This is a genomic window from Mucilaginibacter frigoritolerans (assembly GCF_007830615.1).
Classification (GTDB): Bacteria; Bacteroidota; Bacteroidia; order Sphingobacteriales; family Sphingobacteriaceae; genus Mucilaginibacter; species Mucilaginibacter frigoritolerans.
In genome coordinates this window covers 1-57,671 of the sequence record NZ_VLLI01000011.1, presented here as the reverse complement: position 1 = coordinate 57,671, position 57,671 = coordinate 1, and the positions used below count along the sequence as shown (strand labels likewise).

Annotated in this window: 55 protein-coding genes (1 of these 55 running past the window's edge); 26 read left to right on the top strand and 29 right to left on the bottom strand. The window is 39.6% G+C overall.

Annotation, left to right across the window (positions count from 1 at the left end):
• The 3 genes from JN11_RS17590 to JN11_RS17580 form a co-directional block, all read right to left on the bottom strand.
• A protein-coding gene (locus JN11_RS17590; RefSeq protein WP_144914658.1) for a peroxiredoxin crosses the window boundary here: on the bottom strand, positions 1–195 show its 5' end (the start). 351 nt of this gene lie to the left of the window's left edge; only the first 195 of its 546 coding nucleotides appear in the window; its start codon is at positions 193–195; the stop codon falls past the left edge of the window.
• A gap of 115 nt (positions 196–310) precedes the next feature.
• Entirely contained in the window at positions 311–1,186 is an 876-nt protein-coding gene (locus tag JN11_RS17585; RefSeq protein ID WP_144914656.1) for a TIM barrel protein, read from the bottom strand.
• Positions 1,187–1,258: 72 nt separating this feature from the next.
• The gene (locus tag JN11_RS17580; RefSeq protein ID WP_144914655.1) at positions 1,259–2,053 is read right to left on the bottom strand and encodes an NIPSNAP family protein; all 795 of its coding nucleotides are present in this window, start codon (positions 2,051–2,053) and stop codon (positions 1,259–1,261) included.
• Positions 2,054–2,353: 300 nt separating this feature from the next.
• Here JN11_RS17580 and epsC point away from each other — a divergent pair, with 300 nt between their 5' ends.
• Positions 2,354–3,163 carry a serine O-acetyltransferase EpsC gene (gene epsC, locus JN11_RS17575; protein ID WP_144914653.1) on the top strand — a complete coding sequence of 270 codons (810 nt, stop codon included), beginning with the start codon at positions 2,354–2,356 and terminating at the stop codon, positions 3,161–3,163.
• A gap of 6 nt (positions 3,164–3,169) precedes the next feature.
• Entirely contained in the window at positions 3,170–4,042 is an 873-nt protein-coding gene (gene cysM / locus JN11_RS17570; RefSeq protein WP_144914652.1) for a cysteine synthase CysM, read from the top strand.
• Positions 4,043–4,108: 66 nt separating this feature from the next.
• On the opposite strand, the gene JN11_RS17565 is transcribed toward cysM, so the two are convergent.
• From JN11_RS17565 to gcvH, 6 genes are all read right to left on the bottom strand, one after another.
• The gene (locus JN11_RS17565) at positions 4,109–5,104 is read right to left on the bottom strand and encodes a glycoside hydrolase family 43 protein (RefSeq protein WP_246139049.1); all 996 of its coding nucleotides are present in this window, start codon (positions 5,102–5,104) and stop codon (positions 4,109–4,111) included.
• 18 nt (positions 5,105–5,122) lie between these two features.
• Positions 5,123–6,334, bottom strand: coding sequence for a DEAD/DEAH box helicase (locus JN11_RS17560; RefSeq protein WP_211360826.1), 1,212 nt, complete (start codon positions 6,332–6,334; stop codon positions 5,123–5,125).
• 138 nt (positions 6,335–6,472) lie between these two features.
• Entirely contained in the window at positions 6,473–8,587 is a 2,115-nt protein-coding gene (gene feoB, locus JN11_RS17555) for a ferrous iron transport protein B (RefSeq protein WP_144914650.1), read from the bottom strand.
• An 11-nt stretch (positions 8,588–8,598) separates the two neighbouring features.
• Positions 8,599–8,814, bottom strand: coding sequence for a FeoA family protein (locus JN11_RS17550; RefSeq protein WP_144914898.1), 216 nt, complete (start codon positions 8,812–8,814; stop codon positions 8,599–8,601).
• Positions 8,815–9,038: 224 nt separating this feature from the next.
• Entirely contained in the window at positions 9,039–9,434 is a 396-nt protein-coding gene (locus JN11_RS17545; protein WP_246139048.1) for a VanZ family protein, read from the bottom strand.
• Positions 9,434–9,814: a glycine cleavage system protein GcvH gene (gene gcvH, locus JN11_RS17540; RefSeq protein WP_144914649.1), complete on the bottom strand. Its 381-nt coding sequence runs from the start codon at positions 9,812–9,814 to the stop codon at positions 9,434–9,436. Before gcvH ends, JN11_RS17545 begins: the two co-directional genes overlap by 1 nt.
• 212 nt (positions 9,815–10,026) lie before the next feature.
• Between gcvH and JN11_RS17535 the strand changes: the two genes are divergently transcribed.
• Both JN11_RS17535 and JN11_RS17530 read left to right on the top strand, forming a co-directional pair.
• A complete protein-coding gene (locus JN11_RS17535) occupies positions 10,027–10,623 on the top strand; it encodes a DUF4142 domain-containing protein (RefSeq protein WP_144914647.1) in 597 nt (198 codons plus the stop codon).
• Between the two features lie 212 nt (positions 10,624–10,835).
• Positions 10,836–15,035 carry a cache domain-containing protein gene (locus tag JN11_RS17530; RefSeq protein ID WP_144914645.1) on the top strand — a complete coding sequence of 1,400 codons (4,200 nt, stop codon included), beginning with the start codon at positions 10,836–10,838 and terminating at the stop codon, positions 15,033–15,035.
• Between the two features lie 65 nt (positions 15,036–15,100).
• Here JN11_RS17530 and JN11_RS17525 read toward each other — a convergent pair whose 3' ends face one another.
• The 10 genes from JN11_RS17525 to JN11_RS17480 form a co-directional block, all read right to left on the bottom strand.
• The gene (locus JN11_RS17525; RefSeq protein WP_144914644.1) at positions 15,101–15,706 is read right to left on the bottom strand and encodes a lipoprotein signal peptidase; all 606 of its coding nucleotides are present in this window, start codon (positions 15,704–15,706) and stop codon (positions 15,101–15,103) included.
• Positions 15,707–16,090, bottom strand: coding sequence for a TraR/DksA family transcriptional regulator (locus JN11_RS17520; RefSeq protein ID WP_144914642.1), 384 nt, complete (start codon positions 16,088–16,090; stop codon positions 15,707–15,709).
• Positions 16,091–19,510 carry an isoleucine--tRNA ligase gene (ileS, locus tag JN11_RS17515; RefSeq protein WP_144914641.1) on the bottom strand — a complete coding sequence of 1,140 codons (3,420 nt, stop codon included), beginning with the start codon at positions 19,508–19,510 and terminating at the stop codon, positions 16,091–16,093.
• A gap of 151 nt (positions 19,511–19,661) precedes the next feature.
• Complete coding sequence (locus tag JN11_RS17510; RefSeq protein ID WP_144914639.1) at positions 19,662–21,059, bottom strand: serine hydrolase; 1,398 nt, start codon at positions 21,057–21,059, stop codon at positions 19,662–19,664.
• Positions 21,060–21,235: 176 nt separating this feature from the next.
• Positions 21,236–22,105 carry a formylglycine-generating enzyme family protein gene (locus JN11_RS17505; RefSeq protein WP_144914637.1) on the bottom strand — a complete coding sequence of 290 codons (870 nt, stop codon included), beginning with the start codon at positions 22,103–22,105 and terminating at the stop codon, positions 21,236–21,238.
• Positions 22,106–22,130: 25 nt separating this feature from the next.
• Positions 22,131–22,586, bottom strand: a complete 456-nt coding sequence (locus tag JN11_RS17500) for a hypothetical protein (RefSeq protein ID WP_144914636.1) — start codon at positions 22,584–22,586, stop codon at positions 22,131–22,133.
• A 122-nt stretch (positions 22,587–22,708) separates the two neighbouring features.
• Positions 22,709–23,146 (bottom strand): luciferase domain-containing protein, encoded by a 438-nt coding sequence (locus JN11_RS17495; protein ID WP_246139047.1) that lies wholly within the window; start codon positions 23,144–23,146, stop codon positions 22,709–22,711.
• Positions 23,136–24,044 carry an SRPBCC family protein gene (locus tag JN11_RS17490; protein WP_144914634.1) on the bottom strand — a complete coding sequence of 303 codons (909 nt, stop codon included), beginning with the start codon at positions 24,042–24,044 and terminating at the stop codon, positions 23,136–23,138. The genes JN11_RS17495 and JN11_RS17490 overlap by 11 nt, the downstream gene beginning before the upstream one ends.
• Before the next feature lie 7 nt (positions 24,045–24,051).
• Entirely contained in the window at positions 24,052–25,005 is a 954-nt protein-coding gene (locus JN11_RS17485; RefSeq protein ID WP_144914633.1) for a TIGR01777 family oxidoreductase, read from the bottom strand.
• Between the two features lie 55 nt (positions 25,006–25,060).
• Positions 25,061–25,879 (bottom strand): thiol-disulfide oxidoreductase DCC family protein, encoded by an 819-nt coding sequence (locus JN11_RS17480; RefSeq protein ID WP_144914631.1) that lies wholly within the window; start codon positions 25,877–25,879, stop codon positions 25,061–25,063.
• Positions 25,880–26,224: 345 nt separating this feature from the next.
• On the opposite strand from JN11_RS17480, the gene dinB reads away from it, so the two are divergent.
• From dinB to JN11_RS17450, 6 genes are all read left to right on the top strand, one after another.
• Entirely contained in the window at positions 26,225–27,337 is a 1,113-nt protein-coding gene (gene dinB / locus JN11_RS17475) for a DNA polymerase IV (RefSeq protein WP_144914629.1), read from the top strand.
• 60 nt (positions 27,338–27,397) lie between these two features.
• The gene (locus JN11_RS17470; RefSeq protein ID WP_144914628.1) at positions 27,398–28,588 is read left to right on the top strand and encodes a class I SAM-dependent rRNA methyltransferase; all 1,191 of its coding nucleotides are present in this window, start codon (positions 27,398–27,400) and stop codon (positions 28,586–28,588) included.
• A gap of 70 nt (positions 28,589–28,658) precedes the next feature.
• A complete protein-coding gene (locus JN11_RS17465) occupies positions 28,659–29,003 on the top strand; it encodes a YciI family protein (protein ID WP_144914626.1) in 345 nt (114 codons plus the stop codon).
• Between the two features lie 88 nt (positions 29,004–29,091).
• Complete coding sequence (locus JN11_RS17460) at positions 29,092–29,439, top strand: YciI family protein (protein ID WP_144914624.1); 348 nt, start codon at positions 29,092–29,094, stop codon at positions 29,437–29,439.
• A 57-nt stretch (positions 29,440–29,496) separates the two neighbouring features.
• Positions 29,497–30,738 (top strand): RNA polymerase sigma factor, encoded by a 1,242-nt coding sequence (locus JN11_RS17455; protein ID WP_144914622.1) that lies wholly within the window; start codon positions 29,497–29,499, stop codon positions 30,736–30,738.
• A gap of 100 nt (positions 30,739–30,838) precedes the next feature.
• Complete coding sequence (locus tag JN11_RS17450) at positions 30,839–32,344, top strand: NAD(P)H-hydrate dehydratase (protein ID WP_144914621.1); 1,506 nt, start codon at positions 30,839–30,841, stop codon at positions 32,342–32,344.
• 328 nt (positions 32,345–32,672) lie between these two features.
• Here JN11_RS17450 and JN11_RS17445 read toward each other — a convergent pair whose 3' ends face one another.
• The 6 genes from JN11_RS17445 to JN11_RS17420 all read right to left on the bottom strand — a co-directional run bounded on the left by JN11_RS17445 (position 32,673) and on the right by JN11_RS17420 (position 36,919).
• Positions 32,673–33,599, bottom strand: a complete 927-nt coding sequence (locus JN11_RS17445; RefSeq protein ID WP_144914619.1) for an anti-sigma factor — start codon at positions 33,597–33,599, stop codon at positions 32,673–32,675.
• Positions 33,505–34,056, bottom strand: coding sequence for an RNA polymerase sigma factor (locus tag JN11_RS17440; protein WP_144914617.1), 552 nt, complete (start codon positions 34,054–34,056; stop codon positions 33,505–33,507). The genes JN11_RS17445 and JN11_RS17440 overlap by 95 nt, the downstream gene beginning before the upstream one ends.
• A 24-nt stretch (positions 34,057–34,080) precedes the next feature.
• A complete protein-coding gene (gene lipA, locus JN11_RS17435; protein WP_144914616.1) occupies positions 34,081–34,959 on the bottom strand; it encodes a lipoyl synthase in 879 nt (292 codons plus the stop codon).
• A 134-nt stretch (positions 34,960–35,093) separates the two neighbouring features.
• Positions 35,094–35,423, bottom strand: a complete 330-nt coding sequence (ytxJ, locus tag JN11_RS17430; RefSeq protein ID WP_144914614.1) for a bacillithiol system redox-active protein YtxJ — start codon at positions 35,421–35,423, stop codon at positions 35,094–35,096.
• Between the two features lie 244 nt (positions 35,424–35,667).
• Positions 35,668–36,162, bottom strand: coding sequence for a 6,7-dimethyl-8-ribityllumazine synthase (gene ribH, locus JN11_RS17425; protein ID WP_144914613.1), 495 nt, complete (start codon positions 36,160–36,162; stop codon positions 35,668–35,670).
• A gap of 79 nt (positions 36,163–36,241) precedes the next feature.
• Entirely contained in the window at positions 36,242–36,919 is a 678-nt protein-coding gene (locus JN11_RS17420; RefSeq protein ID WP_144914611.1) for a tetratricopeptide repeat protein, read from the bottom strand.
• A 163-nt stretch (positions 36,920–37,082) separates the two neighbouring features.
• On the opposite strand from JN11_RS17420, the gene recF reads away from it, so the two are divergent.
• A complete protein-coding gene (gene recF, locus JN11_RS17415) occupies positions 37,083–38,183 on the top strand; it encodes a DNA replication/repair protein RecF (protein WP_144914609.1) in 1,101 nt (366 codons plus the stop codon).
• Positions 38,176–38,466 (top strand): DUF721 domain-containing protein, encoded by a 291-nt coding sequence (locus JN11_RS17410; protein ID WP_144914608.1) that lies wholly within the window; start codon positions 38,176–38,178, stop codon positions 38,464–38,466. Before recF ends, JN11_RS17410 begins: the two co-directional genes overlap by 8 nt.
• Here the strand turns inward: JN11_RS17410 and JN11_RS17405 are convergent.
• Positions 38,453–38,650, bottom strand: coding sequence for a hypothetical protein (locus tag JN11_RS17405; protein WP_144914606.1), 198 nt, complete (start codon positions 38,648–38,650; stop codon positions 38,453–38,455). The two genes, JN11_RS17410 and JN11_RS17405, sit on opposite strands and share 14 nt — an antisense overlap.
• Before the next feature lie 165 nt (positions 38,651–38,815).
• Positions 38,816–39,235 (bottom strand): nucleoside-diphosphate kinase, encoded by a 420-nt coding sequence (locus JN11_RS17400; protein ID WP_144914604.1) that lies wholly within the window; start codon positions 39,233–39,235, stop codon positions 38,816–38,818.
• A gap of 211 nt (positions 39,236–39,446) precedes the next feature.
• Here JN11_RS17400 and JN11_RS17395 point away from each other — a divergent pair, with 211 nt between their 5' ends.
• The 5 genes from JN11_RS17395 to JN11_RS17375 all read left to right on the top strand — a co-directional run bounded on the left by JN11_RS17395 (position 39,447) and on the right by JN11_RS17375 (position 44,451).
• On the top strand, positions 39,447–40,457 hold the full coding sequence (locus JN11_RS17395) for a DHH family phosphoesterase (RefSeq protein WP_144914603.1): 1,011 nt from the start codon (positions 39,447–39,449) through the stop codon (positions 40,455–40,457).
• Positions 40,458–40,465: 8 nt separating this feature from the next.
• The gene (locus JN11_RS17390) at positions 40,466–41,446 is read left to right on the top strand and encodes an FKBP-type peptidyl-prolyl cis-trans isomerase (protein WP_144914601.1); all 981 of its coding nucleotides are present in this window, start codon (positions 40,466–40,468) and stop codon (positions 41,444–41,446) included.
• A 53-nt stretch (positions 41,447–41,499) separates the two neighbouring features.
• The gene (locus tag JN11_RS17385) at positions 41,500–42,456 is read left to right on the top strand and encodes an FKBP-type peptidyl-prolyl cis-trans isomerase (protein WP_246139046.1); all 957 of its coding nucleotides are present in this window, start codon (positions 41,500–41,502) and stop codon (positions 42,454–42,456) included.
• Positions 42,457–42,545: 89 nt separating this feature from the next.
• A complete protein-coding gene (locus JN11_RS17380) occupies positions 42,546–43,313 on the top strand; it encodes a TatD family hydrolase (protein WP_144914599.1) in 768 nt (255 codons plus the stop codon).
• Between the two features lie 115 nt (positions 43,314–43,428).
• Complete coding sequence (locus JN11_RS17375; protein WP_144914597.1) at positions 43,429–44,451, top strand: asparaginase; 1,023 nt, start codon at positions 43,429–43,431, stop codon at positions 44,449–44,451.
• A gap of 28 nt (positions 44,452–44,479) precedes the next feature.
• Here JN11_RS17375 and JN11_RS17370 read toward each other — a convergent pair whose 3' ends face one another.
• Positions 44,480–44,995, bottom strand: coding sequence for a GNAT family N-acetyltransferase (locus tag JN11_RS17370; RefSeq protein ID WP_144914596.1), 516 nt, complete (start codon positions 44,993–44,995; stop codon positions 44,480–44,482).
• 124 nt (positions 44,996–45,119) lie between these two features.
• Between JN11_RS17370 and JN11_RS17365 the strand changes: the two genes are divergently transcribed.
• The 6 genes from JN11_RS17365 (at position 45,120) to infB (ending at position 53,494) form a co-directional block, all read left to right on the top strand.
• The gene (locus tag JN11_RS17365; protein ID WP_144914594.1) at positions 45,120–47,480 is read left to right on the top strand and encodes a S9 family peptidase; all 2,361 of its coding nucleotides are present in this window, start codon (positions 45,120–45,122) and stop codon (positions 47,478–47,480) included.
• 4 nt (positions 47,481–47,484) lie between these two features.
• On the top strand, positions 47,485–47,898 hold the full coding sequence (locus JN11_RS17360; RefSeq protein WP_144914592.1) for a hypothetical protein: 414 nt from the start codon (positions 47,485–47,487) through the stop codon (positions 47,896–47,898).
• A 222-nt stretch (positions 47,899–48,120) separates the two neighbouring features.
• Positions 48,121–48,429: a hypothetical protein gene (locus JN11_RS17355; RefSeq protein ID WP_144914591.1), complete on the top strand. Its 309-nt coding sequence runs from the start codon at positions 48,121–48,123 to the stop codon at positions 48,427–48,429.
• Between the two features lie 202 nt (positions 48,430–48,631).
• Positions 48,632–49,096 carry a ribosome assembly cofactor RimP gene (gene rimP, locus JN11_RS17350; protein ID WP_144914589.1) on the top strand — a complete coding sequence of 155 codons (465 nt, stop codon included), beginning with the start codon at positions 48,632–48,634 and terminating at the stop codon, positions 49,094–49,096.
• 4 nt (positions 49,097–49,100) lie between these two features.
• The gene (gene nusA, locus JN11_RS17345) at positions 49,101–50,336 is read left to right on the top strand and encodes a transcription termination factor NusA (protein ID WP_144914588.1); all 1,236 of its coding nucleotides are present in this window, start codon (positions 49,101–49,103) and stop codon (positions 50,334–50,336) included.
• Positions 50,337–50,398: 62 nt separating this feature from the next.
• Entirely contained in the window at positions 50,399–53,494 is a 3,096-nt protein-coding gene (gene infB / locus JN11_RS17340; RefSeq protein WP_144914586.1) for a translation initiation factor IF-2, read from the top strand.
• Positions 53,495–53,550: 56 nt separating this feature from the next.
• On the opposite strand, the gene JN11_RS24860 is transcribed toward infB, so the two are convergent.
• Entirely contained in the window at positions 53,551–53,685 is a 135-nt protein-coding gene (locus tag JN11_RS24860) for a hypothetical protein (RefSeq protein WP_262713293.1), read from the bottom strand.
• A 221-nt stretch (positions 53,686–53,906) separates the two neighbouring features.
• Between JN11_RS24860 and JN11_RS17335 the strand changes: the two genes are divergently transcribed.
• The 3 genes from JN11_RS17335 to JN11_RS17325 form a co-directional block, all read left to right on the top strand.
• Complete coding sequence (locus tag JN11_RS17335; protein WP_144914584.1) at positions 53,907–54,656, top strand: hypothetical protein; 750 nt, start codon at positions 53,907–53,909, stop codon at positions 54,654–54,656.
• 1 nt (position 54,657) lies between these two features.
• The gene (locus JN11_RS17330) at positions 54,658–57,426 is read left to right on the top strand and encodes a TonB-dependent receptor (RefSeq protein ID WP_144914583.1); all 2,769 of its coding nucleotides are present in this window, start codon (positions 54,658–54,660) and stop codon (positions 57,424–57,426) included.
• 6 nt (positions 57,427–57,432) lie between these two features.
• Positions 57,433–57,671 (top strand): DUF4249 family protein (locus JN11_RS17325; RefSeq protein ID WP_144914581.1); only part of this gene is annotated, 239 nt, incomplete at its 3' end.

Here is a 57,671-nt window from a genome sequence, read left to right as displayed (position 1 = left end):
ATAGATTACCAAAAAACGCTTTCCCGCATAATCTGCACTGTTAAATACTTTCCCGTTCTGATCTGCCAATGAAAATGATGGCATGGTATCGCCAACAGCTAATGCTTTTGGTTCAGATTGAGCTTTCACCCCGTTAAATGTTATCATTAAAAGGAGCGAACATAGGATGGAAGAGGCGGCAGATTTTGTTTTCATAATTTAACTTACGTAGAAATAACTGTACAGCGATTTATTATCCATAAATATTTATAACGCAAAAAAGCCAGACCTTCGAATGAAGACCCGGCTTGAGTTGATTAATTGAATATCTTTAAACTAAATTACTTTTGATGTAGTTATAGCTTTTAGTGATGCTATCGTAAGGCTCGCCTGGGCATTTATCCTGCTCAACAAAGAAATATTTCAATCCGGCTTTACTGGAGTGTTCAAATATTTTTTTGAAATCAATAACACCATTGCCTACTTCGGTAAACATCTGTTCAGGTGTTTTGTCCATATCTTTAATGTGCCACAGTGGGAAACGGCCCGGGTGTTCGTTAATTAATGCAATTGGATCCTGTTTTGCTTTGGTTACCCAGTACATATCCATTTCCATTTTTACCAGGTTCTTATCGGTAACCGCGAGCAGGGTTTCGTATGGATATTTTCCATCTTCCTGTATAAATTCAAAATCGTGGTTATGGTAGCAAAGTTGGATACCTGCTTTTTTGCAGATTTCACCTGCGGTATTTAAATCGCCGCCAATTTTTTTGTAATGCTCAAGCGTTCCGCGTTCTGCAGGCGATAGCCATGCGCATACCATGTATTTGATTCCTAAAGCCGCAGCATCATCAACTGCCCTGTTCCAGTCATTCAATATGGTACCTTTCATATCTTTACCATCCTCGCCTAAGCGATAGTGGCAGCTTGGCATTATCAGTCCATTATCCTTTAAAATTTTGGAGAAACCCGCGCCGTCCATTCCGTAAAACTTCTCGGTACCGGTATAAGTTGCACCTTCAACAGAGTTATAACCCACCTGTGCAACTTTTGCTAAAGTAGCCGCGGGGTCACTCTGCATGTGATCGCGTACGGTGTACAATTGAAGCCCTATGTATTTCTTGTCGTAAGCAAATAATTTAGGGGCCACTAACAATCCAGCCGAAAGCACAGCCGAAGTTTTAAGAAATGATCTTCTGGTAGTCATGATTTTAAAATTGGTTGAGGTAAATATAGTGTATTATTGACACAATCAAAATATGCAACCAATTTGATACAATTATATTTGCGAGCAAGCAGCAGGTACTATAAAAGTTGAAGTAATGCGCGAAACCAGCTTTGAATCAGCATAATCAGGAATAGAACTTATTTTTTTCCATTCGGCATCGCCGCCAAAAGCTTTCCAATGCGCATCATGTGCGGCCATGTCATCAAAGCTTACCATGTAGGTTAAATTGGGGCGCAAATCGCCAATAATGGTTTCACCAAAAAATACCGGGTTAAATCCTAATCGTTTAAAAATATCTATCTCTCCGGCATCATTAAACATTTCCAGTTTCTTTTTCCCGGCAGCCTCACTGGCATGTTCGTAACGTCGCAACTCAAAAATGCGCTGTTTATGTTCGGGCACTTGCAATACCGGCATGTGAGCAAAGGCTTTTAAAAGAGAGCTTTCAATTCTTTCATATGCCGGTGCTGTTGCCGGGGCATTTAAATAAGTTGCTCCGGCAGCCAGGTATATTGTATCGGCAGCCAGTTTATCATTTACATTTAAAAAATCATCCCATGAGTTATAGGGGATAAAAGAATATAATTTAGTTTGGCCAGTAGGTTTCAATTCGGTAAACAAGCCTACGTGTTTACTCCCAAAACGGTTTAAGGCCGGGATAAACGCATTGGCGAAATATTCTTCCACCAGCCTTTGTTGCTCACCATCTTTTAAAGTATACACACGCAATTCATAAAATTGCCGGACTGTCTGTTTAGTCGTTATAGCAGATTTACTTATTTGAGGAATTACCGCTCCCGCAGCGGTTGTAATAAGTGAGGCTTTTACAAAGGAACGTCTTTTCATTTTAAGTGGATTGGTGCTATAAAACTACAATATTTCTGAATCATATATCAACGTGGTAGCTGCTACAAAGCGTAAATCTTTTATGCCATAAAAAACAGCAAGCCAATTGTTCCGATAAATCTATCTGCTAAATAGTCTTTTTACAAACTATCAACATTTTTTTACATAAACTTGTAATATGATCTAACCAATCGAGTTTAAAAGCCTGTATTTCTACGTCCCGGAGTCATTTTTTATTTTCTACCGGGTTGAAAGGTTTATAGCTTTTTGCTATTGAATAAAAATTTTTAGACGTATACAATGAGCGATCAATTTTACCGGCAAATTTTTGATAAACATCAGCATGTTGAAGCCGTGCCATCCAACAAGGAAATAACGGCCTGGGCATTGCAGGTTATCCGCTTATTGTTTCCGGAGCAATCAAAACAGGTATTTATATCAATTAATGATTTAAAGGCAGAATTTACCCGACTGGAAAACGAGCTGGTATTGGTGATGAATGCTACTAAAGCCTGTCAGAATTGTGATAACGAACAGCTGGCCCGATCGTTTTTTAGTCAGATTCCCGATCTATATGCTATATTAAATACCGACATACAAGCTATTTTTAACGGTGACCCTGCTGCAAAAAGTGAATTTGAAGTAATACGTACTTATCCTGGATTTTTTGCTATTTCCTTTTACCGGTTGGCCAATAGTTTATACAAGCATAATGTGCCCTTGTTACCCCGCATACTTACAGAACATGCACATTCCAAAACAGGTATTGATATTCACCCGGCGGCAGAAATTGACGAGTATTTCCATATAGATCATGGCACTGGTATTGTAATTGGAGAAAGCTGTATTATCGGTAAGCATGTAAAACTGTACCAGGGAGTTACGCTTGGAGCACTAAGCGTAGCTAAAAATATGGCAAACACCAAAAGGCACCCAACGGTTGAAGATCATGTGGTAATTTATTCGGGAGCTACAATTCTGGGTGGTGAAACTGTAATAGGGCATAACAGTGTTATTGGTGGCAATGTGTGGCTTACTAAAAGTGTTCCGGCACATTCAACGGTGTTTCATAAACCGGAAATCACCGTGTTAAATAAATCAAAAGTTTAAAATATCATGGCAGGTATAATTGATCTGATAGGCAATACGCCGATTGCCGAAATAAAAAGACTTAACCCCAACCCCAACGTACGCATTTTTGCCAAACTGGAAGGAAATAACCCCGGTGGTAGTGTAAAGGATCGTGCTGCGTTAAATATGGTACGCAGTGCCATGGAACGTGGCGATATTAAAAACGGAACGAAGCTGGTTGAGGCTACAAGCGGTAATACAGGCATTGCGTTGGCTATGATAGCATCTTTGTACGGACTGGAAATTGAGCTGGTAATGCCGGCCAATTCAACTCGCGAACGTACTTTAACCATGGAAGCATTTGGCGCCAAAGTAACTTTGCTAGATAATATTGAACTTTGCCGAGATTATGCCGAAGAAAAGGGCGCTAGTGGCGAATATTTTTTACTGAACCAGTTTGCCAATCCGGATTGTTACCTGGCCCATTACAAAACTACGGGGCCCGAAATTTGGCGCGGTACTGAAGGGAAGATAACCCATTTTGTAAGTGCGATGGGTACTACGGGTACCATTATGGGTAACTCCCTGTTTTTAAAAGAAAAGAATCCAGATGTGCAGATAATAGGCTGTCAGCCTACAGAGAATTCGTCTATACCGGGTATCCGCCGCTGGCCGGTGGAATATCTGCCTAAAATATTTGATCCCAAAAGGGTTGACCGTGTAATGGATATATCGCAGGAAGAGGCTACACTAATGGCCCGCAGGATGGCCAAGGAAGAAGGCATTTTTGCCGGGATGAGCAGTGGGGGTGCCATGTCTGCCGCTATAAGACTTGCTGAAGAGCTTAAAGAAGGCACCATTGTATTTATTTGCTGCGACCGTGGTGACCGGTACTTAAGCAGTGATTTGTTCGGGTGATTTATTGGAGCGTAATAAAAGTAAGTCATGTTGAACTTGTTTCAACATGACTTACTTTTTTAATCCTTACAACTTCCTCTCTTCCACGCCTTCATTGGTAATCTTTACCGGTTCTATCAAGCCATCTTTATCAAAATACATTTTATCAATACAAACTACACGGTGATTACCGTCCGTTTCACCTAATGGGCGGCGATGATAAACAATGTACCATTCATTAGTACCGGGAATATTAATTACCGAATGATGGCCTGCACCTGTGGCTATGGCAGGGTCCTGTTTTAAAATAGTGGCAATGCGTTTAAAAGGACCGGTTGGGGTATTGCCAATGGCGTAGGCTACACGGTAGTCGGGGCCTGTCCAGCCACCTTCGCTCCACATTAAATAATACTTACCCTTACGTTTAAACATTACCGGACCTTCCACATAATCCTTGGGCGTAATATTTTTGTAGGAGATACCGTCTGCAAATGGCACTACTCCTGTAAAATCATTATTCAGCTTCGCAATGTTGCATTGGCCCCATCCGCCATAAATAATATAATATTGCCCGTCGTCATCTTTAAAAACAAACTGATCTATTGGTTGTGCCTTATTGTATATTTTGCCAATAAGCGGCTTGCCTAAATAATCTTTAAACGGACCCTCGGGTTTATCAGCAACAGCAACGCCAATTCCACCAATTTCTTTGGTATCATCATGAATATCATTCGCACCAAAAAACAAATAGTATTTGCCATCTTTTTGGGTGATAGCCGGGGCCCACAATGCTTTCTTCACCCATTTTACTGCGCTTGAATCCAGCACATGTGAGTGTTTTGTCCAGTGGACGAGGTCGGTTGATGAAAAGCCGTCCATAAATACCTGCTCATGATAAGGTGCTGAATAGGTTGGGTAAACCCAGTATTCGTTACCAAATATTTTTGCTTCCGGGTCGGCGTACCAGCCCGGGAAAATAGGATTACCTGAAAATTCTTTTTTTTGTGCCGACAAACTGCCTGACAGAAATATCAATGCTAAAAATAAAGCGCACTTAGCTGCCTTCCACATGATGTTCTTCATGATGCAAGAATAGTAAAATTATTTTTGAGGTTTATTTTTATTGCCCCAGCGGCGCTTTTGTGGCCGCTTTTTAGGGTCGTGCTCTTGTTTAGGAGCTTCGATGGATTTTAATTCATCAGGCACATCAATTAAACGAATGGGCTTTTCAATTAGCTGCTCAATATTTTTGAGTTTGCGCTCATCTCTATGATTTACAAAGGTGATGGCGGTACCAGTAGTTTCGGCACGAGCGGTACGACCAATACGGTGAATATAGTCCTCCGGATCACCAGGAACATCGTAATTAATTACCAAATCTATCCCCTCCACATCAATACCACGTGACAAGGCATCAGTGCCGATAATAACCGGGAGCTGTCTGTTTTTAAATGCCAGCAAAATATCTTCGCGTTCCTTTTGCTCCAGATCGGAGTGAAAGGCGCTTACTTTAATATTTGCCTGTTTTAGTTCTTTGGTGAGCGATTTTACAATTTCCTTGCGCGAAGCAAAAATAATGGTGCTCACATACGATCCATTCTTTAACAACATTTGCAGCAAGGGTGTTTTTTGCTGATCGTGTACACGGTAAATCTGCTGATCAATCCCTACTGCAGGCTGCGATAAAGCAATATTGATCTGTGCGGGATTATTTAGTACTGTTTTTGCCAGTGTGCGGATGCGCCCCGGCATAGTGGCAGAAAACAACAACGTTTGCCGGTCCTTTGGCAGGTAACTGATAATTTTCATGATATCATCAGAAAAACCCATATCCAGCATACGATCGGCTTCATCCAGTACCAAATGTTTAAGATGATGTAGTTTTAAAATGCCTGATGTAAGGTGTGCAATCAACCTGCCGGGAGTAGCAATAATGATGTTTACATTATTCTGGATACCTCGACGCTGTTGTTCGTACGCGGAACCATCTCCACCACCAAATACGGCTATAGAGCTGATACCTGTAAAGTAAGCCAAACCCTCCACTTGCTGGTCAATCTGCTGTGCCAGTTCACGTGTTGGTGCTAAAATAAGGGTATTAATCTGGTGTTTATTACCGTTGCTGATGGCGTTTAAAACCGGAAGCAGATATGCTCCTGTTTTACCTGTCCCTGTTTGGGCACAGGCAATAATGTCCTGTCCGTTTAATATGATCGGGATAGCCATCTCCTGTATTGGGGTTGGGTTGTTGAAACCCATGCTCGAGATGCCTTCTAAAAGTTGCTCGTTAAAATTAAAATCCTGAAAAGTCACTATAGTTTTTATGGTGGATGATGCAAGGTAGCAAAAAATGTTGTGTTTGTGATATTGAATCTGAGCTACTTGACTTAGCATATCATCGTTAAGCCCAAACACGCCTTTTTACCTTCAAAAAAGAAATGATTGTTAGTTTTATTTCAATAAATTATAGGCAATAAAACTTGCCACATAAGCCAGCACTGTCATGTATGCAAATTGGATAGCAGGCCAGCGCCAGTTCTTTGTTTCGCGGTAAACTACGGCAACAGTGCTGGCGCATTGCATGGCGAAAGCATAAAACATCATTAATGAAAAAGCTACTGCCAATGAAAATACCGGCTGCCCCGTTTGCGGATTAGTGGCTGTTTTCATTTTGTACTGTACCGATTCCATTTTTTCGGCGCTGCCTTCTACACTGTAAATAGTGGCCATGGTGCCTACAAATACTTCGCGGGCCGCAAATGAAGTAATCAGGGCTATGCCTATTTTCCAATCGAAACCTAAGGGTTTTATTACAGGCTCAATTACATGGCCCAATACACCAGCATATGAATTTTCGAGTTTTTCAGAATTAATGGCCCTGGTTAAACTATCAGGCGTAAGATGCTGTGTATATTGAGGCCGATGATATTTTTGTTCAATATGCTTAAAGCGGTCACCGGGGCCATAAGATGCCAAAACCCATAATATTACCGAAATAGCAATGATTACTTTTCCTGCCTGAAAAACAAATGATTTTGAACGATCATACATCGAATAAATCACATTTTTCCATCTTGGCATCCGGTAAACAGGCAGTTCCATAATAAAATAGCCGCGTTCGCGCCCTTTCAATATCAGCTTAAATGCAAATGCAACTACAATGGCCGATATTAAACTGAATATGTACATCCCCGTTAGGGCAAGTCCCTGCATATTAAATACCCACCAAACGTTGCGGTTGGGCACTACCAGGGCTATTAATAAAGTATAAATAGGCAAACGGGCAGAGCAGGTAACCAAAGGGGTAACCATAATGGTAATCATCCGGTCTTTCCAGTTTTCAATGGTTCGGGTACTCATTATAGACGGTACGGCACAGGCAAAGCCACCAATAAGCGGCACTACCGATTTTCCGTTAAGGCCCACCTTACGCATCAGTTTATCCATCATAAAGGTAACACGCGACATGTAGCCGGTATCTTCCAGTATAGAAATAAAGGCAAACAGGATAGCTATTTGTGGTATAAATACCATTACGCCGCTTAGCCCACCAATTACACCATCAACTAACAAGCCTGTTAAGGGACCGGCAGGAAGTATTTGATGCAGGGTGCTCTGGATCCATACAAATAGATCGCCGATAAGTTCCATCGGGTAGGCAGACCAGGCGAAAATGGACTGGAACATGAACAGTAAAATGCCGAAAAAGATAATAAACCCAAAAACCTTGTGGGTAAGTATCTTATCAATTTTATTGCTGGTAGTTTCCAGCTGGGCTGTTTCGGGTACTTTTACCGTATCATAAAGCAGGTCATTAATAAAATTATAACGTGCTATGGTTTCGGATGCCTGAGCTTTTTGCGAATGGAAAGAAAATTCTTTTTCAAGTTCTTCTATCCTGTCGCTTTGCGCAGGCGAAATAAATTTTATGGTTTCATGCTGATGCGCCAGTTGCAGAGCATAGTAAGAATTATCAAGTTTCAGCTCGCTGCTAATTTGTGCAATTAAGCCAGGAGCGAGCGACTCTACATCAATAGATTCTTGTTGAAGGGCTATTTTGTTAGCAAAACTGATAGCTTCTTTTAACTTATCTATTCCTTCCACTTTTCTTGCTGAAATAGGAACAACGGGAACACCCAATTTTGCTGCAAAAAGGTCAATATCAATATGGATTCCTGACTTTTTAGCCAGATCCATCATATTTAAAGCGATAATAACCGGAATTTTAAGATCAGCTACCTGGGTATAAAGCAACAGGTTCCTTTTGAGGTTTGATGCATCCAGAATAACAACAATCAGATCGGGGGAGTGCGGGTTTGAATGATCTGCAAGTACTGAAAAGACGATAGATTCGTCTTTGCTTTTTGGATAAAGACTGTAAGTGCCGGGTAGATCTATAATTTCGGCAGTCCTGCCATCGGGAAGGGTAGAAAATCCTGTTTTTTTGTCAACAGTAACCCCCGGAAAATTTCCTATCTTTTGATTTAAACCGGTTAATGTATTGAAAAGAGTTGATTTACCGGTGTTGGGGTTTCCTACAAGAGCAACTCTAATGTCGGCTTTCAATGGAATAAAAACTATTGCAAAATAATAGTCGAAGCTTCAAATTTACGTAAGCTTAGCTGATAACCTGAAACGGTAATCGCAATAGGATCCCCAAGTGGTGCGATACGTGAAATTTTAATTTCTTCGCCAGGCAAACATCCCATCTCCATCAATTTTACCGACATTTCTAAATCAGTAAATTCTTTTACTATTCCTTTTTCGCCTACTTCAAGTTGTGAAAGCCTCATCATATTGTTTAAAACTTAGTCAAATGTAGACCTTATTTAAATTAAATCCAAATAAGATTTGATGATATGCATCACATTTTTATAGGGTCTATGTCATTTTTTAGGCTTTTGTTACAGCCGTATTTTTTTGCTTTATGTAACCGAAGGTTGGACAGCCACATCCTTTATGAAAAATTCCACACGAGGAAAGAGAGAGCAGGCTTAAAAGCCCCACAATAATCCATCTATTTTTTAACATATTTTAATGCACTAAAAGTTACCAAAACACTAAAAGCACCCATTGCAGCACCCACACCATCAGCAAAAAGATCGTTCCACTCGCCGCTGCGCCAGGTAAAAATAAGCAGTTGCAATAGTTCAATTGCGCCGCCGTATGCTATTGCAATTACGGTAAACAGTATTATGCCTTTATACGGTACATACAGGGTTGATAGTTGCCTTATTAATCCATTGGCATAAAACACTACCAGCACAAAAAAGAACCCGCAATGAACCAGCTTGTCAAATCCCGGAAAAAACATGGGCGACTCTGCAATCTTGCCGAGGTGAATGCTGCACATTACAAAAATAAATAAGGCCCACAAAATAGCAGGCCCGTAATATTTAAATAATGTTTTCATTAAACGCCTATAAGCGATTTATAGCTATCGGCTGATAAAAGATCATTAACGCTGGCGGCGTCAGCAAGGGTTAATTTCACCATCCACCCTTCACCATACGGATCTGAGTTTACCAGTTCAGGCTGCTTATCAAGAGCAGGGTTAACTTCAGTAATTGTTCCGGTAACCGGCATAAACAGGTCAGAAACGGTTTTAACAGCTTCTACTGTACCAAATACTTCATCTTTGGCAACTTCTTTTCCTAAAGAGGCAATATCGATGTACACAATATCACCTAATTCACGCTGTGCAAATTCAGTTATGCCTACATAAGCTTCATTGCCATCAACTTTAATCCACTCGTGGTCTTTGGTATACTTTAATCCTGATGGAAAATCCATATTCTTTTTGATTTTTATGCCTCAAAAATAATAAAACTTTAACACAATGCTATCCAGTTAACCACTAAGGTTAATTATTTAGCCATAGAGCGGTAAATATTATATAACTTAAGCTGCCATTCGGCGTATAAACATAAATAATTAAACCTATAACAATACTGAAACTATATGATTTATAGTTTGTTAAATAACTAACCATAATAATTTCATTCATGAGAAATTTGTGTTTAAGTATAACACTATTAACCATTGTATTCATAATGGCTGCCTGCAACCAAAGGGCCAAAAAGAATGTGGCTATAAGTACCGACAGTATTTCGAGCGCGGATAGCTTAAAAGCTGTAAACGATAGCTCACTTAAACTTAATACCCCAATGGATAATAGCGATGTTAAGTTTGTTACCGAAACCATACAAGCCTGTATTACAGAAGCCGAATTGGGGAAAGTGGCTATACACAATGCAGCAAATAAAAGGGTTAAAAACTTTGGGGGGATAATGATAAAAGACCTTAACAAAGCACACAACAAATTATTAACACTAGCCCGCAGCAAAGATATTACTCTCCCAACCACTCCTGATACTACAGAACAAAGAACCATTAATGCGTTTGCAAAAAAGACAGGAAAAGACTTTGATACTGCTTATGTAAACTACATGATAAGCGATCATAAAAACTACATCCAGATTTTTGAAAACCAATCAAAAAACGCGGCCGATCCGGATATCAAAAATTTCGCCACAAAGTCATTAAGAGATTTAAAAAACCATCTCGAAGCTATCAATACTATTCACGATAGCATGCAATAGTACCCCTCTTGCCAATAAAGCCTCTTCAATTTATTGAAATATTGCGTAAAACTACGGTTGTTTGTGCAGTAGCTATAGTTTAATTTTATGTAAACTATTGGTAAACAAAGCGTTTTATAATAAACATTATTTATCAGTAATATAAAACGGCATCAATCTTATTGATTGATATGCACTATCTAAACCCCTGCATTCACAGTAATAAGCAAATAATGGCAAGCTCATTTTCTATCAAAAACAGTCAAATTGCTGTTTTTTGTACACTAATGGTTCTTATACTATTAGGGGCCAGTTACTTTTTTATTTATGTACCCAACAATGAAAAAGTTGTTCAGGAACGCCATTTCCTTTGTTTACAGAATATCGACAGTAATATTCATTCAAAAATTACTAATAGTTTAATGCAAATTAACGGGCTGTTGGAGGTCGATACCTTACATCAAAAAGCTGTTTTAGATACTTACATTAACAAATACCCCAAAACTAATTTTGTAATTATCCCGGTTCAGCATATGGGTTGGCAAAAGGGGAAAAAGGTTTTCAAAAAAGCAGCGGTTGAAGTAGATCCGGACTCAAAACTGCTTACCCTTTTCGCAAATAAACCAATATTGAAGAGTGATAAAGATACAAGCAGCTTAACCAGAATTGGCATCCGCTATGGCTTTGAACAATTTTTTAAACCGCTTTTGCCTTTAGACAATTTTGAAAATTATGTAGTTTTTTATGGCAATAAACTGGTTTATGAAACCTTCCAATCCGGGTTAAGCTTCACTAAAAGTGATTCTCTTTTACAGTTAAAAAGCGGCATAATAAGCCCGGGACTGCACAGCGTAAGCATTGGTGGAAAAGATTATAAGTTATTTTCTCAATCGGTTAATATAAATGCCAATCATGAGTGGATAATAGCGGGCCTGGTATCAAGCAAAGACTATGAGAAGGAAAAAAATCAGCTGCCTTTATGGATAGTACTTTTACTGGTAACCATAGCCATTGGAATAATTGTTTCTCTTCCATGGTTAAAGCTTTACCATATGGGCAGTAAAGACAAGCTTACCGTAACAGATGGTATTTCAACAGTATTAATATCTATGCTGTTAATGTCGTTTTTATTTTTTGTTGTTTTTAAATACAGTTTTTATTTCAGTACTAATTACAGGCACCTTGCCAACTCTAAAGAAATTTTACCAGCTCAAATAATAAAAGCATTTGAAACGGATCTGGATACCGCAAGCAGCTTGCTCACTAAGTTTGATTTAGCATATAATAATCCAAAACTGCAATCAAATGTGATTAATTTGGGAAAAGACAGTGCTAAATACCAAGATACGCCCGATAAGATTAAATATAGCCCGCTAGAAATACAACGATCACTGCTTGAAAGAAGGGATTCTTCAAATATTATTGTTCACCAGGTTTATTGGCTTAATAGTAACGGAACAGAATTGAACAACTGGATTGAAGGCAACGTAAGCGTTCCGCATACCCGGTATAATTTAAGAGCATACTTTAAAGGCATAATAGCTGATAAACCCAACCGAACAGGTACAGATCAATTTATTGACCAGGTAATTTCGCGAACCAGCGGAGCCTTTACTTCTATAATAGCAAAAAAATCTAAAAACAAACCGGCCAAAGTAGCGGCTATGTCTTTTACTGCCAGAAGTTTGGATAATGTAATAATACCTGACGGGTATCAGTTTGCGGTTATTGACAGTACCGGTGAGGTATTGTACCATAGTATGGCAGACAGGAATTTGAATGAGAATATGCTAAAGGAACTGGCAGATAGTAGTTACCTGCTTAGTGCAATGATAGCCAAAGCCGATACCAGTTTTACAACAGAATATTATGGCAGGCAATACAAAGTAAAAATAAAGCCATTTGCAGACCTTCCGTATTATACCCTGATCCTGGAAGACCTGGAATATAATGATGCCCGGGATACTGAATCCTATACTTTCACTTTATCCATGCTGGCCTTTATGTTGTTTTTCCAGGTAATTCAGGTTGGTATAGTTTTCTTTGCATCATCCAAACGGTCATTTTTCAAAAAGCAGCTCTTCGAAACATCATGGATAGGGCCTAAAACCACCTCACATCACCAGTATAATCTGGCCATTCTGGCTAATGTTGCGGTAATTATTCTTTTAATATTTTACTTCGAAAGGATTTCGTTTTTAAGGTATTTATACATTCTTCTTTTCTCTATTACTTCTATAGCTGTCTTCTTAAATATTGTCTTTGTAATTAAGTATAAAAATGAGCACAAAAAAGGTAACCGCTTCTTTAAATTAATAGCCATTGGCTGGTTGAGCTTATTTGTTCTGTTAATTGATATTTCAGCATTCTTTACACTCACCCTCAGAAACTTTTGGTGGCTGTTAAGTTTCGAATTGTTATTAGCAGCTATTTGTTTTGTTAGTTATTTAATAGGAGAACCTTTATTACAGAAAGCGCGAGATCTTAAAGCAAAATCACCCAAAATAAAACAATACTGGACCTATACACACAGCTTTGCAATGATGACCACTACCCGACTGGTAATAAGCAGCGGCATCCCTATTGCTTTCTTTTTTATATACGCTTATAACTATGAACAAAACCTCGATTCGCGTTACAGACAACTCAATTTCTCAAAAGACTTAACCCAAAAACGAACCTCTGCAGATATTATTGATACTTTAACAGGCTGTATAAAAAGAGACCTGACCAAAATTCCCGGGGCATATTATGATGGTATGTCTATCAGCGGGATTGACACGGCCAATACCAATAACAAAATAACTTATTCGTATGAGGATTCGCTCACGGCTTGTATTTTAGGCTCATTGCGCCTTATCAATAATACATTGGAGCTCAGAAACAGCAATATTAATAATGCATCAGTTGATAATAAAGCTTTTTTCAACAACCTTACTCATCAACACAGTTATAGAAAAGATTTAACCATCACCCGTTATTCATTAGGCGATAACAATTACTTTCAACTCAAATCCGGGCATATTGATTATCCTCAATTACCAGTACAATTCTGGCTCCTGTTGATCGCCGGGATTATCATATTTTATTACGTGATCCATAACATCATCCGCAAATTATTTGCCCTTAACCTGCCTTCTGTAAGCGGTTGGGAAATGATGGATGAAAAACTATTGCTTGATAATAAGTTAAACTCTCTTGTTTTTGTTTTGGGTTCGCCGGGCTCCGGGAAATTAAAGCTGATAAAGAAAAAATTAAAGTATAACCAAAGGACGGAAGAACAGGAAAAGGAGCTGCTTTTTTTAGCAGAAACTGATCAGTTTGAGCTACGGAAGAAAAAGCTGGCTGAATTTAATGCCGACAAATTGCTCTGCAACGATGGTGAGTTATTAATTTATGACGAGGATGATCCATCTAAAAACAATGTTTTTATAGCGGATATGATTTATATATCTGTACAAAAAGGTGAAGATGACCCCGACTGGAAGCAATGCCGGGAAGAAGCTTTTAAGCCTTATTATTCGCTGGTTATTATTGATCATTTTGAATACAATATAAAAGACTCTAGAGCCAATACCATTAAGCTGGATTTTTTGGAATCATTAATGCAAAAAAGCAAAAGTAAAATCATGATCGTTTCAACGGTGCATCCGCTTACTTTCCTTGATTCATTTAATGAACTACAGCAAAGCAAGACAGATGATGATAAAGCCAATAATCGCATACCCGAAAGTGAACTGGAAAGATGGCACGTATTGTTGGGACACTTCCGTATAGTAATTGTACCACTAAATGACATTTCGAAGCCTGGCAATCAACGGCTTTTGCCTGCTAAGCCTGACCCTTTGCATCATGATATTTTAGAGGAAACCAAATACACCCATTATTTGAATAACATGTACCCGGTAACCATGAGTACGGCAACCTCAATCTATGAAAAATATGGGAATGATGAAAGTGACCTGGCAGATTCAATGATATTTAAGCTACAAATAAGTTCGCATTATTTTTATACCTATATATGGCAATCGCTTACTAAAGAAGAGAAATTTTTATTGTATGATTTGGCCGAAGATGGGCTGGTTAACCCATATGATGATTATAACCTAAGCATGCTGATAAGCAAAGGGTTGATTATTAAACAATGCGGAACATTGGTACTGTTTAATAAAGGTTTCAGAAACTTTATATTAACGGCCATTGGCAATACGGAAGTAAACCGTATAAAAGACCAGGTGAAGGATAATGGTAACTGGGGTAGTTTAAAAACGCCGTTAATTATTTCCATTGTCGCTATTCTTGCATTTTTAATCACATCAGAACAGGAAGCCTATAGCCGGATAATTACTTATGTAACAGCCCTTGGAGCTGGAGTACCGGCTGTGTTAAAAATATTTTCGCTATTCCAAAATAACACGCAAAAAGCTCCGTAGTTGATTCAAAAAAGAAAGCCGCATTAAAATGGATTAATGCGGCTCTTTATTTTTATTTGTAAAGGTTAATCTTCAACCACCTCACTATTGGGGTTACTGATTTCAGGGACCTCGTGTTTGAAGTAACGTTTCTGATAAATCAGGATAAGGATTACACCCACTGATATGGCCGCATCCGCCAAATTAAATATCGGCTCAAAAAACTCAAAGTATTGACCATGCCATACCGGGAACCAGGATGGATAGCTGCCTTTTACCAGTGGAAAGTAAAACATATCTACTACTCTGCCTTCAAAAATGCTGCCATGCTGATAAATAAGCCCATAAAATGTTGAGTCGATAATATTACCCAACGCACCTGCAAATATCAGGGCTACGCAAAGTATAAGACCGCGGTGATATTTATGTTGTATTAAATAAACCAGTCCGTACCCAATACATGCCACGGCCGCAATACGGAACAGGGTAAGGGTAAGCTTTCCGGCTTCGCCGCCAATTTCCCAGCCAAAGGCCATGCCATTATTTTCGGTATAGCGCAACATGCCATATCGGCCTAAAAAGTGGATTTCTGAATTAAAATCCATATGTGTACGTACCCAGGTTTTTATAATCTGATCAACCAGGATAATTACTGCAACTAAAAGAAACGGTTTAAGGTAAACAGCCTTCATTTATTGCTTCAATTTAGCTTCCATGCTTAAAGTGGTGTGCGGTACTGCACGTAAACGCTCTTTTGGAATCAATTTGCCTGTTTCGCGGCAAATTCCGTAAGTTTTGTTTTCAATGCGTACTAAAGCAGCTTCAAGCTGCTCAATAAACTTTTTCTGACGGGCAGCCAGTTGATTGATCTGCTCTTTTTCAAGTGTAGCCGATCCGTCTTCCAATGTTTTGTATGTGCCTGCAGTATCATCTGTACCGTTGGCATTAGGTGAACTCAAAGAAGTTGCAAGAGCATTTAACTCTTCTTTTGCAGAGCGCAGCTTCTCTAGTAAGATGCTTTTAAATTCCTGCAAATCTGATTCAGAATACCTGGTTTTTTCGTTTTCTTGTTTCATTTATATTTTACTAATAGCAATCAAAATTTCATTTTCATCAATCAAGGCAATTTCGCCTTCATATAGTTCATTATCAAGCACTACGCTTTCTGCCAAAATTTCGGCGCAAATATATGATAAATTATTATTCACCGCCTCTGCTATAAAAACGTGGTCTTTAAGCCTTACGTTAATCTTGTCGGTTACTTCAAATTCTTTCGCTTTGCGCAAATTCTGGATACGGTTTATTAACTCTCTTGAGATCCCCTCCTGTTTCAATTCATTGGTTATGGTAACATCTAAAGCAACAGTTAGTTTTCCTAAATTTGCAACTTGCCATCCCGGAACGTCTTCTGCAATAATTTCCACGTCGGTAATAACCACATTATGACCGGTTGGCAGTGTTACCGAGCCTTCATTTTCCAGCTTTGCAATATCATCCTGATCAAGGTTTCCAATGGCTTCTGCAACCACTTTCATATCCTTACCTACTTTAGCGCCCAGGGCCTTAAAGTTTGGCTTGATCTTCTTTTTAATGAAGCCAGCAGTATCTGTTATGTACTCAATATCCTTAATATTGGTTTCGGATAATATCAGGTCCTTTACCTGGTCAACCTGCTTTTTGAAGGTTTTATCCAGTATAGGCAGCAAAATTTTGCTTAATGGCTGCCTAACGTTGATGCCCACTTTTTTACGCAACGATAATACCAGCGATGATATATCCTGTGCCATCTGCATACGCTCTTCAAGCGCTTTGTTTACCAAACTCTCGTTATATTCTGGAAAGTATGCCAGGTGAACCGATTCAAACTCTTCCTTGTGCGTTACCTTATTTAAGTCGATGTATAAACGATCGGCAAAGAATGGCGCTATTGGCGACATCAGTTTGGCGATGGTGATTAAACAGGTATATAAAGTTTGATAGGCTGATAGTTTATCTTCAGAATTATCAGACTTCCAGAAGCGGCGACGGCTTAAGCGTACGTACCAGTTACTTAAATGTGCATCTACAAAATCCTGAATAGCACGGGCAGCTTTGGTAGGCTCAAAATCAGCATAAAAAGCATCAACCTCTTTGCTCAGGGTATTTAATAGTGAAATGATCCACTGATCAATCTCCGGACGATCACTTATGGCAATTTCTGCTTCGCTATATTTAAACTTATCAATGTTAGCGTATAGCACAAAAAAGGTGTAGGTATTGTATAGCGTACCGAAGAACTTACGGCGCACCTCATCAATGCCTTCTACATTAAATTTCAAATTGTCCCATGGCGCAGCATTGCTGATCATGTACCAGCGCGGAGCATCGGCACCAAACTGTTCAATAGTGGCAAATGGATCAACGCCATTGCCCAAACGTTTTGACATTTTGTTGCCGTTTTTATCCAGCACCAAACCGTTTGATATTACATTTTTAAAGGCTACGCCTTTGTTGCCTACTTTTTCATTTACTTTTATAACCTCTTCACTTACTTCACTCAGCATTACAGCTATGGCGTGCAGGGTAAAGAACCAACCGCGGGTTTGGTCAACACCTTCGGCAATAAAATCAGCCGGGTAAGCATTGGCAAATTCTTCTTTGTTTTCGAAAGGGAAATGCCATTGCGCATAAGGCATGGCGCCGCTATCGAACCAAACGTCAATCAAATCTGGCTCGCGGTACATCGGTTTGCCAGCAGATGATACCAATACCACCTCATCTACATAAGGACGATGCAAGTCAAAGCTTGAATCTTTCAATGATTCAACGATGTGCTTGTCTTTCGCTAATTGATCGTCTGTTAAAGCACCGCTGTTTATTGCAAGTACCAATGCTTCCTTTAGCTCTTCAATGGAGCCGATACATCTTTCTTCCGGACCATTTTCCTCGCGCCAGATAGGTAGCGGGGTACCCCAGAAACGGGAACGCGAAAGGTTCCAGTCGACCAGATTTTCCAGCCAGTTGCCAAAACGGCCTGTTCCGGTCGATTCTGGTTTCCAGTTGATCCTTTTGTTCAGCTCCACCATTTTATCCTTCAGCGCAGTAGTGCGGATGAACCAGCTATCCAGTGGATAGTATAAAATCGGTTCATCTGTACGCCAGGAGTGCGGGTAACTGTGTTCGTATTTTTTTACGTCGAACGCTTTGTTCTCTGTCTTTAATTTAATAGAGATCAGTACATCGGTAGCTTTAAAGCCCGGTGCTTCGCGTTCTTCTTTGGTATAATATTCTTCTTTAACATAGTAACCGGCAAAGTCAGTCACTTCATCAACAAAGCGGCCCTGTTTGTTTACCAGCGGCACTTCTTTGCCGTTTTCATCCAGTACCATAACAGATGGTACGTTATTTTCCTTACAGGCCCTGAAGTCGTCCGCACCAAAAACAGAGGCGGTGTGAACTATACCCGTACCATCATCAGTGGTAACAAAATCAGCTGAGATTACGCGGAAGGCATTTTTCTCCAGATCCTCGTTAATTACATAAGGCATCAATTGTTCGTAGTGGATTCCTACAAACTCAGTACCCTTATTGGAGCCTTTTACCTGCCACGGGATGATCTTATCACCACCTTTATAATCAGCAAACGAAGCATTTTCACCTTCGGCCTTAAAATATTTGCCCACCAGGTCCTTAGCCAAAACTACGGTAACCGGTTCAAAAGTATAAGGGTTAAAAGTGCGGATACTTACGTATTCAATTTTTTCGCCTACGGCTAATGCACAGTTTGACGGGAGGGTCCACGGAGTGGTTGTCCATGCTAGTATGTATACATCAGTATCGGCATTTTTAAATAAAAACTCCGAATCTTTATCGCGTTTTACTTTAAACTGGGCAGTGATGGTGGTATCCTTCACCATTTTATAGGTGCCGGGCTGGTTCAACTCGTGCGAGCTAAGGCCGGTGCCTGATTTTGGCGAATAAGGCTGCACGGTATAACCTTTATACAATAAATCTTTATTGTACAGTTGCTTCAGTATCCACCAAAGGGTTTCAATATACTTGTTTTTGTAGGTAATGTATGGATCTTCGAGGTCAACCCAGTAACCCATTTTCTCAGTCAAATCGTTCCACACATCGGTATAGCGCATTACCTCCTTGCGGCAGGCATCGTTATATTCGGTTACTGAAATCTTTTTGCCTATATCATCTTTAGTAATGCCTAAAGCTTTTTCAACGGCCAGCTCAATAGGCAAACCATGGGTATCCCAGCCGCCTTTGCGTTTTACCTGGTAACCTTTTAATGTTTTGTAACGGCAAAAAATATCTTTTATAGCGCGTGCCATTACGTGGTGAATGCCGGGCATACCATTGGCACTTGGCGGCCCCTCGTAAAATGTGTACGGGTTATTGGCCGGGCGCGTGCTGATGCTTTTTTCGAAAATGTTTTGTTTCTTCCAGAAATCAAGAACATCCTTGCCGGTTTGTGATAGATTTAACTGCTTATATTCCTTGTACATCAATGTATTCCACCTCAAATTTTAGAGGTTGCAAAAATACGGAAATTAACATGAAAAATGTTATAGAAGTGTGAAATTGAGGGCGATTTTTATTGAAAGTGCAGATAATCTTTTATATCGATGCCTTTGAAACCCATCGCTATAAGAGATTTTAATTACCGGGCTGCTCCAGTTTTTTGATGATATCTTTTCCTGATTGACTGTTGGGGTTAAGTTGAACTGACTTTTTATAGTTTAACAGGGCTTTTTGTTTATCGCCTTTGTCAGCATAAGCCTCGCCCAAACTATCAAACACATTCCATGAGTTTGGAAAAAGTTTGGTGTTGTATTCAAAAACAATAATTGCATCGGTCATCCGGTTTTTACCGAGCAGGTAATACCCAATTTCGTTTAAGGAATTTTCATCATCAAAACCATATTCTGCTGCATTTGTCTTTTTTAAATCGTTATAAAATGCAATAAACTGATCAGCGGTTAAACTATCCAACTTGTTTTGAAAACTGATTAATATTGATTTTGCGGGTTGGGTATACGGCTGGCCATCCAAAATAGCCTGTATAGCGGTATTAAACTGGTATAAGCTTACGTTTTTACTATTGGTGAGCAGTATGACAGTTCGTCCTTTTGGCGCATCTGATACCAGCAAGGCCTGGTAATTGTATGCGGTTCCATCGTGAATATGGCTTACCAATTTATCCCCATCCATGCTACCTCCGCCTAATCCGGCTTGTTTACCGGGCGCCACGGGTATTAAAATATCCTTGGTTGATTGGGGGCTGATGAGTTTAAAATCAGCTATAGCTTGGGCCCATTTATAAAAATCATCAAGTGTAACGGCCGTCCAGCCAGAAATAGGAACAGTAAGCGGATCTTGCTGGTGGTTTTTGTTGTAGGCTCTGGCCATCAGCGGAACATCATCACCCGGATCAACCACAGAATTGTTCATGCCGGAAGACGCTAGTATTTTTTGCTCCACAAACTGATTAAAGGTTATGCCCGTTATTTTTTCGATAATACGCCGCCGCAAAAACACATTATTGTTATTGTAGGCGTAGCTGCTGCCCGGTTCAAAGTCAAGCTTTTTTAATTGCATTAAGTCGGCCATGTCATCGGCATCGGTTTTAACGGTTTTCCACTTCACATCGGGTATCCCGCTGGTGTATTGTAGTAAATTTTTTATGGTGATGGTATTGGCCCAGGCAGGTAATTGAGGCAGGTATTTGGAGACTTTATCATCCAAACTAAGCTTTCCCTGGTCTTTGAGCATCATCAGGGCCACAGCATCAAATTCTTTGGCAATTGAGCCAATATGAAACCTGTACTGTGTAGTAAGCGGAGTTTTTTCTGAAGCACCTGTAAAGCCCATGGCGGTTTCATATAAAACCTTACCATCATCGGCCACTAAAATATTCCCTTTAAAAAGTCCCAGCTCATGTGCCCTTGTCATGTAAGCTTCTATTTTTTCAACTTTGGTGGTTTGTGCCTTTACTGCGTTGTTAATAAAAACAATACACAAACATAACCATACAAACTCCGCGTGTTTTTTCATTTGATTGAAGCAATTGCTTGAGTAGACACACCGAAGGCTTTATTAGTTACAAAAAGCAGCAGAATTTTTGAAAATACCAACGGGCTTAAAGATAGCAATAGGTAAAACTCATTGCTATAAAAAGGAGTTACTTTAAGCAGTACGCTTTATTTTTCATTATGATGCTTAAATTGATTCTATTGTGCGGTAACGGCACATCTGAAGCCAACTGATTCACTACATCCCCGGGCCGAAAAGCCTTCGCGATAAGTGGGGATCAGATTTACAGCGGCGTCTTTCCAACTACCACCAAGTATTACTACCTTATTTTGAATGGCAGTAGATGTACTCATAGTGGGCCGGTGATCTTTTCTATAACGGGCCATTTGTGCATACATATCCTGACGCCATTTATCAGCACAAAATTCAGATACGTTGCCCGCCATATCATATAGACCCAGGCTGTTTGGCGAATATGTACCCGTTCTTACAGCACCATTGGTGCCCGAATCCATATAATTTGCTTTTGATTTGTCGGCATCGGTATTGCCCCATGAAAACAAGGTTGATTTTCCATCCGCTCCTTTTGCAGCATACTCCATCTCCGCCTGCAGGGGCAAGCGCTTGCCAACCCATTTGGCATAGGCACTGGCAGCATACCAGCTTACGTAAACTACTGGGTAATCGTCCTGTCCGTTCGGATATTTATTTCCATTCCACAATTTGAGGTAATTACCATCGTGCAAGCTATCGGCAATATTTGATTTTGACCATAGCGGATTGGCGTGGATAAACTTTTTATAATCGGCATTGGTTACTTCGTATTTGTCAAGATAAAAAGCATGGACGGTTACCCTAATTGCCGGGTATTGCTGAGAAAAATAAGATGCCGGCATTTTAAACCGTGCTGTTACTGTTTGAAGCTGAGTGCTATCCAGTCCCATAGTAAACGTTCCTCCTTTTACCAACACCATATTAGTGTATGAAGGATTTACAGGGGTGTTTTTTATTATAAAGGCAAAGCTAGTTAACGCTGCTAGCGTTAATAACAAAATTTTATTTTTCATATGTGATAAGAAGAATGGCTTAAAGTTAAGCCATTTTCTTTTTAACAGCAACGGCCTGCTGTTTGGCTGGAGCGCCTTCTACTTTATAAATAAATATAAAAATAAAGGTAGCTACCGCCGATGCCTGTTGCATAATCAAATCGCTCCTGATAAGCAAAATAGCCGGTTGTGCGAAGAAATGGTATAAGGTAATAAATACGATTTCTGCCAAAATAAAAATCAGCAGGCGATTTTCTGTCGAAGGTTTTCTGAGTGAGGGGATAAAGCTTAAAATAATTGCTATTAATGCCCAGGGCAAAGCATTAAATTTTATAAACAGCCATGCGCCAGAGAAATATTTTGATAGCAGCATTCCGTATTGCGGAAACGCAATGCCATGGTTCAATATGGGGTAAATGCTGTACAAAGCGATATAAACCAGTGGCGCAAGTATTGCCGCGCTTAACCATACTTTTAAACTATATATAAGTACCTGTTTCATTTGTTAGCGTGAGATATTGTGGTTTGTAAAATTTAATTGGTTAACGAATATATGGAATTTATGTAAAAACAAGGGTATGCGAATGATAATGCTTTAATGATAAAGGGAATCAAATCATTTTCTTAATTAGCATATAAACCTTCGTATGCTTTTCTTAGCAATTGTTTCGCGTATTGGGCATCACTTATATTTTCTATATAAAAGCTTATCCAGCCTGATTTTTCAAAAATATGGTGACGATTAACCTTCCCTTCGGCAAGCAATTGTTTTTTTATTTTACGGCTGAAGCGGATATCCAGCAAACCATTGCTGTGAATATGACCAATCTCCTTTCCGTTAAAATCAAATTGCATACCACCGTACTTATGGAGTCTTTTGCCGGTACCTTGCCAGCGCAGCACTTCAGATTCAATATTATCAAAAGCATCCAGTATTTGCGGACGGACAAAAAGTGTCCACAGCATTAACTGACTGTCAAAAAGATAAGGCAACAAGGGAACGGCCTTTAAGAATCCCAAATACCTTATTACAAATTTGAATAGGGCTAATTTATTTTTCACTTATTTGTTTTATATGCTCCATAACACGCAAATGCACATTCCTGGTAATGCTTTGCGCCCAAATATCATAGTACCACGTAGGGAAAACGTATAATTTGTACCAGCTGTTACCGGTAAGCGTGGTGGTGCCATTGCCATTGTCTTTTAATAAAAATTGCCCGCGCAGGATGTCAATATGATTCATAATTTCCGGATCGCGGGGCTGATCAACAATATCAAAAGTAAGGTCATGGGTTTCATCGTAAGTAATGATCTTTTCACCAAATGTGTAACCATTGCTGAAAATACATTTACGGCCAGCCCCTTTATAGTAACCAGTAACTGTGGTTTGCATGGGGCTTGGCATACCGATACGGAATAACCAGTATTTGTTTTCCTGCTTTATTTTTTCGAATGCGACAACGTTTTTCCACACTTTAGCAGGAGGTGCGTGTATGGTGATGGTGTCTGAAACCATGTTTTGATAATTGTGCTTTGAAAGCGAATCGTTCACAAAAACAAATATCAGTATAGCAATAACGCTGACGTTTAAATTTTCATCATGCCGTTTAAACAGCTTAAAACCAACAAATACACCTAACATCAGGAAACCAAAAATTAAAGGTGATACAATGACGAGGCAAATAACCCCTTCGCCTAAAAAAATATAGCTGAATGTTAATGCAAAAAAAATATCCAAACAGGCGTAAAGTGCTCTTTTTCTGCCCGGCAAATTCAAATCTTTCCAAAACCAGGCACATATCATTCCCATTAAAATAGGGATAATCACAAATTCAGAAAAAACAAAAGTGGGTTGCCCTCCTTTTGAAAGCAAATATTTACTGATACCTATAAGGCCTACCGCGAAAAAATTAGAGATGATAAACCCTTTTAGTATTTGAATGGTGCGGCTGTTCATTTTATGTTTAGATTGCGGTACTATTATAGGAAATATATTTATCTGTATCCAATATCTCTTTTACTGCAGCAAGTGCTGTTTCAAACTGAAATTTAAAACCACTATCCAACAATCGTTTTGGCTTTACCCAGCGGCTTTTCAGGATCAGTTCCGGCTCCGTGCCGATGATAACTGCCCCGGCTTCCAGCAACCATTGCGGGGCGGGCAAACCAATAGAGCAGCCATAAGTTCTACGGATGATGTGCATCAGGCGGTCGTTTTTTACGGCGTAAGGGGCGGTGCAGTTGAAAACACCTTCTAATTCCTGATGATCTGCCAGCCATTCGGTAATGCGTGCAGCATCCTGCTCATGAATCCATGATACATATTGTTGCCCATTACCCTGTTTGCCGCCCATGCCCAGCTTTACCAGGTTGAGTAAACGCGGGAATACACTATCGCTTCTGCCCAAAACTATACCCATACGTAGGGCAATTTTTCGGGTTTTAGGTGTTTCATATTTATTGAAAGCGGCCTCCCATGCATTGCAAACATCAACAGAAAAACCGGTGCCAATTTCGCCTGTAGCTTCATCCTGTGGATGATCTTCAGCATGGCGGTAAATGGTGGCTGAGGTTATATTGATCCATAGTTTTGGTGGTTCAAATAAATCTTGGATCACCTCGCCAAGCAGCTCGGTTGATAATAGCCTGGAAGCAAAAATTTCGGCCTTGTTTTTTTCAGTGTAGCGGCAGTTTACATTTTTACCGCAAAGGTTAATCAGCATATCGGCATTCACCAGGTCGGCGGTCCATTTACCGCGGGTTTTGCCATCCCAAACTACAGTGCGGATATTGTTTTCAGTTTCTTTGTCATGGCGACTTAATATGACTATTTCATTGGCCTTATCGCTATAATAATTGGCCAGCACAGTACCCAGGTAACCGTTACCGCCGGCGAGGACTATTTTTTTGTATTTCATGATGTTGGGTTAATTGGAGAATGGTTGATTAGGTGAGCGGTTGATTAGGTTTTACTTATGCTAAGATTACCACCAATACCAACAGCCTGTACAAAACCCAGGTAATACTTAATATGTAACCAATATCCAAAAGCTTGCTGCGGCGCAGGTGCTCTAAAAACATCAAACCGGCAACAGCCATAAAATACAAAGTGTAGATGATAGGGGTTATCGTTAGCAAGTGGTTTAAAGCTAATGGGATTAAGAGCAGCAGGCTCCCGGCGAAAGAAATGGTCATCATATTGCCGAGATAGCTCCATAGTTTTTCTTTGGCGATGGCGCTGATGATAATGCCTTGAAAAATGATTTGCCCACCACAGATAAGGTATTCGCGATAAGCATTTCCTACAGGCACCATACTGCTTAATAAGTGAGCATATGCAGTAAGGATGCAGCTTGTAAAAAACCAGGTAAACAGCAGGTAAGCTATGCGGTAATGTTTTTTGAAGCTTGGCTGATAGGTGTAACCATCGCCTGCAATGGGTGCGGGAATAATAACCCTGCGGTTATAACTTATAAATGCATAAACCTTACTCATTAACCAGATAAATGGTTTGCATAAAAACAAAGGCGCAAATGCCGGACAGGCATTACCCAGAATTTTGAAAATGCTTTTTACACCGTAGGTAACCTCACCGTTTTGCAGGTTTACCAGGGCAATTTCATTTACAGCACGTTGTTTATCAATAAGCGGGCAAATGGCATCCATGTTATTTTGGTACGCTCCTCTGCCATCTTTTGGCAGCATACCACTTTTTACAAAGGCGTTGGTGTATAAGTTGCACATGGGGCATTCGCCATCAAAGAGCACCATGTGATTTTCTAATGTTTTCATATTTTCAATAATTAATGAAACTTATAATTAAAAAATAAACCGGATAAAATCCGATTGCGCTAAAAGCTATTTTGCTTTATCAGTGTACAAATATAAATATATTTTTAAACTTTCAATATTTATTGAAAATAAAATTAGATTTACAGCTATTGCATTCAGACTTCTGGGTAAATGGGAATTCCTTAATTGAATGGGCGAGTTTAGGCCCGGCATTAACCTGGTAAGCAAGCTAAATAGCCTGCTGCACCACACCCGGGCAGTAGATGGATAACCATAGTTATCAAACCACCTGTAAATTCCATTGTGTTTTATCAATATATTTGTGTGGCATAATGCTAAGCGGTAATGGGAAATGAGCCTGAAAAACACCATCGTAAAATTATCCATATTGATATGGATGCGTTTTACGCTTCAGTTGAACAGCGCGATAATCCTGAATTGAGGGGCAAAGCGCTGGTAGTAGGCGGCTCGCCCGAAGGCAGGGGTGGGGTGGTAGCTACCGCCAGCTATGAGGCCCGCAAATTTGGCATCCGCTCGGCTATGCCATCAAAACAGGCATTGCACCTTTGTCCGCACGTCATTTTTGTCCGCCCACGGTTTGCAGCTTATAAGGAAGTTTCGCAAAAAATCCGGGCCATATTCAGCAGGTATACAGACTTGATTGAACCGCTTTCGCTTGATGAAGCCTATCTGGATGTTACAGAAGATAAACTCAACATTGGTTCGGCCATTGAAATAGCGCAGCAAATAAAACAGGCCATAAAAGATGAATTGCAATTAACAGCATCTGCCGGAGTGTCCATTAATAAATTTGTAGCCAAAATAGCCTCCGATATCAATAAGCCCGACGGTTTAAAGTTTATCGGCCCATCGGCAATTGAAGCTTTTATGGAGAAATTGCCCGTCGAAAAGTTTTTCGGAGTGGGGAAAGTAACTGCCCAAAAAATGAAAAATATGGGTATTCATACTGGTTATGATCTTAAACAATTAACAGAAGACGAACTGGTTAAATATTTTGGCAAAGCAGGGCGGTTTTATTATCAGATAGTGCGCGGAATTGACAGCCGGGAGGTGCAGCCTCATCGCGAAACCAAATCATTGGCAGCAGAAGATACTTTTGCCTATGACCTCACCACCATTGAAGAAATGGACGCCGAGCTGGATAAAATAGCGCAAACAGTGTGTAATCGCCTGCAAAATTATCAACTAAAGGGGCGTACCATCACCCTGAAAATAAAATACAGCGATTTTAAACAAATTACCCGAAACCAGTCTTTTACTTCGGGTGTGAATGACCTGGAAACTATCAGTGCTACAGCAAAACGTTTGCTGGCTGCAACATTGCCAGAGGATAAAAAGATCCGGCTGCTGGGGATTTCCCTTTCTAATTTCGGTGACATTGTACAAAAGCAAAAAGAAGAAAAAGAAACCGATCAATTGAAATTGCCTTTTTCCTGATGAAATGGTTGTAAAGTTTGAATCGCCTGCATTTAGCACCCATTTGTTACCTTTGCACCCATGATTGAGGTAATATTAAAGAAGGGTAAGGAAAAAGCAGTTTTGCATAAACATCCCTGGGTATTTTCGGGTGCTGTTGAACGTGTTATAGGCAAGCCCGAAAATGGTGATATTGTTCGCCTGGTTGATGCAAAGGGTCAATTTATGGCTTATGGTTTTTACAATGACCAGTCGAGGGTTGCTTTGCGTTTATTGGAGTGGGATGAAAATGTGGCTATTGATGAGCAATGGTTCAGGGGGAAAGTCGCAGAAGCGGTGGAAAGTCGCCAGAAGGATATTTTGGTTGACGGGGTAACCAATACCTGCCGATTGATATTCAGCGAATCGGATTATCTGCCCGGATTAATAGTAGATAAATATGCCGATCATTTGGCGGTGCAGGTATTAACATCAGGTATCGAGAAAAATTTAGCAGTTATAATCGATGAACTGCAAAAACTGTTGAACCCAGCCAGTATTTTTGATAAAAGCGATGCCTCCTCACGTACCCACGAGGGTTTGGATACAAAAAACATTGTATTGGCCGGTATCCATCCACCCGAAAGAGTGGAAGTAAAAGAAAACGGAATAACCTATAATATCAACATCGCCGAAGGCCAGAAATCAGGTTTTTATTGCGATCAGCGTGAAAACCGTAAAATACTGGCAGCCTATGCCAAAGGCAAAAAGGTGTTGGATTGCTTTAGCTATACCGGTGGTTTTACTTTAAATAGTTTGCAAAACGGAGCAGCATCCGTTAGCAGCGTGGATAGCTCTGTGCTGGCGGTAGAAACCCTTAAAGAAAACATCAGCCTTAATAAATTTGATACAACAAAAGTAACCGCCATACCATCAGACGTAAATAAACAACTTCGCAAATTCAGGGAAGAAGGGGAGTTGTTTGATATTGTAATACTCGACCCGCCTAAGTATGCACCATCAAGATCCGCACTGGATAAAGCTTCGCGGGCTTATAAAGATCTGAATCGTTTAGGTATGCTGTTGCTCAATAAAGGGGGCTTGCTTGCAACGTTCTCCTGTTCTGGCGCTATGGATATGGAAACCTTTAAACAGGTACTGGCCTGGGCCGCTTTGGATGCAGGCAAGCAAGTTCAGTTTATTTACCAGTTTTGCCAACCTGAAGATCATCCGGTAAGGTCATCGTTTCCTGAAGGTGAATATTTAAAAGGCTTGCTTTGCAGGGTGTTTTAAAATAATTTGTTGGGTTTGTCCAATAGGTCAATAACCAATCGTCATAGCTCATAAATTAAAAATTACTACAATGAATGAGTTTGTAATGTTATTCAGAAATGCTCCAACAGGTGATACAAGACCGTCGCCAGAGGTGATGCAGGAATTTGCAAAAAAATGGGATGTTTGGCTGTCAACAATCTCAGCCAAAGGGAAATTTGTTAGCGGGAGCCGATTGGGTTTTGAGGGCCGTATTTTAAAACCCGGCAATATTATAACCGATGGCCCATATGCTGAGGTAAAGGAAATATTGGGCGGTTTTATAAATGTAAAAGCCGAATCGCTCGATGAGGCATTTGAAATGAGCTATGGCTGTCCTATTTTATTGTTAGGAGGCTACGTTGAGGTGCGACCGGTTATGACCAATAATAACTAAAAATAAATTTTTTAAAATAGCAGAGTGCTTGTCCAATTTTAAAAAGGCTGGTCGTCATTACTGCATAAACAATTTAATTTTTAAGAAGATGAAAGAATTTATGTTAGTATTCAGAAACGCGCCTGTAGCGCAACGTGATGCGCTTACACCAGAACAGTTAAAAGATGTCAGTAAGCCATGGCAGGATTGGATTGGCAGCATAGCTGCTCAGAATAAGCTGGCCAGTTTAGGTGGCCGACTTGAATTTGAAGGAGCAACAGTAACGAGCAGCATGGTTACCGATGGCCCTTATGCAGAAATTAAGGAGATTATTCTCGGCTACATTGTTGTTAAAACAGCCACAAAAGACGAGGCTGTACAACTGGCGAAAGACTGTCCGGTTTTAAAAGATGGCGGGAATGTTGAGATAAGGGGCATTGTGCAAATGAATAATTAATTAAATTAAAGCGGCCAGGTAATTTACTGGGCCGCTTTTTTATCATCAGGTTTGTTTATGGCAGCAGGTAACGGTAACGAGCTTATCCCGCATTTATTCAGAACGGAGTATAGTAAAATTACGGCTGTATTAGGAAGGCTTTTCGGATTTGATCATATTGAAATAGCCGAAGATATTGCCAGCGATACCTTTTTGTTGGCCGCAGAAACCTGGGGAATGAAGGGTGTGCCTGATAACCCGGTTGCGTGGCTCTACACAGTGGCCAAAAACCGGGCTAAAGATTATTTAAAGCACCATGCCATATTTGTTGATAAAGTGAGGCTGGGTCTGCAGCAAACCACTAGTGGGGTTGAACATCTGGAAATAGATCTTTCTGATAAAAATATAGTGGATAGTCAGCTGCAAATGATGTTCGCCATTTGCCACCCATCCATCTCCGTGGAGGCGCAAATAGGGCTTTCACTGCGTATCCTTTGCGGGTTTGGTATTGAAGAAATTGCTGATGCCTTTTTGAGCCATAAAGAAACTATTAACAAGCGTTTGTTTAGAGCCAAAGAAAAGCTGAAAAATGAAAAAGTAAAAATTGCTTTCCCGGGAAAATCTGAAATTGACAAAAGATTAGAAACTGTATTGACTACACTTTACCTGCTGTTTAATGAAGGATATTACTCTATATCGAATAATACAGCGCTGAGGAAGGAGCTTTGCCTTGAGGCCATGCGCCTGGCTTACCTGCTTACTGAAAACACAGATACCAATAAGCCGGCAGTAAACGCACTGTTGGCACTGATGTGTTTCCATGCTTCGCGGTTTGAAGCCAGAATAAATGTTAATGGCGACTTAATTTTATATGATGACCAGGATGCCGGTTTATGGGATAAGGATTTGATTGTACAGGGCGAGTATTATTTAAATCTGGCAGCCCGGGGGAATATATTATCAAAATATCACCTCGAAGCGGCTATTGCCCTACAGCATACCGATAAAAATGATACACCCGAAAAGTGGGAGCGTATATTGCAATTGTATAATAAACTACTAATAACAGAATACTCGCCAATTGCGGCTTTAAACCGCACCTATGCCCTGGCTAAGGCCGATGGTAAGGAAGCTGCCATAATTGAAGCAGAGAAGCTAAAACTACCTGCCAGCCATTTATATTTTTCGCTGCTGGGTTATTTATACACCGATGTGGATAATAAAAGAGCTATAGCGCATTTAAAAACAGCGCTGAAGCTTGCAAAATCAGATGGTGATAAGAAAACGATTGAAAGGATTTTGAATAAGCTTGTGAATTAAAAACAGCGCAATTATCCCTCTCTGCTATTTGGGCCCCGGGCCTATATTTTAAAACACACTTTCTCCAAAACAAAAACAAACAATCGTAACTTTAGCATATATGCTGCCATTACTAACTGCCACCCAAATTCGCGAAGCTGACGCATATACCATTGCTCATGAACCTGTATTATCAATTGATTTGATGGAACGGGCATCAAAAGCCTTTGTGGGCTGGTTTGTAAACCACTTTCCGGATAAAAAGCAATTTATAACGGTTTATTGCGGAACAGGCAATAACGGCGGAGATGGTTTGGCCATAGCCCGCATGCTAACCGATCATCAATACAAATCATTAAACGTCAGGATTGCCCGTTTCTCTGATAAATCAACCCCTGATTTTGACCAAAACCTGGATAGGCTAAAGCAAAAAAATATCCCGCTAATAGAAATTGGTAAAGACGAACATTTTCCTGATGATAATAGCCAGATAATTATTGATGCATTGCTGGGCACCGGTTTAAATAAGCCTTTAGAGGGTGACTATAAACGTCTGGTAACTTATATCAATGATTTAAAAAGAATTGTAGTAGCGGTGGATATTCCCACGGGTTTTTTTGCCGAGGGTGAGGTTCCACCGGATGCCGTTGTGTTAAAAACCAGTTTAACCATTACCTTTCAGCAGCCTAAGATTAATTTTTTGTTGCCTGAGTCAGGTCCTTGTGTTGATTGTTTGGAGGTTTTAAACATCGGCCTTAATGAAAAATTTATAACCTCTCTTAACTCGCCCTACCAGGCTGTTGAGGAGAAGGATATACGCCGCATGCTAAGGCCAAGGCATCGTTTTAGCAATAAGGGTACTTACGGACATGCTTTAATAGTAGCCGGTGAGCCCGAAACAATGGGGGCGGCCTTGCTTTGTTCTGCAGGTTGTGCTTATGCTGGTGCCGGATTAACAACTGCGTGCGTGCCGCAAAGCGGCTTAACAGCATTAAATAGTTATCTGCCCGAAATTATGGCCATAGTGCGTAACGGTGCCGAGCAGCCCCGTATTAGTTGGGACACATTTAATGCAATGGGCGTGGGACCGGGCTTAGGAAAGGATGAAATGGCGCTGGCACTTTTAACCGATATTTTAACCAATTACAAAAAGCCGGTTGTTTTGGATGCTGATGCACTTAATTTATTATCGGCCCATAAATCTCTTTGTAAATATATACCTGCCAACAGCATTTTAACACCCCATATGAAGGAGTTCGACAGGCTTTTTGGCGATCATACCAATTGGTGGGAGCGTATACAAACAGGCATCGAGAAAGCTGCAGAACATTCACTTTATATCCTTTTAAAAAACGACTATACTATAATTATTACGCCTACCGGAAAAGTGTATTTTAATACCACCAGCAACGCAGCTATGGCAAGCGGCGGCATGGGTGATGTACTTACCGGTATCATTACTTCATTGCTGGCCCAAAAATATTCATCAGAAGAAGCTTGTATAATAGGAGCTTATATTCATGGTAAAGCGGGGGATGAATTAGCGCAACCCAACCGGATGAATGTGGTTTTACCTGGACAGCTTGCCGCCCGCATTCCTATTACCATGGCAAAGTTAATGGCATAAAAAAACGGTTGTAAGTATTTGTACAACCGTTTAACTATTAACTGATCTTATTAAGAACTAAATACTCAAATCTTAAGAAGGCTATCTTTAAGAAACTCATACATGAAAATTTGTATTTTAACGTTTCCCAGTGCTTCGCCTTGTGTTGATAAGACGTTTAACCTATTGCCTTAGTTACAATAAAACGTAAATAATGATATTTATATTATCAGGGGAATTTAAAGGAGCTAACAAATTTTAAAAACAAATTGTTTTCAAAAAGTTTAGATTTTGATTATTTTTTTTGAAAATGTAGTGTAAACCAGAAAAAGGGGGATTTTACAGGTAATTAAAATTTACCTATAACTACCATTTGATCCATAGTTGGTGAAGCGCTTCCGCCCCTTGGTTCAAGGGTTACGGCAAAGGCATCTGCAGATGCAATTGATTTCATCTCCTTCATATCGGTAGAGTCTTGGTCTTTGTCAAAAACACCCAAATCAACAGGTTTGCCGCCAACAAGTGCCCACAACTGATACTGATGGCCCTTATCATTTAAAGGCATCTTCAAAGAGCGTAAATCAATCCACACTTTCTTTTTAGCCGGACTCCACGCAAGCGTAAGTCCTGAAGTTGGTGAATGCTGCGTGCCCTGCAGTTTAAGGAATTTGAATGAACTATCGCGTAAAACCTCCAATTCGCCTTCTTTAAAATTTACCTGGTTGGCAAAATGCTGGTTATTGTTTTGCAGGGTTGCTATTTGTGAATAAGAATCCTGTAATTTATTATATAAGCCCATTATAGCAATGCCACTGGCAATTAGCAAGGCCAGGCAGGCAGCAAATGCATATTTGTAAAAGCTGTTTGGTTTTGCCGCTGGCAGGGTTATAACGTTATTTTTTTCTTCGGATGCTGTTGTTGTAAATGTACTATCATCACCAAAATTGGTTAAAATGCTGCCTAAAACTCTGTTGCGTAATGCTTCCGCAGGTTCAATTGCATTTTCCTGGGCATATAACTCCATAGAAAGTTCAATTTCTTCTAACTCAGCCTTTATTAGTGGGTGTTTCGCAGCCATCTCCTCCACCTGTAACTTCTCCTGGGGTGTAATATCCCCCAGAACGTAAAGTTCCAGTATCCCTGTCTCCATATATGCTTTAATGTCTTCCACTTTCAACCTTTCAATTAAAATGTTTTCTGAGTTCCTGGATGGCCATCCGTAATCGGGTTTTAATGGTGCCCAGCGGAATGCCGAGTTCTTCGGCTGCTTCAACATGGGTATAACCTTTAAAGTATACCAGATCAAGAATCGACTTTTGTTCGGGTTTTAGTGTTTGTACTAAATCCTTAATACCCAATAGTTCAGGCTTGTAGATTGTATTTATTTGTTCGTCTATGGAAGTTACGTTATTTTCGAGCTCTTGGTTTTTATTTTGGTTCTTAAAATCTTTTGACCTTATTTTATCTATAGCCAGGTTGCGTGCAATATTCACCATCCACGTAAATAAACGACCTTTTTCGGTACTGTAACTGGAAAAGGAATGCCAGATTTTTACAAAAGTTTCCTGTAAAACATCTTCGGCAGTAGCGGTGTCAATAACTATACGGGATATTACGCCAAACAGAGAGGATGAATACATATCATAAAGGGCTTCTATTGCAATCTTCTCATGATTACGCAATGCAAGCACCAGTTCATCTTCTGATAAGGATATTTTTCGTTTCCGGCTCAATTCTGTGAAGATATAAAGGAATTATCAGATTTCAAACAGATGTTTTTCTGCATGGTATGATGAACGAACCAATGGTCCGCTTTCTACATACTTAAAACCCATATCAAGGCCAAATTGTTTGTAATTACTAAATTGATCAGGATGTATCCAGTCAATTACCGGATGGTGGTTGCGTGTTGGTTGCAGGTATTGTCCCAGAGTAAGGATATGTACACCAGCATTAAGCAAGTCCTGCATCGCTTCCAGCACATCTTCTTCCGTTTCGCCCAGGCCCAGCATAATACCCGATTTGGTACGCAAACCAGCCGCTGATACATGTTGTAAACATTCCAAGCTACGATCATATTTCGCCTGGATACGTACTTCTTTAGTTAAGCGCCTTACTGTTTCCAGGTTGTGTGAAACTACCTCTGGCCTGGTTTCCAGTACTCGCGCCAGGTTTTCCCAGTTTCCTTTAAAATCAGGTAATAAAGTTTCCAGTGTGGTTTCAGGACTTTCGCGGCGTATCGCATTTATAGTTTCGGCCCAGATAATTGAACCGCCATCTTTCAAATCGTCACGATCAACCGAGGTAATAACACAATGTTTAACCTGCATCAACTTTACTGAATTGGCAACACGGTTAGGTTCATCAGTGTCAACAGCAAGTGGTCTGCCTGTCGCTACTGCACAAAAAGAGCAGGAGCGTGTACAGATGTTGCCGAGTATCATAAACGTAGCAGTACCCGCACCCCAGCATTCGCCCATATTTGGGCAATTGCCGCTTTCACAAATGGTATGTAATTTATGTTCATCAACTAAACCGCGCACATGGGCATACTCCTTACCTACAGGAAGGCGCACCCTGAGCCAGTCGGGTTTGCGTTGTGCTTGGTTAGCAGGAACAACAGGCAAATCAATCATGCTGCAAAATTAGGTAAAAATGTTGTAATGGTTGATGAAGATATTACCTAATGATTGCTCTTAAAGCATTAAAATGATACTGATCTTATAAACCAAACTTTAAAGAATTGTGTAATTGACCGATGATTGATCAATTAGGATAAAACGGATATGGTTTCTTCAACAGAAACTTCACCATGCGAAAGGTCAAGGATGCATTCGCCGTCTTTTATCAGCAGTAACTGAGGAGATTCATGATGCACCTGGAAATCATGAGCTACTTTGGCAGAAAGCTCCCGGTATTTGATCAGATCTAAGAAATACAATGGTAAATCCTGAGGTAATTTATCCCAGTCAAGCTCAAACCGTTTTTTCACCATCATGCTGATAGAGCAACGGGTGCTATGCTTAAAAATTAAATTATAACCTTGCTGATGCTTGATATTATCAATTTGATCAGTCGATTCCAACGAAGTCCAGTTCATACTCACATTATAAAATAAATAAGCTTAATATATTATAACGCAAAACAACATAAACCTGATGGTGGTTTTAAGCAAATGATAAAAAATGACATTTAACTGTTATCTGCCGCCTCTTGGGTACGAGGAATAAGCAGGGCAAAGTTTATTTGAACAAGAAGAAAAGGTTCCTAATGCTAAAGCAATAATTGCTATATATAATATTTTTTTCATCATTTTATATCAGACTTATGTTGTTAAACGTAAATCAGCTATTTAAAGTTTCAAAAAGGTTAGCCATTTTTATTGCAGTAACTGCGCCTTCAACTCCTTTATTTCCATGTTTACCACCTGCACGGTCAATAGCTTGTTGCTGATTGTCGGTAGTTAAAACACCAAAAATAACTGGCTTTGAATATTTTAAAGAAACATTGCTGATGCCGTTGGCCACAGCATCGCAAATAAAATCAAAATGCCTTGTTTCACCTTGAATTACACATCCCAGGCATATTACAGCATCAAGCTTTTTGTTTTTTAATAAGATATCTGCACCGGCTATTAATTCAAAGCTGCCGGGAACAGAATAGGTGAAAATATTATCAATTAATGCCCCATGCTCCAGCAGGCTTTCATAAGCACCCTGGTATAATGCATTGGTTATTTCGGCATTCCATTCGGCCACTACTATTCCAAAATGGTAGGGAGCCGCTGATGGTACATCAGTTTCTGAAAAATCAGACAGGTTTTTTAGCTGGGTAGCCATTTTTTTTTGATTAGAGATTGCAAAGCAAAGATTAGTGATTATGAGTTGGGTTTAACCACTAATCTTTGCCCCTAAATAATTAGAGTTTTGCTTCTACGCGGGCAATATATTCGTCTATACTCTGTGCTTGCGGGCTTGTAGGGTAATCGCTTTTTATTTTTTTATAATTCTCGTCAGCCGATTTATTATCGTTTGTAGCTTCATAAACCAAACCTAATTTTTTCAGGTACATTGGTGTTAAAAAGCTGTTATTTGCTTTATCAGCTGCTTTTTTGAAATAGGTTTCAGCCTTGTCATAATCTTTTAGTTCAACATAAGCGTCGCCTGCATCACCCAGTGCTTCGGCAGCAACCATGCTGTCATCGCCTCTGTAGCTGGTTAAATTATCAATAGCTTTTTGAAATTCGCCTTTATTTAAATAAGCAGTGCCCAGGTAATAATATGCCAGGTTAGCAGCTTTGGTATTGCTGTATTCACTAAGTATTTTTTCAAATCCAGGATAACCGGCATCGCCGTTAATTGCTTTGTCCCAATCTTTTTTAGCCCAAAAATCCTGCGCAACATGCATTTGGTTTGATGCCACAATTTCACGCGGGCCTATATAAAATTTTTGGTAAGCAAAATAAATAACAATCATGGCCACAATAGCGCCACCTATAAATATTAAGCTCTTTTGGTTCTCGCGTACAAACTTTCCTGTTTGTCCAAATTCATTTCCTTCAACAACCACTTTGTTATTGGCCTGGGTCTTTGACATTTTTATTCTAAAATTAAGTGTGCAAAAATACAATTTTCAAGTTTGCTGGCAATAGCTTTCGCATTAAATAATTTATGACGAAAATATTACGCTCTGGTTAGGCTAAAATGCCGTATTGAAAAACTAATCCTAATCTCTAAGCACTAATCACTAAATTTGGAAAATGTATTTGCAGCAGTTATCCGTTATTAATTTTAAAAACTATGCCGAAGCCGGGCTTACCTTTAGCGAAGGGGTAAACGTATTTACCGGTAACAATGGTGCAGGCAAAACCAATCTGCTGGATGCAATTCATTATCTGTCCTTATGTAAAAGCTATTTTAACCCGATAGATAGCCAGCAGATAAAACAGGGTGCTGATTTTTTTATCATTACCGGAAGTTTTAATAAGAACGACAACCAGGAAGCAGTAGCCTGTTCGGTAAAACGTAATCAGAAAAAACAATTTAAACGCAATAAAAAAGATTATCAGCGTCTGGCCGATCATATTGGATTGTTCCCGTTGGTAATGGTATCGCCTTATGATATCAGTATTATTATTGAAGGCAGCGAAGAACGGCGCAAGTTTATTGATAATGTGATATCACAAACTGATAATGCCTACCTCGACGAATTGATTATATATAATAAGGTATTGCTAAACCGCAATGCTATGCTAAAGCTTATTGCGGATACCGGCCGTTATGATCCTAATTTAATGGATGTTTTAGATGAGCAGCTCACCGTATCTGGCACCCGTATTTTTGAAAAGCGCAAAGCTTTTATGGAAATCTATACGGAGATATTTAATAAGCACTACCGTTTTTTAAGTGATGATGCCGAGCAGGTGGATCTGGTGTATGAATCGCAGTTATTGCAGGATGATTTTGGGGCCTTATTAAAAAAGAGCATCGAGAAAGACCGTGCTCTTGAACGTACTACTGTGGGTATCCATCGTGATGACCTGCAATTTGCTATTCATGGCATGTCGATGAAGAAATTTGGTTCACAAGGACAGCAAAAATCTTTTTTGATAGCCTTAAAACTGGCGCAGTACAGTTTTCTGTATAAACAAAATGGCTTTAAACCTATACTATTATTGGATGATATTTTTGATAAGCTGGATGATCAACGGATTACCAAGCTAATGCAAATGATATCCAACCATGACTTTGGGCAGGTTTTTATTACCGATACCAATGTTAACCGGGTTGAAAAAGTTTTTAATGAAATTGGCGTAGTTATACAATTGTTTAAAGTTAAAGGAGGCGAAATAGATGCGTAAGGCAAATGATAAATCATTAAAGGAAGCAATTGAACAAATGCTGCAGGTTTATAAAATAAAACGCCGCTATGATGAAACTGCCGTAATTGCTGCCTGGCCCGAACTGGTTGGCAAATCAGTAGCTAATCGCACAAAGGAAATTTATATACACGATAAAAAACTATTCCTCCGTATAGAATCATCCGTAATAAAAAACGAATTGATGATGATCCGCTCGCAGATAATTGATAAGGTAAATGAAAATGCTAAGGGGGTATTGATAGAAGAAATTATTTTTCTTTAGTCCACCTGGGGAAGAAGGTTCTGAACTTCAGATCATCGCTCATTCTTGAAAAAACAAGAATAAACAGTCCCGGAAGTATAAAAGCCAGCTGGGCTTCCGGATGTGTTCTGTATAATAATATAGTTGCAGAAACTAATACTACGATAAGCAAAGTATATAAAATATATTTTAGTAGTAGTTTCATGATCTTATCTGATTTATAATCTTTACTTAGTTTATAATTAAGGAAGCTAAATTGGTAGAGAGATTTGCAATTTATAAAATTATGGACTTCTTTTCAAATAAACAAGATAAAAAAATAGCCGGATGCTATATTTTATTAAAAGAGCATCCGGCTTATTATTAAATATTAAAATTTTTCAAGGCCGGAAAAGAAGAATGAGCCTTCAATTTTAGCATTTTCGTCAGAATCTGAACCGTGTATAGCATTAGCACCAATTGATTGTGCAAACAGGTTACGGATAGTACCTTTTTCGGCTTTTGCAGGGTCTGTAGCACCAATCAGTTTACGGAAATCTTCAACCGCATTGTCTTTTTCCAAAATGGCGGCAACAATGGTTCCTGATGACATAAAGTCAACCAATTCACCATAAAAAGGACGCTCTTTATGAACTTCGTAAAATTTACCAGCAGTTTCCTGGCTTAGTTTAGTGTATTTCATGGCAGTAATTTTAAAGCCGCCTTTTATAATTTGATCTAAAATTGCACCAATGTGGCCATTTGCAACAGCATCAGGCTTAATCATGGTAAATGTTTTATTAGTTTCCATCAGAAATTTATTATTATGTATTTAAATATTATGCAGGATTTTGTTTTGTGTGTAATCAACTGTCCTTGTTGAAATTTATTGTTCGTTCTGCTATGGGTGTTAATTTGCCGCAAAAGTAGCTTTTTACAATTAAAACATAAAGGTTTTTGCATTAAATAAGATATCCGTATTTAATTTATTTATTTAGCTTTGCAACTCTTTTTTTAAATTAATGTTAGATATAGCCTCGCTTACTGAACTTTTAGCGCAGCCTCAAAAAATAGTTATTACTACTCATCACAAACCTGATGGTGATGCTATGGGCTCGTCTTTAGGTTTATATAATTATTTAATACAGCAGGGGCACCATGCTAAAGTAATAGCACCTACTGATTATCCTCAAAACCTGAGCTGGCTACCCGGCAATGGCGATGTTATAATCTATACCGAAAACATACCGCGATCGGCCCAATTGATTGCAGACGCTGATATCATTTTTTGCCTCGACTTTAATGCATTAAGCCGCATTAATGATATGGGTATACTGGTTGGCGAAAGCAGTGCCCTTAAAGTAATGATTGACCATCATCTGGAACCGGCTGATTTTGATGATTATCGCTACTGGGACATTAACGCTTGTGCAACTGCACAACTGGTTTACAAGTTTATTGTTAAAGAACTTAACCATCCTGAGCTCATTAATAAAGATGTGGCTGTATGCCTTTATACAGGTATCATGACCGATTCGGCATCTTTTTCATTACCCAAAACTACTGCTGAGGTACACCTCATTGTTGCCGCTTTAATTGAAGCCGGAGCTGATGGCTATTATATTCACGAGCAGGTATACAATGATTCGTCCGAAAGCCGTTTACGCTTTTTAGGAATGTGTCTGTCTGAAAAATTGGAAGTTTTGTATGAGTACAATACGGCCATAATAACTGTAAGTAAGCAGGACCTTGAAAAATATAATGTGATAACCGGCGATACTGAAGGCATAGTAAATTATGCATTGTCAATTTCAGGTATTAGATTAGCGGCCTTTATTGTTGAGCGCACCGATATGGTTAAACTCTCATTAAGGTCAAAAGGCGAATTTCCGGCTAATGATATTTGTAAAAAATATTTTAACGGGGGCGGCCATCGCAATGCAGCAGGTGGTATGTCAAATAGTAGCTTTGAAGAAGTAGTAAATCAATTTAAATTAATATTACCTGAGTATAAAAAACTATTAATACAATAAACTAAAAAATGAAAAAAAGACTGATGTTTTTAGCACTTGCAGCCATTGGCTTAGCAAGTTGCAACGGTGGATTTAAAAAAGGTGAGGGAGGGTTGCTATACAATATTATTACTGATAAATCCGGACCTGCCATTCAGCCGGGCGATTTTGTAAGCCTAAACTTAACTTTAAAAACTGATGCCGATTCTGTAGTAGGCAGTACATATGAAAATGGTATGCCATTTATGCAGCCTATTCAAAAGCCACAAACCAAAGGCGATGTGATTTCAGGTATTGAATTGCTAAGCGAAGGTGATAGCGCTATCATTAAAGTAAATATCGATACTTTAACAAAAGGGCACCCTAGGCCACCGGGCTTAAAAGGCAAATATCAGGTTTATGTTATTAAAGTTGAAAAAGTAATTTCAAAAGGTAACTTAAGCGATCAGGTTTTCCAGGGTCGTGTACAGGCTTACGTAAAATCAGTAGTTGATGTAATTAAAACACAAGAGCCAATAAAACTTGCAAAATATATTGCTGATAATAAATTGAACGTTACTAAAACTGATTCAGGTTTATACTATCAGATAACCAAACAAGGTACGGGAATTAAACCTGCTGATGGTGATACAGTTGTAGTTAACTATACTTTAAGATTAGTTTCTGGCAAAGTATTAGAAACCAGCGTAAAATCTGATGCGTTGAAATTCAAATTGCCTATTAACCCAATGAATCCATACAAACCTATCCGTTTTGCCATTGGTCAAAAAGGTATGATAAAAGGTTGGGATCAGGGCATGCGTCTTTTAGGCAAAGGTTCTGAAGCTAAATTGCTTATCCCGTCAAGCCTGGCTTATGGCGAGCAGGGTGCAGGCCAGATACAGCCTTTTACCTCATTGATATTTGACATTGAGTTGGTTGATGTTGTTCACCCAAATCCTAATGCTCCAAAACCGGTTGCTCCGTCGTTACAACAAATGCTGTCGCATCCACAACCAGTTAAAAAATAATTAAACTACTTTAATATAGCCTTCCTGGTAATACAGGAAGGCTTTTTTTATTAATGATGAAATACATCCTGATCATTTTAGCCTTAACTATAGTTGTTAAAGCTAATGCCCAAACCGAAATGCAGCATACGCCCAAAGGCGCAGCTTACCAGATTTTTACGCCTAATACCGGAGATAAAATAAAGCTGAATGATGTGATAACTTTCCAGGTTATCCAAAAAACAGATAAAGATTCGGTGCTTTTCAGTACTTATGCAGCAGGTCACCCTGTTCAGGCACAGATTCAGCCTTCACAAAATGTTGGCGATTTGATGGAGATATTCCCTTTGCTGGCTGTTAACGATAGTGCCCTGGTTAAAGTGCCAACAGATTCTATATTTAAAGGTCACGAAGATCAGCGTCCTGCTTTTTTTCCAAAAGGTAGCTCCCTTAATTTTATATTGAAAATTGTAAAGGTGCAATCATTAGACCAGGCTATTGCCGAAAGAAATGCAGCTGCTGAAAAAGTAAAAGAAGAAGAAACCGTTAATGCAACAAAATATATTGCTGATCATAAGCTTGTTTTAAAAACTACCACATCAGGCTTAAAATATGTAATTACAAAACCTTCCCTAAAGCGTAAAGTTTTAAAGGGCGATACTGTATTGGTAAACTATGCAGGCCGTACGTTGGATGATAAAGTATTTGACTCGAGTATTGAGGCTGTTGCGAAAACTGCCGGTTTAAATCAACCAGGCCGTACTTATGAGCCTATACAGGTTATTGTGGGTACAGGTGGCGTTATCCCTGGTTGGGATGAAGGCTTACTTTTATTAAACGAAGGCTCTAAAGCTACCTTTGTTGTTCCATCGGCATTGGCTTATGGCGCACAAGGTGCCGGCGATGATATAAAACCATACAATACACTGGTATTTGATGTAGAAGTGGTAAAACTTAAGCCTATTAAGCACCCTGTTGCTGCCAAAAAACCGCTGGCAAAAAAGAAACCGCTGGCTAAAAAAGCCGCTTAATTGTTTTTCCGATATACAGAATTGTTATAAATAACTTACGAAGTTTTCAAAACTTCGTAAGTTTCTTAGCGGATAGTTAACTTTGCCGCATGATCTTGACGGATACGCATACCCATTTGTATTATGAAACAGATGATAATAAACGGGCTCAATTAATACAGCGCTGCAAAGAAAATAATATCAGCCGTCTTTTTTTACCGAATGTTGATGCCTCATCAGTACCCCTGGTTTTCGGGCTGGTAAATGAATGTCCTGATATATGTTACCCCATGCTGGGACTCCATCCCTGCAATGTAAAGGCTGATTGGGAAAATGAATTAGCCATCATTCAAAAAACAGCAGAACAAAATAAAATAGTGGCTATTGGCGAAATTGGAATTGACCTGTATTGGGATAAGACCACGCTTCCTCAACAAATAAAAGCATTTAAGGCACAAATTGCCTGGGCCAAAACCTTAAAGCTACCCATAGTTATTCACTGCCGTGATGCTTTTAACGCGGTTTTTGAAGTATTAGAGCAGGAGCAGGGCGATGACTTGCGCGGCATATTTCACTGCTTTACAGGCAATTTGGAGCAAGCCCAAAAGACTATTGAACTGGGATTTTACCTGGGCATAGGCGGAGTGGTTACCTATAAAAATTCGGGTTTGGATAAAGTTGTATCAGAAATTGATTTAAACCGGATAGTTTTAGAAACAGATTCTCCGTACCTTGCGCCCATTCCGTACCGGGGCAAGCCTAATGAAAGCTCGTATTTAATTTACATTGCCCAAAAGGTTGCGGATCTGCACCAAACATCGATTGAAAATGTAGCTGCTATAACTACACAAAATTCAAAGCTGGTTTTTGGCGTTTAACTAACATATTTTTAAGATTTTGAATCTTATTTTAAATTAAATTGGTATAATAGTAATTATCGGTGCTTGCCATAAACTTTTACCATAAACTTAATCAGTACAACCTAAAATATACATGAGTCAAATTCTGATCATTTATACCGGCGGGACAATCGGTATGATGAGCGACCCGGTTACTAAAGTGCTCAAACCCATTAATTTCGAGCAGATAATGGATAATGTTCCTGAACTGGAGAAGCTTAATTGTAAAATAATGGTTCACTCGTTCGAGGAGATCATTGATTCATCTAACATGAGCCCGGCTATCTGGAGTCAGCTGGCGGGTTTAATTGAATCTAATTATGATTCGGTTGATGGCTTTGTGATTTTACACGGTTCTGATACCATGGCATTTACCGCTTCGGCATTAAGCTTTATGCTCGAAAACCTGGGTAAGCCTGTAATATTTACAGGATCGCAACTGCCTATCAGCGCAGTACGTACCGATGCCAAAGAAAATTTGATGACTGCCATTGAGATAGCCAAAGCCAAAAAGAATGATCGCGCCCGTGTCCCCGAGGTGTGTATCTATTTTGATTATAAGCTGTTTCGCGGTAATCGTTCCTTTAAATACAATTCATCAAAATTTGAAGCTTTCCGCTCACCCAATTATCCAATTTTGGCTGAGTCTGGTGTGCATCTTCGTTTCAGTGTTAATGATATCCGGCACCCGGAGGAAGGCGAGGGGCTTATTGTACATAAAAACCTGGTAGCTGATGTGGCTGTACTAAAATTGTATCCCGGCATCAGTCCTAAAGTTGTAGAAACCATTTTATCGTCTGGCGTAAGGGGCATAGTAATGGAAACCTTTGGGGCAGGTAATACCACAACCGACCAATGGTTTGTTGACCTGCTAAAAAATGCCATCGATAATGGAAAGGTAATTCTGGATATTTCGCAATGTAAAGTAGGCACAGTTGAACTGGGCCGCTATGAAACCAGCAAGCATCTGAAAGATATTGGCGTGGCCAACGGCTACGATATGACCTATGAATCGGCAGTAACCAAAATGATGTACTTACTGGGTAATTTTGAAGATTCCGCACAAGTAAAACACTGGCTGGAAACCGATATCAGGGGCGAGATTACGGTATCTTAATAGGTTGTTAATTTGCTGAAAAATCACGTCAGCTTTTCACCATACCATAAATATGCTCATCTAAAATAACCCCGTTTTTAATGAGGTTGTTTTTTAGTATACCTTCTTTGGTAAAGCCGGCCTTTTCTAATACCCGCATTGACCGCGGATTATTGCCTAACACACCCGCCTGTACACGTATCATGTCGAGGGTATTAAAAGCGTAATCTGTAATCAGCTTTACTGCATTGGTCATAATGCCGCGTCCCCATAATGCTTCGCTGAGCCAGTAGCCCAACAGGGGGGCTTTGTGATAAATATCCGGCCGTAAATCCAAACTTATTACGCCTACCACTTCGTCATTAACATCAATAGCGAAATTTACAATTGGGTCTTGTGTAAGCATTGGAGCTATCCAGCTAAAACCTGCTTCCATAGTATAAGGGTGCGGAAATCTGTCGAACAAAAAACAAGAAATATTTGGGTTATCCGCATGCTTTTGCAGCGATTCAACATCATCTGTTCTCCAGCTTCTGAGCTTAAATCCTTCACCCTGTATTTCCATATGTAACAAATCAATGCTTAAAAATACTAATCATTATTGAAACTATTATCTTGCGTTTCGATAAGCTGATCTGATGATGTATAATCTATCTGATCGGCCCAATCAATTACTCAGTAAAATATAAATGAAAAGACTTTTTACCCTGTTGTTAATACCTTTCTGTTCGGCAGCATTTGCACAGAAACTGGAAACCCTTACCATTGAAAAAATAATGCGCGATCCGAAATGGATAGGCATCTCCCCATCAGATGTTCACTGGAGTGATGACAGTAAAAAGGTGTATTTTACCTGGGGTACCAGCAGAGGGGAGCTTTATTCCATATTAACAGGCAATGTTAAACCGGTTAAGGTTGATATTGAAGAACAAAAGCTACAGGGCTCACACAATGGTGTGTGGAATAAAAAACATACCCTAAAGCTTTACGAAAAAAATGGCGACATCTTTTTAGATGAACCCCTTACCGGTAAAGTTTTGCAATTAACCAACACTACCGAGCGCGAAAGTAATCCACGCTTTAATGGCGACGAAAGTAAAGTAACCTTTATGCGCGGCGATAATTTGTATTCGCTTAAACTGAATGGCGGTGAATTGGTGCAGCTAACCAATTTTGTACACGAAGCAGCAAAAGGCAAAGCTACTGGCCGTAAAAAGGCCGATCAGGATGGTGGCAACGAGCAGGATAAATGGTTGAAGAGCCAGCAACTGGAACTTTTCGACATTGTAAAAGTTAACGAGAACGACAGGAAGCTCGACTCGGCAGAGCATGCAGACTTGGCCCCTAAAAAGTTAAAAGAGATAGCTATTGACGATAAAGTTGTAGGCTCGGTAACCCTTAGTCCCGATGGGCGTTTTATTACTTACCGCCTTGCTAAACATCCGGATGCAAAAAGGACAATAGTACCCGATTATGTTACCGCATCAGGCTTTACAGAAGATATTCCTAACCGCACCAAGGTAGGCGCGGCACAAACCGCTTATGAATCTTTTATTTTTGATACCCAGCGTGATTCCGTTTATAAAATTAACACTTCAGCTATTCCGGGTATTAAAGACATTCCAGCTTATGTGAAAGATTATCCAAAAGAACTGGAGCAACGCACCAAGCTTAATGAGGACCGTAAAGTTGAAATACAGGGCACCTTTTGGAGCGAAGATGGCAAAAGTGCAGTAGTAGAAGTAGGTGCACAGGATAATAAGGATCGTTGGTTGATGAAGCTGGATGCACAAACCGGAAACTTGAGTTTGCTTTACCGCGAGCATAATGACGCATGGGTAGGCGGTCCAGGTCAGGATAATATGGGTTGGATAGATAATACCCACTTTTACTTTGAAAGCGAAGCCAGCGGATACGCCCACATCTATGTGGTTGATGTAATTGATGGAATATCAAAACAGCTAACCAGCGGCAAATGGGAAGCACAAACCCTGCAACTATCAAACGATAAAAAGACCTTTTACTTTACCGCCAATATGGAGCACCCCGGAGTTACGGAGTTTTATAAAATGCCAGTTAGCGGTGGTAGCCCTGTTAAGTTAACCACTTTAAAAGGTGGCAACGAGGTTTCACTTTCGCCTGATGAAAAGTGGCTTGCCATTCGGTATTCGTATTCAAACAAGCCATGGGAGTTGTATATTCAGCCTAATAAGGCCGGAGCAGCCCCAACAAAGGTTACCAATTCAACTACCGACGAGTTTAACTCCTATCCATGGCGCGATCCGCAGATCATCACCTTTAAAAACCGTTATGGCAGCGATGTTTATGCACGCTTATACCTGCCGCAGCATCCTGATCCGGCAAAACCGGCTGTTGTTTTTGTTCATGGCGCAGGCTACCTGCAAAATGCTGATTATAAATGGAGTTATTACTTCCGCGAGTTTATGTTTAACAATATGCTGGCCGATAATGGTTATACTGTTTTAGATATGGACTACTCCGGCAGCGCAGGCTACGGCGGCGACTGGCGCACCGCCATTTACAGGCACATGGGTGGTAAAGATTTAACCGATGAGGCCGATGGTGTAAAAATGCTGGTTGATAAATATGGCGTAAACCCGAAACATGTAGGCTTATACGGTGGTTCGTACGGTGGTTTTATTACGCTGATGGCTATGTTTACCGAGCCTGATGTATTTACCTCGGGTGCAGCTATACGTTCGGTAACCGACTGGGCGCATTATAACCACGGCTATACCGACGAAATTTTAAATGAGCCTTTTACCGACGAGAAGGCCTATCGCCAAAGCTCGCCCATTTATTTTGCCGATGGTTTGAAAGGTAATTTACTGATGCTGCATGGCATGGTTGACCAGAATGTAAACTACCAGGACATTATTCGCCTTACACAAAAACTGATAGAGCTGCATAAAGATAACTGGGAGCTGGCATCATACCCGGTAGAGGATCATGCTTTTGAACAGCCCAGCAGCTGGACAGATGAGTATAAACGCATATTTAAGTTGTTTGAGCAAACCCTAAAGAAATAACTGTATGAAACGTTTTTTGGTCGGCTTATTGTTGTTTTGTGTGGCTTGTGCGCCTAAACCAAAAGAATCGAAAGTGCGTATCAGTATGATTGATAGTGGCCGCGCGGTGAAATTTACCGGTCTTGACTTCGACATCATCAGCGAAATTAACCGCGACTCGGCCCAGGCTTCATGGCGGGGGCTGTTGCCCGTTTTCAGGATGCCTGCCGATACCGATATGAAGGATTACCAGCCCGTGCAACCCGGTACTTACCGTCTGGGCGACAGCGCCGTAGTATTCAGGCCCGATACGCCGTTTGAAAAAGGGAAAACCTACTTTATGCGTTACTACCGCTTCGACAAAAGCGACGAAACACTTGATTTTATACGCGGCAAAAAGAAACTAAGGAAAATACCGTATACTGATTTGGTGTTTTAATTGGTGTCTGAATCGGAATTTATAGAATTTTGGAATGCGCAGAATTACATAAACAGCATTTTGAAAATTCTATAAATTCTGATTCAAGCCTTTTTCTTTGTCATATTGAACGACAGTGAAATATCTTCTTCGCTTGCTAAATCTGCTGCATCCAGATCTCCCGTAAAAACTAGGGGTTACCTTTCTCCATAAATAAGTATTAACAAATACTAAACTATCCTTATGGAATCCATTTTATGGAAACACCCAATAGCAGTTGTGCTTTATCTTTTATACAGTTTGCTTTGCTATCGTTTGGTAAGTCTAAATTTTAAAGTTGAAGAAACAATTAAACAGCATCCAGGTATAAGTTCTAATGCTGCTGGTGGAGAGGTACTTGGCCAGGTGAGTGTTTTACTTGCAATGGTTACAATTATATTTTTTGTGGTAAGCGGATGTTGCGCTATTGGTAGTAAAACACAAACAAAGTTTTATTTATGGCTTTGCCTGGTTGTTATAGTACAAACTTTTGTGGTTTTTCGTATTGGTTGATAAGGCTGTATGCCTATGTCATTAGAAGAAGATTCTTCAGAACGACAGAATGGGCTGATTTTATCCTTATCAATCATAACATCTTTAAAAACAACATACTTTTTTATTTCATATAAAAAATGCTTACATTTGCATTTGAATTAAAAAAGAGGGGGCGTTTGTCCCCTCTTTTATTTTATCAATCAAATTATCAGTAACGGTAATGAATATTGAAAAGCGCGTAAAGGAACTTGTAGCAGAAAAAATAGCCGATAAGCCAAATCTTTTTTTAGTTGATGTTAAAATGCATTCCAACGGAAAATTGGTAATTTTGGTTGACGGTGATAATGGTATTGGCATTGATGATTGTGTGGCCATCAGCAGGCATGTAGGCTTCCATTTGGAGGAAGAAAATGTAATTGAAACCGCCTATAATCTGGAGGTTTCATCGCCAGGGCTCGATGCACCACTTACCTTTTTAAGGCAATACGTTAAAAACATTGGGCGCAACCTGGCTATTAAAATGGCCGATGGCACAAAAAGAGAAGGTAAATTAAGTAGCATTACAGAAGATGCTATCGTAATAGAAGAAAAAGTAAAAGAAAAGGGAAAAAAAGCAGAGCTTGTGGAAAGCGTGATCCCCATTAATCAAATAACAGAAACAAAAGTTTTAATATCATTCAAGTAGGAAAATGAGCAATATTAATTTAATTGATTCTTTTCAGGAATTTAAAGATTTCAAGAACATCGACCGTCCAACGATGATGAGCGTGCTGGAAGACGTTTTCAGGAGCATGATCAGGAAAAAATACGGCACCGATGAAAATTGCGACGTAATTGTGAACACCGACAACGGTGACTTAGAGATATGGCGTACCCGTAAGGTGATGGAAGACGGCTTTAGTGAGGATGATGACCTGGAAATTGAACTGGCAGAAGCTAAATTATTAGATCCGAGCCTTGAAGTAGGCGATGAACACATTGAGCAGATCACCCTGGAGAGCTTTGGCCGCCGTGCTATATTAGCAGCGCGTCAAACCTTGGTTTCAAAAATTCTGGAACTGGAGAAAGACGAGATCTTCAAAAAATATAAAGACCGCGTTGGCGAAATTGTTACCGGCGAGGTTTACCAGGTTTGGAAAAAAGAAACTTTGGTGCTTGATGATGAAGGCAACGAGTTATTATTACCAAAAACTGAGCAGATACCGGCCGATTACTTTAAAAAAGGCGATAGTGTAAAAGCTGTGGTTAGTAAGGTAGATATGTTGAACAGCAATCCTAAGATCATCATATCACGTACGGCTCCTGAGTTTTTACAACGTTTATTTGAGCTGGAAGTGCCAGAAATTTTTGATGGCTTAATTACCATTAAGAAAATTGTACGCGAACCGGGCGAAAGAGCTAAAGTAGCGGTAGAGTCATATGATGATCGTATCGACCCTGTTGGTGCCTGCGTAGGTATGAAAGGATCACGTATCCACGGTATAGTACGTGAACTGAAAAATGAAAATATTGACGTTATTAACTACACCAATAACTTACAACTTTACATTCAGCGTGCATTATCACCAGCTAAAATAACATCAATTAAGCTGGATGATGAGAAAAAAACCGCAGCAGTTTATTTAAAACCCGATCAGGTTTCATTAGCCATTGGCCGCGGAGGCCATAACATTAAGTTGGCAGGTAAATTGACGGGATATGAGATAGACGTTTATCGTGAAGCTGATGAGCAGGATGAAGACGTTGATATAGAAGAATTTACTGATGAAATAGAAAGCTGGATTATTGATGAATTTAAACGTATTGGTTTAGATACAGCAAAATCAGTGCTAGCTTTAACAGTGAATGAATTGGTGAAACGCACCGACCTTGAAGAAGAAACTGTAAAAGAAGTGTTATCAATTCTTCAAGCTGAGTTCGAATAAGTGTAATAACCAAAATTAAAATAGTATTTTTGCACAAAATAGCAGAGAAAGAAATATAATAAATGTCAGAAGACAAATCCATAAAATTATTTACAGCAGCAAAAGAGCTGAATATCGGTACAGGAACGATCGTTGATTTTTTGGCGACCAAAGGGTACAAGGTACAAAAACATCCTACAACCCAACTTGATGGCGATATGTACAACGCTCTTTTGAAAGAGTTTGCTGTTGATAAAATTATTAAGGAGGAAGCTAAGCAGATCAGTATTGGAAAGATAAGAAAGGAAGAGCCTGCTGCACAGTTTCCGGAAAAACCGGTTGATAACCGCCGTTCAAGGGACTTCGAAAACGAAGAGATCCTGATTAAGAACGCGGGTAACCATTTTACACCATCGGCACCTGAAAAACCGAAGCCTGTTGAACCTAAACCCGTTGAACCGCAACTGGTAAAGGCAGAAGAACAACATACTGAGGCTTTACCAGGGGTTAAAATAGTGGGTAAAATTGACCTTAATAATCTAAATGCAAGACCACAGCCGGTTGAGAAACCCGTTGAGAAAAAAGTAGAAGAGGCTGTTAAAGCTCCGGAGCCGGTTGTTGTACCACCACCAGTAGTAGTAGCCGAAGTTCCGAAACCAGAACCACCTGTTGTTGAAGCTCCAAAACCAGAGCCGGTAGTTGTAGTTGAAAAAGCACCTGAAAAACCAGTGGTTGTTGAACCCGTTATTAAGGCTGAAGTTCCTGCACCAGTGCCAACACCAACTCCTGCACCAGAAGTTGCTGCTTCGGCAGCACCTGAAGTTGTTGCCAATGATGAGCCACAAGAGCCCGAAGTAATAAGGGCAAAAGCCGAACGTTTAACAGGGCCTAACGTAATTGGTAAAATCCAATTGCCTGTAAATGCGCCAAAACGTAATCCGGTAGCATCATCATCTAACACCAACAACGCGGCTGATCATAAAAGAAAAAGAAAGCGTAAAGATCACCAGGGAGGTCCGGGTAATAATAATCAAAACCAGAACCAAAACCAAAACCCACAGGGTGGCGGTACACAGCCCAATACCCAACAGGCAAATCCGCCGGGAACACAGCAGCCACATGGCGGCAACCGTCCGGATTTCAGGAATAGGGCCAATAATCAGCATCCCGGCCCGGGTAACCACCAGGGTGGCGGTAATAATAATAACCGCCCTGATTTCAGGAATCGCAATTCGGCACAAAATAATACTCCGAAGGAAGAACCTTCAGAAAAAGATATACAAGACCAGATTAAGGCTACCCTTGCACGCTTAAGCGGTGCGGGTAAGTCGGGCAAGTTTGCTCAGCGCGCTAAGTTCCGCCGTCAGAAACGTGATGACGTTGCTGCATCAGCAGAAGAACTGGCAATGGAGCAGGAACTGCAATCTAAAGTATTAAAGGTTACCGAATTTGTAACAGCCAATGAGCTTGCATCAATGATGGATGTATCTGTAACGCAGATCATATCTACTTGTATGAGCTTAGGTATGTTCGTATCCATTAACCAAAGGCTTGATGCCGAAACACTGAGCATTGTTGCTGATGAGTTTGGCTACCAGGTTGAGTTTGTTAAGCCACAGGATGAAGAGGCCAACCTTGATCAGCCTGATGCTCCGGAAGATCTTATTCCACGTGCACCAATTGTAACCATAATGGGTCACGTTGATCACGGTAAAACATCATTGCTTGATTTTATCCGCAAAACCAACGTAATAGGTGGTGAAGCGGGTGGTATAACCCAGCACATTGGTGCCTACGAGGTTACCCTGCCTGATGGTAAAGGAAAAATAACATTTTTGGATACACCGGGTCACGAGGCGTTTACCGCTATGCGTGCCAGGGGTGCTCAGGTAACAGACATTGTAATTATAGTAATTGCTGCTGACGATAGCGTGATGCCGCAAACCCGCGAGGCCATAAACCACGCGCAGGCTGCAGGAGCGCCAATCATCTTCGCATTCAATAAAATTGATAAGCCAGGTGCCAATGCCGATAAAGTTCGTGAACAACTTTCGGCCATGAATATTTTGGTTGAAGAATGGGGTGGTAAATATCAATCACAGGAAATATCAGCCAAAACAGGTTTAAATGTTGAGCTGTTGTTAGAAAAAGTATTGCTGGAAGCAGAATTACTGGAACTTAAAGCTAACCCTAACAAACGTGCAGTAGGTACCGTTATTGAAGCAGCTTTAGATAAAGGACGTGGTATTGTAACTACTATTCTGGTACAAGCAGGGCAACTTAAAGTGGGCGACCCAATATTAGCCGGTTGCTATAGCGGGCGTGTAAAAGCATTAACCAACGAGCGTGGCCAAAGAGTTGAATTTGCAGGCCCTTCAACACCGGTACAGGTATTGGGTATGCAGGGTGCGCCAACAGCAGGTGATAAATTCAACGTATTGGAAAGCGAAGTGGAAGCACGTGAAATTGCCAACAAACGTTTACAATTACAACGTGAGCAAGGTTTACGTACACAGAAACATATTACGCTTGATGAAATTGGCCGTCGTTTAGCGGTGGGTAACTTTAAAGAGTTAAACATTATTGTTAAAGGTGACGTGGATGGTTCAATTGAAGCATTGTCAGATTCATTGCTGAAACTTTCTACTGAGCAGATACAGGTTAACATCATATCAAAAGCGGTTGGGCAGATATCAGAATCTGATGTATTGCTAGCCTCTGCATCTGATGCGATTATTATCGGTTTCCAGGTACGTCCTTCAGGAAGTGCCCGTAAACTGGCCGAGCAAGAGCAGATTGATATCAGACTTTATTCAATTATCTACGATGCGATAAATGAAATCAAAGCTGCGATGGAAGGCATGCTTGCACCTACTTACGAAGAGAAGATTGTTGCCAACGTTGAAATACGCGAAACCTTTAAAATTAGTAAAGTGGGTACCATTGCAGGTTGTATGGTGCTTGATGGTAAAATTACACGTAACAGCAAAATACGCATTATACGCGAAGGTGTGGTAATTTACACCGGCGAACTGGCCTCTTTAAAACGCTTTAAAGATGATGTTAAAGAAGTTAATGCTGGTTATGAATGTGGTTTAAACATTCACAACTTTAATAATATTGAAGTTGGCGACATTGTAGAAGCCTATGAAAACGTTGAAGTAAAACGTAAGCTTTAACAGCAAAAATATAAAACAAACAAAAAAGGCCTTCAATTGAAGGCCTTTTTTGTTTACTAGCGGTGATGTTTTGCCACCACTGGACGATGTTTTCTGTGATAATGTTTTTTGTGGTGTACTGGTCTTGCGCTTGCCGCTGTAAAACTAAATGCAGCTAATAATACGATTGCTAATACTTTAAATGCTTTCATAATTAAAAAATATGGTTTTTGTTTAAACAATAATACTATTTATAATCTTTGCCTTTCAAAATCCAATTTGTAATATTCTTGTAGCAATTGAGTAATAGTTTTAATGTAATTGAAATGTTACTTAAATTTTTTGCTTAAAAATGCCCTGTTTTAAAGCATTTCAGTGTATTTACTTGATTCTTAATTTAAAGTAACGTAATTTTCATTCTTAACTTAAGCCAATGAAAAAACGAGTACTTATAACGTTGTTTACCACCCTTATAATTCTTCTTTTTACAGGTAAATCTTTTGCACAATTAATGGGTACTGACAGCAGTTCTCAGCAACCTGCTTTTAACAATGCGATATCGTTATTTAACGCTTCGTTAGGCGAACAGGCACCCTTATATAACGGCCCCGAGTATTATTTTTATGATCATACCATAAAAGGTAATGCTTATTTTATGGATATAAATACGTTTACAGCAGGGGCAGTTTTTTATGATGGACAATCATTTAATAATGTGCAAATGCTTTATGACTTGTATAGCGATGATGTAGCCGCGTTATTGTACAATCATTTTCAGAAAATTTATTTACTCAAGCCCAAAGTAAAAAACTTCGATTTTCTTGGGCATCACTTCGTAAATATTAATACGGATACCATTAACAATAAGTCAGATATCAAATCAGGCTATTACGATGAGCTTTATAATGGAAAAGAACAGGTGCTGGTTAAACGAACAAAAAGTATACAAACAACAAGCAGCCTGGTTGGCCTTGAGAAATATTTTTCGCCAGCAATAGACTATTATATAAGAAAAGGTAAAGTTTATTATAGCTTTTCGAGTCAGGGACAACTTTTAGATATTTTAAAGGATAGAAAAAAAGAGATTCAACAGTATATTAAAGCCAATAAAATTAAATTCCGGGACGACCGGGAGCAGGCCATGGTCAAAATTGTTTCTTATTATGACCATATAACTAATTAGTATGAGAAAAATTTACTTTCTAAGTTTTTGCTGTTTGTTATTCCTACAGATGGCCTGGGCACAGCAAACTACTGTAAAATTAATCAGCGGCGATTTTCATCAAGCAACCATAACGCAGTTTGTTAATGACATTGAGTCAAAAAGTAATTACCATTTTTACTATGATCCAGCTGGGTTTGATAGCCTTAAAATTACCCTGCAGGTAAACAATAAGCCATTGGAAACCATCCTTGATATGGCTTTTAGCAATACCGATTTTCATTATGCTATTGATGAAAATAAAGTGTTTTTAACTAAGGGAAGGCAAATTAAAACAGAGCTCGCACCAGGATTTTCTGCGATAGCCTCACAAACCGTAGTGGCTAATCAAAGCAGTAGCGTGGCAGACTATACTGTAGATAAAGAAAAGAAAATTCCAGAAGCTACTACAGAAAATAAGCTTTATGAAATTGGTAACAAAACCAATAACATTACCCCAGGTAACTCGGTTCTATCCGGATATATCCGTGATATTAAGTCGGGCGAAGCAGTAGTGGGAGCAAGTATTTATCTGCCCTCAACAAAAGCAGGCGTAGCAACGGACCAGTTTGGATATTACTCTATTACTATGCCACGTGGGCGCAATATATTGGTAATACGTGGTTTAGGAATGCGTGATACCAGAAGGCAGATTATTTTATATACTGATGGGAAGTTGAATATTGAATTACAAGAGCAGGTAAATACCCTTAAAGAGGTTAAAATATCGGCTGATAAAGTAGCCAATGTACGTAGTGCTGAGCTAGGTGTGAGTAAGTTAACCATTGCAACTATTAAGCAGATTCCGGCAGCTTTTGGTGAGGCCGATGTTTTGCGGGTGGTGCTTACATTGCCCGGGGTAAAATCTGTAGGCGAGGCTACCACCGGGTTTAACGTTAGGGGCGGTGCTGCTGATGAAAATTTGATTTTGCTCGATGGTGCTACTATTTATAATCCTGCACACTTTTTTGGTTTCTTTGCAGCCTTTAATCCTGATATAGTAAAAGACATTGAACTTTATAAAAGCAGTATTCCGGAGAAATACGGAGGCCGTTTGTCATCTGTACTTGAAATTAATAATCGCGAAGGCAACAAAAAGATATTTACAGGCTCTGCCGGTATTGGGTTGTTAACCAGTAGGTTTAATATTGAAGGACCTATTATAAAAGATAAAACCTCGTTCATATTTGGTGCGCGTACCACATATTCTGATTGGTTATTAAACTTATTACCAGAAGCATATAAGCATAGCTCGGCTTCGTTTAATGATTTTAACCTGGGTATAAGTCATCAAATTGATGATAAAAATAATATTTACTTAACCGGTTATTTGAGTAACGATAAATTTAAACTAAACAGTGATACTCAATACTCATATAGTAATAAAAGCGCAGTTTTAAAGTGGAAACACAACTTCAATAACAAATTATATAGTGTTGTATCTGCTGGGGTAGACCGTTATCAATACGATGTAAGTAGTACCGTAAATCCGGTTAATGCATTTGATCTTGGTTTTAAGATTAATCAATCAAACTTCAGGGCTGATTTTACTTACTATATAAACAATAAGCATACGCTTGATTTTGGTGTAAACTCCATTTTGTATAAAATAAACCCGGGCACATTTGAACCCGATGGACCACAATCTTTGATTATACCGCAAGTAGTACCTGCCGAACAGGCGCTGGAAAGTGGCATATACCTGGGTGATAAGTATGATGTATCATCAAAACTAACCATAAATGCGGGTGTCCGTTTTAATGTTTACAATTATCTTGGCCCGCAAACCGTTGATCAATATGCGCCAAATTTGCCTAAAGAGCCCGTTAATGTACTGGATAGCACCACTTATAAAAGTGGTAAAATAATTAATACCTATTCATCACCTGACATCAGATTGTCGGCACGTTATTTATTGAGTGATGACCTTTCACTTAAGGCTGGGTATAATACCATGCATCAGTATATCCATTTGCTTACCAATTCAACATCCATATCACCCACAGATGTGTATAAGTTAAGTGATCCGAATATTAAACCCGAACATGGTGATCAGGTTTCGCTGGGTCTTTTTAAAAATGCCAAACAAAATACCATTGAGCTGTCGGTTGAAGTATATTATAAAAGACTAAGAGATTATCTTGATTATAAAAGTGGAGCAGTATTACTGCTAAATGAGCATATTGAGCAGGATGTGATCAATACGCAGGGTAAAGCTTATGGTGCAGAATTCCTGATTAAGAAAACTGCTGGAAAATTAAACGGATGGTTTAGTTATACCTATTCACGTACTTTCTTAAAACAGGATGATCCAAATGCCGGAGAGTTAATCAATAATGGTGCATATTACCCGGCCAATTGGGATGAGCCGCATGCCTTTAACTTTACCGGTAATTACAAGTTTACCCACAGGTATAGTATTTCATTAGATTTAAATTACAATACAGGCAGGCCTATTACTCTGCCAATAGCAAAATATGAATACGCAGGATCGGAAAGAGTATTTTATTCTGACAGAAATGAATATCGGATTCCATATTATTTCAGATCAGATTTTTCAATAAATATAGAAGGAAATCATAGGGTTCATCAACGTACACACAATTCCTGGACAATTGGCGTTTATAATTTAACAGGAAGGCAAAACGCTTATTCAACCTTCTTTACAGAACAAAGCGGCGTAATAAGTGGATATAAACTGTCAATTTTTGCATCACCAATTCCGTTTATTAATTACAATATTAGATTTTAAAAATATATGAAATTTCAAAGAAAATTTCTGCTATATCTTGTGCTAACTATTGTTGTAATAAGTTGTAAAAAACCTTACAACCCACCTGTAATTACCGCTCCCGGCAGTTATTTAGTTGTAGAGGGGGTAATTAATGCAGGTTCAGATTCAACCATTATAAAATTGAGCCGTACGGTTAATCTTTCATCAGGCACAACCAATAACCCCGAAACAGGTGCTGCCATTATTGTACAAAGTAACAACAA

Coding starts and splice junctions, on each gene's coding strand:
- JN11_RS17580 (WP_144914655.1), bottom strand. CDS start 2,053: ATGAAAAGACGTTCCTTTGTAAAAGCCTCACTTATTACAACCGCTGCG.
- JN11_RS17420 (WP_144914611.1), bottom strand. CDS start 36,919: ATGTCAAAGACCCAGGCCAATAACAAAGTGGTTGTTGAAGGAAATGAA.
- JN11_RS17480 (WP_144914631.1), bottom strand. CDS start 25,879: ATGAAAACATTAGAAAATCACATGGTGCTCTTTGATGGCGAATGCCCC.
- JN11_RS24860 (WP_262713293.1), bottom strand. CDS start 53,685: ATGAAAGCATTTAAAGTATTAGCAATCGTATTATTAGCTGCATTTAGT.
- epsC (WP_144914653.1), top strand. CDS start 2,354: ATGAGCGATCAATTTTACCGGCAAATTTTTGATAAACATCAGCATGTT.
- gcvH (WP_144914649.1), bottom strand. CDS start 9,814: ATGGATTTTCCATCAGGATTAAAGTATACCAAAGACCACGAGTGGATT.
- JN11_RS17385 (WP_246139046.1), top strand. CDS start 41,500: ATGATGAAATACATCCTGATCATTTTAGCCTTAACTATAGTTGTTAAA.
- dinB (WP_144914629.1), top strand. CDS start 26,225: ATGGGAAATGAGCCTGAAAAACACCATCGTAAAATTATCCATATTGAT.
- JN11_RS17465 (WP_144914626.1), top strand. CDS start 28,659: ATGAATGAGTTTGTAATGTTATTCAGAAATGCTCCAACAGGTGATACA.
- JN11_RS17400 (WP_144914604.1), bottom strand. CDS start 39,235: ATGGAAACTAATAAAACATTTACCATGATTAAGCCTGATGCTGTTGCA.
- ytxJ (WP_144914614.1), bottom strand. CDS start 35,423: ATGAACTGGACTTCGTTGGAATCGACTGATCAAATTGATAATATCAAG.
- infB (WP_144914586.1), top strand. CDS start 50,399: ATGTCAGAAGACAAATCCATAAAATTATTTACAGCAGCAAAAGAGCTG.
- lipA (WP_144914616.1), bottom strand. CDS start 34,959: ATGATTGATTTGCCTGTTGTTCCTGCTAACCAAGCACAACGCAAACCC.
- JN11_RS17330 (WP_144914583.1), top strand. CDS start 54,658: ATGAGAAAAATTTACTTTCTAAGTTTTTGCTGTTTGTTATTCCTACAG.
- JN11_RS17550 (WP_144914898.1), bottom strand. CDS start 8,814: ATGAGGCTTTCACAACTTGAAGTAGGCGAAAAAGGAATAGTAAAAGAA.
- ribH (WP_144914613.1), bottom strand. CDS start 36,162: ATGGCTACCCAGCTAAAAAACCTGTCTGATTTTTCAGAAACTGATGTA.
- JN11_RS17360 (WP_144914592.1), top strand. CDS start 47,485: ATGAAACGTTTTTTGGTCGGCTTATTGTTGTTTTGTGTGGCTTGTGCG.
- recF (WP_144914609.1), top strand. CDS start 37,083: ATGTATTTGCAGCAGTTATCCGTTATTAATTTTAAAAACTATGCCGAA.
- nusA (WP_144914588.1), top strand. CDS start 49,101: ATGAGCAATATTAATTTAATTGATTCTTTTCAGGAATTTAAAGATTTC.
- JN11_RS17520 (WP_144914642.1), bottom strand. CDS start 16,090: ATGAAACAAGAAAACGAAAAAACCAGGTATTCTGAATCAGATTTGCAG.
- JN11_RS17470 (WP_144914628.1), top strand. CDS start 27,398: ATGATTGAGGTAATATTAAAGAAGGGTAAGGAAAAAGCAGTTTTGCAT.
- JN11_RS17405 (WP_144914606.1), bottom strand. CDS start 38,650: ATGAAACTACTACTAAAATATATTTTATATACTTTGCTTATCGTAGTA.
- JN11_RS17455 (WP_144914622.1), top strand. CDS start 29,497: ATGGCAGCAGGTAACGGTAACGAGCTTATCCCGCATTTATTCAGAACG.
- JN11_RS17525 (WP_144914644.1), bottom strand. CDS start 15,706: ATGAAGGCTGTTTACCTTAAACCGTTTCTTTTAGTTGCAGTAATTATC.
- JN11_RS17485 (WP_144914633.1), bottom strand. CDS start 25,005: ATGAAATACAAAAAAATAGTCCTCGCCGGCGGTAACGGTTACCTGGGT.
- JN11_RS17490 (WP_144914634.1), bottom strand. CDS start 24,044: ATGAACAGCCGCACCATTCAAATACTAAAAGGGTTTATCATCTCTAAT.
- JN11_RS17335 (WP_144914584.1), top strand. CDS start 53,907: ATGAAAAAACGAGTACTTATAACGTTGTTTACCACCCTTATAATTCTT.
- JN11_RS17450 (WP_144914621.1), top strand. CDS start 30,839: ATGCTGCCATTACTAACTGCCACCCAAATTCGCGAAGCTGACGCATAT.
- JN11_RS17530 (WP_144914645.1), top strand. CDS start 10,836: ATGGCAAGCTCATTTTCTATCAAAAACAGTCAAATTGCTGTTTTTTGT.
- JN11_RS17565 (WP_246139049.1), bottom strand. CDS start 5,104: ATGAAGAACATCATGTGGAAGGCAGCTAAGTGCGCTTTATTTTTAGCA.
- ileS (WP_144914641.1), bottom strand. CDS start 19,510: ATGTACAAGGAATATAAGCAGTTAAATCTATCACAAACCGGCAAGGAT.
- JN11_RS17510 (WP_144914639.1), bottom strand. CDS start 21,059: ATGAAAAAACACGCGGAGTTTGTATGGTTATGTTTGTGTATTGTTTTT.
- cysM (WP_144914652.1), top strand. CDS start 3,170: ATGGCAGGTATAATTGATCTGATAGGCAATACGCCGATTGCCGAAATA.
- JN11_RS17375 (WP_144914597.1), top strand. CDS start 43,429: ATGAGTCAAATTCTGATCATTTATACCGGCGGGACAATCGGTATGATG.
- JN11_RS17535 (WP_144914647.1), top strand. CDS start 10,027: ATGAGAAATTTGTGTTTAAGTATAACACTATTAACCATTGTATTCATA.
- JN11_RS17585 (WP_144914656.1), bottom strand. CDS start 1,186: ATGACTACCAGAAGATCATTTCTTAAAACTTCGGCTGTGCTTTCGGCT.
- JN11_RS17390 (WP_144914601.1), top strand. CDS start 40,466: ATGAAAAAAAGACTGATGTTTTTAGCACTTGCAGCCATTGGCTTAGCA.
- JN11_RS17545 (WP_246139048.1), bottom strand. CDS start 9,434: ATGAAAACATTATTTAAATATTACGGGCCTGCTATTTTGTGGGCCTTA.
- JN11_RS17460 (WP_144914624.1), top strand. CDS start 29,092: ATGAAAGAATTTATGTTAGTATTCAGAAACGCGCCTGTAGCGCAACGT.
- JN11_RS17410 (WP_144914608.1), top strand. CDS start 38,176: ATGCGTAAGGCAAATGATAAATCATTAAAGGAAGCAATTGAACAAATG.
- JN11_RS17370 (WP_144914596.1), bottom strand. CDS start 44,995: ATGGAAATACAGGGTGAAGGATTTAAGCTCAGAAGCTGGAGAACAGAT.
- JN11_RS17445 (WP_144914619.1), bottom strand. CDS start 33,599: ATGTTGAAGCAGCCGAAGAACTCGGCATTCCGCTGGGCACCATTAAAA.
- JN11_RS17380 (WP_144914599.1), top strand. CDS start 42,546: ATGATCTTGACGGATACGCATACCCATTTGTATTATGAAACAGATGAT.
- JN11_RS17505 (WP_144914637.1), bottom strand. CDS start 22,105: ATGAAAAATAAAATTTTGTTATTAACGCTAGCAGCGTTAACTAGCTTT.
- JN11_RS17395 (WP_144914603.1), top strand. CDS start 39,447: ATGTTAGATATAGCCTCGCTTACTGAACTTTTAGCGCAGCCTCAAAAA.
- rimP (WP_144914589.1), top strand. CDS start 48,632: ATGAATATTGAAAAGCGCGTAAAGGAACTTGTAGCAGAAAAAATAGCC.
- JN11_RS17355 (WP_144914591.1), top strand. CDS start 48,121: ATGGAATCCATTTTATGGAAACACCCAATAGCAGTTGTGCTTTATCTT.
- JN11_RS17500 (WP_144914636.1), bottom strand. CDS start 22,586: ATGAAACAGGTACTTATATATAGTTTAAAAGTATGGTTAAGCGCGGCA.
- JN11_RS17365 (WP_144914594.1), top strand. CDS start 45,120: ATGAAAAGACTTTTTACCCTGTTGTTAATACCTTTCTGTTCGGCAGCA.